Genomic DNA, 57,671 nt, shown 5'->3' with positions numbered 1-57,671 from the left:
CCATCGTCCTGCTGACCCTGATGAACCTGCGCGGGGTCAAGGAGTCCGGGAAGCTCTTCGCCATCCCCACGTACCTCTTCGTGGCCGGCGTCTTCATCATGATCGTCTGGGGCGCCTTCCGCGGACTGGTCCTCGGCGACACCATGCACGCCCCGACCTCCGGCTACACGATCAAGCCCGAACACCAGGGCCTGGCCGGCTTCGCCCTCGTCTTCCTGCTGCTGCGCGCCTTCTCCTCCGGCTGTGCGGCGCTCACCGGGGTCGAGGCGATCAGCAACGGCGTGCCCGCGTTCCGCAAGCCGAAGAGCAAGAACGCCGCGACCACGCTCGCGATGATGGGTCTGCTCGCCGTCACCATGTTCTGCGGCATCATCGGTCTCGCCATGGCCACCGACGTCAAGATGGCGGAGAACCCGGCGAAGGACCTGATCAGCAACGGCAGCCCGGTCGGCGCCGGCTTCGTCCAGGACCCGGTCATCTCGCAGGTCGCGGCCGCGGTCTTCGGCGACGGCACGTTCTTCTTCGTGATCCTCGCCGCCGCCACCGCCCTCGTCCTCTTCCTGGCCGCGAACACCGCGTACAACGGCTTCCCGCTCCTCGGCTCGATCCTCGCCCAGGACCGCTACCTGCCGCGCCAGCTGCACACCCGCGGCGACCGGCTCGCCTTCTCCAACGGCATCGTGCTGCTGGCCGGCGCCGCGATCCTGCTGGTCGTGATCTACGGGGCCGACTCGACCCGGCTCATCCAGCTCTACATCGTCGGCGTTTTCGTCTCCTTCACGCTCAGCCAGACCGGCATGGTCCGGCACTGGAACCGCCATCTGGCCGTCGAGAAGGACCAGGCCAAGCGCCGCCACATGATCCGCTCCCGCGCGATCAACACCTTCGGCGCCTTCTTCACCGGACTGGTGCTCGTCGTCGTCCTCGCCACGAAGTTCACCCACGGCGCCTGGGTCGCGCTGCTCGGCATGGTCATCTTCTTCGGCACGATGACCGCGATCCGCAAGCACTACGACCGGGTCGCCGAGGAGATCGCCGCCGACGAGACCGCGCCGGACGAGTCGATCCGCCCCTCCCGGGTCCACTCGATCGTCCTGGTCTCCAAGCTCCACCGCCCCACCCTGCGCGCGCTCGCCTACGCCAAGCTGATCCGCACGGACCACCTGGAGGCGCTGTCCATCAGCGTGGACCCGGCCGAGACGAAGGCCCTCAGGGAGGACTGGGAGCGGCGCGGCATCAACGTACCGCTGAAGATCCTCGACTCCCCGTACCGCGAGGTGACCCGCCCGGTCATCGAGTACGTCAAGAGCCTGCGCCGGGAGAGCCCGCGCGATGTCGTGAGCGTCTACATCCCCGAGTACGTCGTCGGGCACTGGTACGAGCACCTGCTGCACAACCAGAGCGCCCTCAGGCTCAAGGGCCGGCTGCTCTTCACCCCCGGTGTGATGGTCACCTCGGTCCCGTACCAGCTGGAGTCCTCCGAAGCCGCGAAGAAGCGCGCCCGCAAGCGCGCCGACTGGACCGCCCCGGGCTCGGTCCGCCGCGGTCCGGTGGAGCGCAAGCACAAGGAACCGACGCCGAAGGGCTGAGACGGGGGACCGCCGAGGGTGGTCGGCGGTCCGGCGACACCCACGTAGACTCGTAGGTTGTTGTCCGGCCGCCGGCCGTCCCCTTCCCTCCCTGGAGCCCGCCCCTCATGCAGAACGAATCCACGTCGCCGCAGACCGGGGAGACACAGCCGGAGTCGCTGGTCGGGCGGGAGTACGAGGTCGAGGTCGGCCCGGTCGCGCACGGCGGCCACTGCATCGCCCGCACGGACGAGGGCCGGGTCCTGTTCGTACGCCACACGCTGCCGGGCGAGAAGGTGGTCGCCCGGATCACCGACGGTGCGCAGGACTCGCGCTTCCTGCGCGCGGACGCGGTGGAGATCATCGAGGCGTCCAAGGACCGGGTGCCGGCCCCCTGCCCCTTCGCCGGCCCCGGCAAGTGCGGCGGCTGCGACTGGCAGCACGCCAAGCCGGGCGCCCAGCGTCGTCTGAAGGGCGAGGTCATCGCCGAACAGCTCCAGCGCCTCGCGGGCCTCACCCCGGAGGAGGCGGGCTGGGACGGCACGGTCATGCCGGCCGAGGGCGACAAGGTCCCCGCGGGCGAGGTGCCGGCCTGGCGCACCCGCGTCCAGTACGCGATCGACGAGGACGGCCGCGTCGGGCTGCGCAAGCACCGCTCGCACGACATCGAGATCATCGACCACTGCATGATCGCCGCGCCCGGGGTCTCCGAGCTGGGCGTCGAGCAGCAGGACTGGCCCCAGATGGCCACGGTGGAGGCCATCGCGGCCACCGGCTCCCACGACCGCCAGGTCATCCTCACGCCCCGCCCGGGCGGCCGCCTGCCCCTGGTCGAGCTCGACAAGCCGGTCTCCGTGCTCCGCGTGGACGAACGCGACGGCGGCGTGCACCGGGTCCACGGCCGCGGCTTCGTCCGCGAGCGCGCCGACGACCGCACGTACCGCGTCGGCTCCGGAGGCTTCTGGCAGGTCCACCCGCAGGCCGCGAACACCCTGGTCCGCGCGGTCATGCAGGGCCTCCTGCCCCGTAAGAACGACACCGCCCTCGACCTCTACTGCGGCGTCGGCCTCTTCGCCGGCGCCATCGGCCAGCGCATCGGCGAGAAGGGCGCGGTCCTCGGCATCGAGTCCGGCAAGCGCGCGGTCGAGGACGCCCGCCACAACCTGGCGGACCTGGACCGCGTCCGCATCGAACACGGCAAGGTCGAGCAGGTCCTGCCCCGCACCGGCATCACCGAATGCGACCTCATCGTCCTGGACCCGCCCCGCGCGGGCGCCGGCAAGGCCACGGTGAAGCAGCTGGTGGGCCTGGGGGCGCGCCGGATCGCCTACGTGGCCTGCGACCCGGCGGCGCTGGCACGGGACCTGGGGTACTTCCGGGAGGGCGGGTACCGGGTGCGGACGCTGCGGGCGTTCGATCTGTTCCCGATGACGCACCATGTGGAGTGCGTGGCCATCTTGGAGCCTGCGGCAAAGGGTGCCTGACCTGCGGTTTCGTGGTCCGGGTGAGTTGTTCGACCTGTTTCCCTCCCTGCGGCGGGTCGAGGGTACGGATCCCCCCTCGTGCCCTCCTGACCCGCGAATTCTTCAGGGAGGTGCTCGCGTTGGCGACACCTTCAGGGTCTCGCTGGAGGTTCCTGACGCTCGAATGACGCTCGGAGCGGAAGTCTCACCTTCCGCAGCTCTCCCGCTGCCGCCATGTAGGCCCACCGGTGCAGGTGAGCTCTCCGGTACGGGATTCAAGTTGCGGCTTTCATCACGGGTGGGCCGAGGGCTGTGCTGTCACGCCGCCCTCGCCCGAACGCTCGAACAGGTGCAATGCACCGCCGAGCTGCTGAAGGGCCGTCAGGGGCGAAACCCCGATCAGTGGAACGACAGGATCCGGGACGGACGAACTCTTGCCCTGCACGGCTACGGCAACGCCACTCGGTCAGGATCCTGCATTCGTCGTCGGCGGACCCGCCACGCATAGGGGGTAGTCGTTCGGCCGAGCTCACCTCGACCTGCTCCGCAAATGAGTGCCGCCTACAGTTCGAGGCTGTGGTGACCTTTCGCTGCTGGGCATGGGCCCGACCGCTGCGTCTCCCTATGCTTCTCGTCATGGACAGCACCTGGACCGAGAGTGTCGTCAACGTCGTGGACGTCGAAGCGACGTGTTGGGCCGGTTCCCCGCCGCCTGGGGAGGCCAGCGAGATCATCGAAATCGGGCTCACTGTCGTCGACCTGAACATCGGCGAGCGCCTTGGTCGGCACCGGATCCTGGTGAGGCCCGCCTGGTCCACCGTCAGCGAGTTCTGCACGGAGCTGACGGGACTCACTCAGGACAAAGTCGATCAGGGAGTCTCCTTCGCCGAGGCGTGCCGACTACTGACGGCGGAGCACCGCGCAGGCACCAGGCCCTGGGCCAGTTGGGGCGACTACGACCGTCACCAGTTCGGAAGGCAATGCCAGGCCACAGGGACGCCTTACCCTTTCGGCCGTTACCACGTCAATGCAAAAACTGTCTTCACCAAAGTCGAGGGCCTGCGCAAGGCCCCTGGCATGGCACGCGCCCTGCAGATCGTGGGGCGGCGTCTCGAAGGCCGTCACCACCGGGGTGAGGACGACGCCTGGAACATCGCTGCTCTCGTACTCCATCTCCACGAGAGGGGAGACTGGCCGACCGCGGGAGGGCACCGCGCCTGCCGGTGATCCAGGGTTGCGGGTAGCAGCCGGAGGTGAGGCGGCCCGCGGTGTCGCGGGCATCTGCACCTGCTACGCACAGGCTCACCGTGCAGACCAAAAGCCACGCTCGCCTGCCTCGACCTCTGGTGCACGGCCTTCATCTCGAGCCGTACGTCGAGATCGCCGCAGATCCGGGGAGACCTCGCTCTTCGATATGCCGGTGTCCGAGCCGAGAAAAAGCGGTCGCTGACCTGCATGGCTTCGGGGGGCGCAGCCGGTGATGAAGCGACCCCTTCGGTGCCGACACCTGAACGGCAGGTCGCGTGGCGGTCTGCGGGTGGAAGTGGTCTGCCATGGCTCGTGGCAAGCAGTTCCCGGAAGAGTTCAAGAACGACGCGGTCGAGTTGGTGCTCCCCTCGCCGGATAGTCCGGTCGCGGACATCGCCCGGTCGCTGGGCGTGCACAAAGCGACCCTGACGGCTGGGTGGAGCGAGAACTGGGCCGGAGGCGCAAGGCTGCTGGCAACGATGTCGGTGACGCCGCGTAAAGGCGCAGGAAATGCCTGACGGCGCGCAGATCGGCTACGAGGTCCGCACCGAGCCGTCGGGCTGGATGTGCAGGGTCGGCGAGCGCGACGCCTCGGAGAACGGGCCTCTGCTCGGGGCCACCGTGACCTGTGCCTGCACCGCGGCGTGGACGCGGGGAACAGAGCACCCCTCGGTCGTGAGCCACAGGGTTTTCCCGGCCTCCACCGTCGCGGTGACGTAGCTGTCCGCGGCTCCGCACGGAGCGAATTGCTGAGTGCGCACGTATCCGAGACGTATCCGTAGCGCCTGGCGGCCACCAGCATTGCTCACCATGACACCGAACTGGACCGAGTCCTCGGTGACGCGTGCGCAAGGTGTCCATGTCACCGACCCCACGGCCTGCGGGCGGTTGGCGCAGTGGGTGTCGGGATCGGTCGGCAGGGGATCCGGCCCGGTGACGGCTCCTGGTCTGCCGTTCACGGGCGTCTCCACGACGGGCCGTGCGGCGACGTCGGAGGGCCGATCACGGCCGTTGTCGAACCAGCCTGCAGCCCATGTCCCCACCAATCCGGAGACGATGGCGGGGACCAGCAGGGCCACGGCTTTGTGCCACCGCGGCGACCCCGGTGGTGGGGGAGGCTGAGGAGGTGGTGAGGTCATGAAGCGTCCGTTCTCGATGGTTGTGGTGGGCGGAGGGCCTGGGCCAGTGATGCCTGTGGTGTCGTCAGGGGGACGACCTCCGCGTCAGCCAGGTGCCGAGAACGGCCACAAGCACCGTGCCGGACAGCACGCCGGCTGCGGTGTGGCCGAAAGTCTTGCTGGCCAGCCAGCCCGCAGCCGCCCCCGTCACCGCCAGGGACCCGATTTCCAGGACACCGCCGATCCGTCCGCCCGTTCCGCCCCGCCAGCGGCGTACGACCAGGAGGGGGAGGGACAGCGCCGAGGCACCGAGCAGGGTGATCAGGGGAGCGTGGAGACGCTCCGGCACGGGCAGCTTGTAGCCCAGGGTCTGCACCACGGTCAGCGCCAGCAGAACGGAACCGATGACGGTGGTCTGGACGAGAGAAAGATACTGCTGGTGGCTCTGCAACCGCTGTGCGGCGGACTCCGAGGCCACCCGGGCGGCCTCGGCCACCTGTTCCCTGGCGCTGTCGAATTGCATCACGTCGTCGCTCAGTACCGCCGCCAGCTGCGTACGCTTTTCCTCGTCGGCGTCGAGGACCCTCGGCCTGCCGTCCGCATGCGTACCCAGCACAAGCAGTGCGGCGGAGGCGACCTCCAGAGTATGCGTCACGTTGCGCAGGTCGTAGGTGGTCGCGCTCGCCAGGCGCTCCTCGGCAAGGGACTGCTGAGCTCGTTCGGCAATGCGCTCCCAACGGGCCAGGAGCCGGCGCCCAGTGGCCGGTCGCGAGGTCGAGTCGGTCGTCAGTTCGAGCCACTGTCTGGTCAATTCATCGCCGGTACGTCTCAGTCTTGCGAGACGTCTACTCAAGGCGGCGTCGCGGTCGAGGCGCAGTCGGTAGCTCGCATGTATCTGGGCGGCGCCGAGGAGATAGCGCGTCAGCGGCACGAAGCCACCGTGTTCGGGGTACCAGCTCCAGTCGTCCAGCAGTCCTTCCTGCTGGTCGGTCGCCACGGTAGTGACGAGCAGCTCGCGGCAGGCGGACGAGCCCGTCCCCAGCCGTGTGATCTCCCACAGCGTCAGCCCGGTGTCCGTCTCTACCGGCCGGGAGAGACGGGACTGGGGCGCCAACTCCCGACGCAATGCCTCCCCCACGAGCGCTGGGTCCGGTGGCGATGTGCTGTCGGGAACGCCGAGCGCTCGGCGGATCCGGACCGATCCGATGAGCGAAGTGTCGGTGCCGACGACGCCTCTCATCGCCGCCGCGCGGGCACGATTCTCCTCCCAGGAGCGTTCGAGCGTACTCAGCACCTGTGCGCTCTCTGCGGCGGTGCGGCCGGGCCCTTCGTCCGCCGCCAGCATGACGGTGAGGCCGACCGTTTCGTGCAACCGGTAGAGCATCGCCTGTCGCGAACCGGTGGCATCGGAACGTTGGCGGAGGGACTGGAAGCCCACGCCATCCGTCAGGGCGACGGGCAGTGCCAGCTCCCCGCCGGGCTGGACGGCCGTGTCCATGCCAGCCTGCGCACAGGTCTCCCAGAGGAGATCCAGCAGGCGCCCTCCCGGGTTGCCGAACTGTTGGGACGCGAAGAAGTAGTGGAGTTGCAGAGCCTCGCGCGCAAGGCGCGGTTCACCGCTCATCCTGATCCTCGGTGCGCTCCCTCTCGGGCTCGTCCGCACCGATCCGATCCCGGAGTGAAGCCCTCCGTTCGAGTACCCGCTCCGAGGGCTCTTCGCCCGTCAACCTCCTTGGCGCACGCGTCACCCGCACGGTGTCCTCCAGGTGGAAGAGAGCTTGGCGGAACGCGTCGAGGTCGTCGCGGTCCAGAGCGTTGGTCAGCGCGACCAGCAAGCCATCCACTTGCTCCCAGCCCTTCGGGGTGAGCCGACTGTGGCCCACCGCTTCGAGGATGTCCTTGGCAACGTCACGAAGGCCGCTCAACTCGGTCCGCATACCGCCCCCTTGCTACTCTCCGACCGCTGGGCCCAGATTAAGGGATCGGACGAGAGGGCAATGGGCTGATGAGCCGCGCGAACGGTCGGAACGGCTTTGAACGGCTCCTCGGACGACTGCCGTTGGCGAAGAACTCCCATCGCGTCGCCGCCGACATGGGTCGGCACGCGGTTCAGGACCTGCAGCGCTGGTACGACGATCCAGGCGACGTGCAGGCCCTCCAGAGCGCCATCTCCTTCTACCGGGCCGCGCTGAGGAACACCACGCCGGACCACCCGCAACGAGCGGCCCTGGAAGAGCAGCTGGGCGCCTGCCAGTGCTTCTACTGGATCGCGACGAGCGTCCCGGACGCCCTGCACCAGGCGATCGAACTCATGGCGGCGTCCGCGGCCCGCACGCCACCGGCCGACGCGGAGAGCTGGGTGAGCCGCCGCTGGATGCTGATGCTCCTGCACGTCCTGCGCTTCGGCATGACGAGGGACCCCCGCGAGGCCCGGCTCGCAGAGGACTGTCACAGGGCGCTGGCACCGGTGCTCGACGCCTCGTATGGGCAGCCGTGGGCGACCGACCGGCGTGCGGTGGTATGCCTCACCGTGACCCAACTCGCCCTGCTGGGTGGGGATGATACGGCCGGAGCTCACTGGCTCGGCCAAGCCCGGCAGCTCTTCGGCGGCGCCCTCGCCCCGACCTCCGGTCCGGCGGTCGAGACCTGGTCGCTCCTGCTCCTGCGACGGGTTCGCTTCCTGGAGCAGCGTTACGACAGCACGTATGACCACGCGCTCTGCCAAGAGGCGCTCGCGCTGTGCTCCAGCGGGATCGGTGCGTTCGGTGAACGACCAGGGGCGTTGGCGCTGTTCGAGTTGCGCAGCCGCCTTCTCCTCGCTCGCTACCGGCTCCTGGGACAGGAGCGGGATGCCCGGGGCGCCCGCCTCGACTGCGAGACCATACTGCGCCTTACCGACCCCGGATTGACGCAACGGCGTGCCCACGTGCAGTGGCGACTCGCCACGCTGATCCTCTTGGCCTCTCAGCACGAACAAACCGCTCCTGCGGACATTTCGCTGGCGCACCACCTCGCCATGGAATCCTTGGCAGCGTCCATGCCCGGCTCGGCAGACCACGCCGTGCACGTGCGTCTGCTGGCGGATGTCCGCTATCAGTTCCCCTCCGAGTCCGGCATCGCCTACCAGCGGGAGACGGCGGCGCTGTATGAGCAGGCCCTCAGTCGTCTCAACGCCACTGATCACGCCGTTTATATCCATAACAGGCTTGCTCTGCTCGGCGGAGACTTCTACCGCGCCACCGGAGACCCGGAGCAGCTGACGGCCGGAATCGGCCACGCGGAACTGGCCCTACGGCTATGCCCGCCGCGCGAAGCCTCACGCGAGCATCCGTTCCTGCACTCCGTGCTCGGCGATCTTCTACGCTTGCGGCACGAGCGTTCCGGCGACCGGTCCGATCACGAGCGGGCACGGAAACACACGGGCCAGGGCGTTGCCCTCGCTCCTTTCCCCGGAAGCGCGCCCCAATGGGCGCGACGCCTCTCCAACCACGCGCTTGTCCTCGCCCTGCCGGGCCGTCCCGACGACTACCGCGCCGCGGAGCGGCTGCTGTGCGACGCCCTCGACAGCGAGAACTGCCTTCCGCAGGACAAGCCCGTCCTGCACCACAACCTCGGGACGATCCGTCGCCAGGCCGGCGAGGCCACGCACGACCGGGAGTGGCTGCGGCATGGCATTGCCCATCTGAAGGTGGCGGTGGCCGCCACCGCTCCGAACGAGGCCCTGGGCAGGCTCTCCCGCCACAACCTGTCCGCGGCGCTCCACTCCTGGTGGCTGCTTGACGAGGAGCCCGCCCTGCTCGAAGAGGCATTGGCGGTGGCCGAGGCCGCGGTCGACGAGGCCCCCGCCGAAGCACCGGACCACGCCCTGCTGCTGAGCGACCTGGGCGGCTGCCTGCTGAGCCGCGGGGTCCACCACGCCGAGTGCAGGGACGTCGAACGCGCGGTGGACGTGTTGCGGAAGGCCCTGCGCGAGCTACCGCCTGGGCACACCACCCGTTCGGCCGTCGAGAACCAGTACGGGGAAGCTCTCCACGCTCTCGGGCAGTTCACCGGCGATCGGAGCAGCCGGGACGAGGCGCTGGCCGTCCACCGTGCGACCGTGCACTCCCTGGACACGGACGATCCTTCCTGGGCGCTGTCCGCGCTCCTCCTCGCCACCACACTCGTCAGCGTCGAGACACCCTCGGCCGAGGAGGTCACAGAGGCCGCGAGCCTGTGCCTGCGGGCCGCCCGGCAGCCGTCGGCGACTGCGACGACCCGATGGAACGCGGCGGTCAAGTGCGCCGAACTCCTGGCTGGGCGGAGCGACTGGACCGGAGCGCTGGATGCCTGCACCGCCGCCATCGCCCTACTGCCGAGGCTGGCCCGAGGCGGCCTTGCCTTCGACGACCAGCTGCATGCCCTGAGCGACACCTCCCAGATGGTCTCCGACGCGGCCGCCATCGCCCTGCACGCCGGAGCCCGCGAGACGGCGTTGGAGATTCTTGAACACGGTCGCGGCCAACTGCTCGCCCAGGCCCTGGACACGCGCGCCGACCTGGAGGCCGTACGCCGTCTGGACCCCCGGCTGGCGAGCGAGCTGGAACTGCTCCGCACCGACCGGGAACCGATCCACGGCGCCGAACCCGAGCATGCGGGAATGCATCGAAGGCAGCGTCAGCATAACTGGGACGACCTCGTCCAACAGGTCCGGCGACTTCCGGGTCTGGCCGGATTCCTCGAACCGCTGCCTTACCGTGACCTCCTTCCGGCCGCGCAGGAGGGTCCGGTCATCGTCCTCAACTCCAGCCCTTTCCGCTCGGACGCGCTCATCCTCCACGACGACGCCCTGACGGTCGTCCCACTCCCCGGGTTCCGACACAGCGAGGCAGTGCTCCGCGCTCAGGCCCTGTCCCGGCTCGTGCATCCCCTCGAGGAAGAGGGCGACGCGGACGGCGAACTGCGCCCGTACCTGACGGACTTGTTGGGCTGGCTGTGGAAGGCGGTCGCCGAGCCGGTGCTGGAGGCACTGCCCACCGCGCCACACGCGGACCAGAAGGCATTGCCGCCCCGGGTCTGGTGGTGCCCCACGGGCGTGTTCAACCACCTCCCGGTCCATGCGGCCACCCGAACCACGAGCCCGTCCGACCGGAACAGCCCGGCCGGGGACAGCCTCACGGACCGGTTCGTCTCCAGCTACACCCCGACGCTCCGCGCCCTCCAGGCCGCTCGTGAGGCCGATCGTGCCACGTCCGGGCGTGAGCCCTCGATGCTGCTCGTCGGGGTCGCCGAGGCACCGCCCGGGACGGAGCTGGTCGAGCTCCACCACGTGACCGAGGAGGTCAACGCGGTCGCGCGGCTATTTCCGACTGCGGAGCCGCTGCGCGACAAGGACGCGCTCCGGGAAACCGTTCTGCGGCGGCTCCGGACCGGCGGGTGGTTCCACTTCGCAGGCCACGGCGAGCAGTACCCCGATGAACCCGACGGGCTGCTCTACCTGTGGGACCACGCCACCAGCGGTTCCCTGCGCATCCGGGACATCGCCGGCCTTCGTCTCGACAAGGCCGAGCTCGCGTTCCTCTCGGCCTGCCAAACCCATCTGGCCCCACGGGCCCATTCCGACGAGCCCGTCAGCCTTGCCGGAGCACTCCAGCTCGCCGGATTCCGGCACGTAGTCGCCGCGCAGTGGCAGCTGGACAGCTTCCGGGCCCGACACGTCGCCACCACCTTCTACGAGAAGCTGCTGAACGGCTCCGGCTCGTGCGGGCACTCCGCTCGTGTCCCGACGGCCAGCGAAGCCGCCCATGCCCTCCATACGGCGGTGCGGGAGCGTCGCTACGAACGGCCGGAGGCCGTCGAGGTGTGGGCGGCGTACGTGCACCTCGGACCGTAATGGGACTGCAGGGCCCTGGCGCGAAGCGGTGGCAGCGGAGCCACAACGAAACACGCCCGCCCCGCCCTGCCCCCGCATCCGCGCGGACCGGGGCGGGCGAGGACTGCGGCCTGCCTGCCCGGTGAGACCCCGACGGGCAGTCCATCCGCGTCAACTGCCTTGGAACCAAACGGCGCCGGTCGTGCCAGCCTCGTCTGGCCCGAGTGGGCGGGATGGGCTATCGACCGTGACGCTCGTTTGACGCTCTGGGTGCACTCACGCTGTGCGGGGAGCAGGAAAAGCGGCTCTGACCTGGGATTTTCCTTGGCTCACTCAGGTCGACATCTTTCCGATGACGCACCACGTGGAGTGCGTGGCGATCCTGGAGCCTGCCACCAAGGGCTCCTGACCTGGAGATTTGCCCGTGGGCGTGATGCGCGGCTGCCCGTGTAGCCGTTCCACCCCAGGAACACGCGCGGCCGGCGCGGGATCGTGCTCCCGCCCCGGCCGCACGCATGGGGCCCGTTCAGCGCAGGTGGTATGCCATGGGGAGGGTCTGGTGGACGGTGTCTCCCTTGGTGTCCGAGGCGTGGATTCGCAGGCCGACGCCCTGGGGCGCGCGCTCGGTGGCCGGGTGGTTGATGCGTGCGGTGAAGGTGTTGGGGCCCGCGGCCCGGGTGGCTACCTTCTTCCAGGTCTTGCCGCCGTCGTAAGTGGCTTCGGCGGTGAGGTCGTTGACCTTCGGCGGGGTGCTCAGGCGGTCCTGGTAGTAGGCGGTGATCGTGATCCGGTGGGTCCGGCCCGCCGGGGCGGTGTTGTCCAGGGCCAGGCCCAGGTCGTACCGGAGGAAGATCAGGGGCTCGGGGCGGCAGGGGCCCGTGCTGTCGCCGGTGAGGTCGCCCATGCAGGGATTCTGGTCGGGAGCGTCGCCCTTGGACGGCCTTCCGGAGACGTACTCCCACTGGGTCGTGGTGCCGTTCGTCCGGGCCTCGAACGTGTAGCGGGCCGAGCCGGCCGGGAGGTCGTAGGCGGTGAGGTCACCGGTGCCGTTGCAGGCCGACAGGAGGAGTGCCGCTCCGGCGGTCATCACCGCGAGGACGCCCTTGCCCAACCGGGTTCGCCGCAGTCTTCCGCGCATCGCGTCGGATCCTTTCGTACGCACGGTCGTTGTTTCCGCCGTTCTCCTCGTCGTCATCCGAGCTCCCCGGTGTCCGTGGCGTACAGCTCCTGGGTGCGGCGCTCGATCTCGTGCCCGGAACTGTCCTTGAGGCTGAAGTCGCACAGCGCGTCCTCCGTGGGGCGCAGCTCCGGGACGGTGGGGCCGCAGGCGCTCGTGCCGAAGGCGTACTCCGTCAGCGACCGGTTGTTCAGGACGCCGGCCATGGCCTGGCGTCCGCCCCCGCTGCTCGTCACGTAGAACGTCGGGTAGAAGGTGTCGCCCTGGCGGCAGGCCGAGCAGGGGCCGGAGGCCACCGTGTAGCCCGAGGCGGTCCGGATCTGCTGCGCGGCTCCCGGCACGGACGGTCCTTCGTTCCAGTGCAGTTCCTTCTGCCGGGTGAGGACCACCTCCTGGGTCTCGCTGCGGGCCCCGGTCAGTGTGGAGTGGTCGGTGTTGTCACCCCAGGCGGCGGTGAACCGGTCGACCGCGTCGTCCTGCGGCTGGAGGTACACCGTGAGCGTGGACCGGGTGGGTACGAGCGGCAGGCCGAGCGTCGGCAGCAGGGGAGTGGACCCCGACATCCGCAGCCAGGACAGCTGGTGGACCGTGCCGGGCCGGTCGGCGTGGAAGTGCTGGACGACCCGCCGCATCTTCGCGGTGTCCAACCGGTACTGGAGGTGGGAAGGGACAGCGCCCTCGGCGACGAACGAGGCGGCGTAGACCTTCGGCGCGGCGCTGCCGCCGAGTTCGATCCGGACCGTGCCCGGGTGGGCCTTCAGCCGCTGGGCGAGCCGGGCGGCCTGCCCCTCGTCCACGCTCACGACGGGCAGCGCGGCGTACGGTTCGAGTGCGGGGCAGGTCTCGGGGCCGCCGGGGCACAGCAGCTGGCTGTACGTGCCGCCCAGCGAGGTGAGACCCGGAGCCGCGACCAGGACGCCCTTGGCGCCTTCGGCGGCGGCGGCCTTCACTCGGGTGTCCCGCAGCTCGGCGAAGTCGCACGTGGTGCCGCACAGGTCGGTCGGCGTCATCAGGACGAGCTTGCCGTCCACACCGGCCGCGGCCAGTTCGGCGGGGGTCCCGCTGCCCGCGTCGACCACCGGCACGCGCCCCTCGGTGGCGAGCCGCGGGATCGCGGCGACGGCCTCCTGCCCGGCCATGAGACCGCTGGGCAGCTGTCGTCCCTCGACGGTCACCAGGGCCGTGTCCGGGGTCTGGTAGCGGGCGGCCAGGTCGAGGGGCGCCCCGCCGCCGACGGCCTTCATGGTGACGACCGGAGTCGTTCGCACGCTGTACGTGTTCTGGGTCAGCGTGCCCGTACGCACCGTCCCGGTCGGCAGCGCCCACCAGTGCGAGGTCTCCCGGGCCTGGTAGTCGGACCGGAGCGCGGTCGCCATCGTCCACGCCCCCGTCGCCGAGATCCGGGCGGTGGACGTGACCGCGGAGTAGGTCTCGGTCGCCGCCGAGGTCCGCACACTCACGGGAACCAGCTTGCGCAGGTCCAGGGTGACCGTGGTCGCCCCGGTGAGCTTCACCTCCGGCGCCAGTGGGACCGCGCGCTGCTCCTCGCCCGAGCCGTCCTGCCAGAACACCGGGATGGTGGCGGCATACGTGCCGGCCTTGTACAGCTGGGCGGTGGTCGACTCGCCACCGGTCTCGGCGACCAGACCGTCGTACAGGGGGTCCTTGTCGTCGACCGGCAGGAAGACCGCGTCGCCGTAGGTGACGGAGGTGGCACCCTTGGGCGGTATGACGTTCAGGGTCAGCGGTGCCCGCTCGGCCTCCAGTACGGTCTGGATGCGCGTCGCCGTACGGACCGTCCCGGACGTGTCGCGGGCGGTCAGCCGGCCGTCCCAGCGGCCGTAGGACCCCTGGGCGCCGAGCGCGGCGCTGTCGAGCGTCACCTCGACGTCGGCGGATCCACCGGCGGGGAGGGTCAGCTTGTGCCGGTCGAGGCTGAGCAGGCCCCCCGGGGCCAAGGCGCCACTGCTCGTCGCCGACGCCGTGAGGTCCAGCGTGGCCGCGGTGCCGGTCAGGTTGGAGTAGGTGACCGTCCTGGTCACGGGCGCGCTGCCGTGGGGGCGGCGGCCGAAGCTCAGGTTCCCCGCCGCGATGATCTGCGGATCGGTCGCCTCGGCGAGGTCCACCCGGCCGGTGCCCTGCGCCTTTTCGTCGTACCCCAGGTCCTTGGCGGTGCTCATCAAGAGCGCCTTGATCTGGTCGCCCCTCAGCTCCGGATGCTGCTGGGCGACCAGGGCGGCGGCCCCCGCCACGTGCGGGGTGGCCATCGAAGTGCCGCTGGCGCTCGTGTAGTGGTCGTCCACCGGGGTGCCGAGGGTGGTGCCCGCGGCCCGTGCCGCCACGATGGCGACGCCGGGAGCGGCGATGTCCGGCTTGGCCGCGTAGTCCCCGGGGCGCGGGCCGCGCGAGGAGAAGGGCGCCATCTTGTCGCTCTTGTCGACCGCCGCAACGGTCAGCGCCTCGTCGGCGACGCCCGGAGTCCCGACCGACGAGGTGCCCGGACCGGCGTTGCCCGCCGCGACCACGAAGAGGGTCCCGGTCTCTCGGCTGAGCCGGTTGAGCGCCACGCTCTGCGGGTCGGTGCCGTCGGTGGCCTCACCGCCGATACTCATGTTCACGACCTTGGCACCGGAGTGGGCGGCCCACTCCATGCCCGCGATCATGTCGGCTTCCTCGCACATGCCGGTGTCGTCGCAGACCTTGCCGACCAGCAGCCGGGCGCCGGGGGCCACGCCCTGGTACTTCCCCCCGGAGGCGGTGCCGTCGCCCAGGATGGTGGACGCCACATGGGTGCCGTGGCCGTGGCCGTCCTTCGCGTCGGGAGCCTTGCCGGTGAAGTCGGTCTTCTCCTCGATCCGGCCGGCCACGTCCGGGTGGGTGGCGTCGATGCCGGTGTCGAGCACCGCCACGCGAACGCCCTTGCCGTCAAGGCCGCGGCTCCGGGCGACGCCGGTGCCTATCTGCGGTACGGAGACGTCGAGGCTGACCTGGGACACCCCGTTGAGCCACACCTTCTCGACCCCGGCGAGGGAGCCGGCCGAGCGGGCGGCGGATGCCGGTCCCGTCTTGCCTCGCACCCCCTTCCACCACGTCCCGTTCCCCGCGATGCCGAGCGAGCGGCCGCCGACGCTCCGCAGCGCTCTTCCCGTTCTCGCCCCGGCGGCCTTCGGGGCCTTGGCGACGTCGTGCTCGTCCTGGTAGGTGACGATCACCGGGACCTCGGCGCCGGTGCCGCCGCTGACGCCGCCGCGCGCCGCGACGGTCTTCGACAGCGCGGTGAGGTCGAAGAGCGACCAGTCGAGGACTCCGTCGCTCAGCAGGTGCATGGCGTCGTTCGGTACGACGTGGACCTGTCCCCTGCGGGTGATCGTGTGGAAGACGGTGGCGGGTCCGCCGGTGCGCGGGGCGGCCTCGGTGTCACGCACGACGGGCTTGCCGTCGTCGTTCAGACCGAGGGACACCTTGTCGCCGGTGATCAGCGTGACGTCGATGCCGCCTCCGGACGAGGCGACGACTTCGGCGAGTCCGGCGTCGGAGAGGGGAGAATCCGGGGTCGTCGTGCGGTCGGTGGTGCCCGCGGCCCCGGAAGCCGGGACCTGCTGGACCGGCCGGGCCGCCTGGGCCGGGACGGCGGGTACGGCCAACCCGAGGATGACCACCCCGGCGGTCAGCGCGCCCAGACGGCGTCCGGGACGCCATGCTTTTCTTCGCCTCATCTATCGCTCCCTGTGGGACGTTCGAACGGGGGTATGGGGACAGGGGTCTTCCGACGTACGGGTGCCGGTGGGGGTACGGGTACGAGCGCGGGGGATGCGTCGCACGGGCCGGGAGTCCTCATCAGAGGGGGCCGTACTCCTCGTCGAGCGGGTCCCCGCCGTGCGGGCCCCGGTGGGTGCCCGGAGCGTGCGCGCTGCGAAGCTCCGAGGTGTCCGTCGGCAGTTCGCCCGGCGGATCGCTCGACGGATCGCGGGACGCTGTGACGGAGCGATCGCCGGACGGTTCGCTCGGTGCGGGGAGATCCGGGCCGGGGCGCGCGGGCGCCCACGGGCCCTTCGCCGGTTCGTGCGCCGACTGGTTCGCGGGTGACATGACAAGCAAGTGTGGCCATGTCCGCGGCCCTGTTCGATCACTCACATGAGGTAATCAATCGTCCGGCTCCCCAGGCGCGGGTTTTTTCGCACCGGGCCGGGGGCGGGCGAAGCGCGGACTTTTTACTCGTCCTTCTCGTCCTACTCTTCTCCCTCTTCTCTCGGCGGCCGGTCGGCGACCACCAGGCCCGATTCCAGGAGCCTGGTCGCGAGCGCCGTCCGCGAGGCCACCCGGAACTTGCGCATCGCCGACCTCACCTGGGTGCCCACGGTCTGGGCGGACACCACGAGTTCGTCGGCGATCTGCCGGTTCGTCCGGCCTTCGACCAGCAGCCGGGCGACTTCCAGTTCGCGTGGCGAGAGCCGGTCGCCGTAGCCGGGCCTGCCGGGGGGCCTGCGGGCTCCCCGTCGCCCGGCCAACGCCCGCGTCACCCGGGCCGCGTCGCCCTGGGCACCGAGCCGCGACAGTTCCTTCGCGACGTCGGTGAGCAGGCGTACGCCGGCCCCGTCCCGGCCGGCGGCGAGCAGGCAGTGGCCCCGACGCTCCCCGGCGAGCAGGGCGTCGTACGGGCGTGGCAGCGCGTCCCACGCCTCGGCCGCCCGCGCGAACAGCTCCGCGGCATCCATGAACTGACCGCGGTCCTCCGCGAGGAGCGCCCGGCAGGTCATGAGGGCGGTACGGGGCGCGGGCGCGTTCCTGCCGTCCAGGCTGCGTTCGAGCGCCGTGACCAGCTCGGCGGCCTCGGCGGACCGGCCCACGGCCAGCAGCGCCTCGACCCGTACGAGAGCGACCTCGGTGACCCCGGGCCACAGCCCCCGGACCACGGTGATCTCGGCCGGTTCCTCGGTGAGGCGCAGCGCCTCCGCCGGATCGCCGTCGCGCAGGCGCAGCCGTGCCAGGGCGGTCGCGGCCTCGACCCGCTGCTGATCGTCGCGTCCGGCGAAGCGCAGCCGCTCCTCGGCGCCCTTCCGGTCGCCGGCCGCGGCCATGAGCAGACCTGCGACGAGGGCCGCCGCGGCCCTGTCCCGCAGCCGCATCCCGAGATCGTCGTCACTCAGCCGTGCCGCCCGCTCGGCGAGTCCCGTCCAGGCGCCGGTGGCCCAGTCGAGGCGGGTGCGCACGGAGGCGATGCTGCCCAGGTAGTCGAGGAGTTCGAAGCGTTCGCTGAGGGCGAGGGAGCGGTCGAGGCGTGCGGCGGCCTCGGCGTAGCGGCCCCAACGTATGGCCTCCTCACCGACGTTCGCATGGCCGATCGCGGAGATCTCCGCCTCCTGCGTGCCCGCCACCTCGTCGGGGATCTCCCGGGCCACGTCCCAGCCGGTCTCCTCCCCGAGCGTCAGCAGCGCGTAGGAACGTTCCACCAGCTGGCGCAGGCGGTCGTACGGTGTGAGCGAGGGGACCTCCGGCAGCCTGGTCAGCCATTCCAGGTGCTCCGAGGCCGGCCGTGCCTGCCCGAACGGCAGGGCCAGCAAGAGGTGCGCCCGTGCCGCCTCCGGCGAACGGGCCGGGAGGTGGGCGACCGCCTCCCGTATCTCCAGCCAGCCCGCCTGCATCTCTCCCGCCGCCATGAGCACCCGGCCGGTCTGGAAGCGGACGAGTGCTTCCTGTTCGGGCGGCAGCGTCCGGTCGCGCAGCGCGGCCCGCAGGGACCGCACGATGCCGGAATAGGGGTCGGCTCCGTGCAAAGCCTGGAACTGGATGTTCGCCACCAGCCGTGCCACCGCCTCGGCGGGCAGGGGGACGGTGGTGACCAGACTGTGCAGCAGCAGCGCGGAGGTCGCCACGTCACCGGACTGCGCGCACAGACCGGCCGCCTCCTCCGTGTAGGTGCGCGCGGCCTCGGCCTCACCGGCCAGCCGGAAGTGCCGGGCCAGCTCCGCGGCGGGCGCCACCCCCCGGTCCTCCAGCGCGTGGGCGGCCCGCAGGTGCATGCCGCGCTGCTCGCGGACCGGGACGACCGCGTACAGGGCCTGGCCGGTGAGCGAGTGCCTGAACAACCACTGACCGGCCCTGTTCTCGCGTATCAGACCGCTGTCCAGCGCCTCGGTCACCGCGGGGGAGAACCGCTCGTCGGGCAGTCCCGCCACCGCCGGCAGGATGCCGTGATCGGCCGGGCCGGAGAGCACCGACAGCGCGTACAGAACCGTACGGGTGTCGGGGCGAAGCCGCCCGACGCGTTCCAGGACGCCGTCGCGGATCGTGGGCGGCACATCGATGCGGTCGAGGCGGCGGCGCGCCCATCCACCGGGTCGGCGGACCAGGTCCGCCCGGTCGTGCATCAGCCGCACCGTCTCCTCGACGGCCAGCGGCACGCCTTCCGTGCCCGCGTGGAGGAAGGCCGCGAACTCGGCGGAGATGTGCTCGTCCGCCAGCATCGAGGAGACGAACTCGGCGGTGTCACCGACATCCAGCGCCTTGGGGGTCAGCCGAACGAGGTGTGCCTCGGCGGGCAGCCGGGAGGACAGCCGCAGCAGCAGGGAGTCGGCCGGCACCTCCTCGCCCCGGTAGGTGAGCACCAGACTCACCGGCTGGGGCCGCCGCGAGACCAGGAACAGCAGGAACTCCAGGGTCGCCTCGTCGGCCCAGTGCACGTCCTCCAGGACCAGCAGCGCCACATCGAGGCGGTCGAGCACCTCGACGAAGGCGCGGAACAGCCGGTGCCGGGCGGCCGTCGCGTCGTCCAACGGCTCGGGCGCCGGGGGGAGTCCGGCCGCCCATTCGGGGAACAGCGGGCGCAGCGCACCGGCCAGACCACTGAGCCCGAGCCCGGCGACACCGTCCGCACCGCCGACGCCGTCGCGCACCGCGTCGACGACCGCCCCGAGCGTGTACGGCACGCGCAGATCGGGGCAGGCGCCGGTCAGGGTGCGGGTCACCCGTCCGGCGTGCGACGCGGCGAACTCCCGCAGCAGACGGGTCTTGCCGATGCCGGCCTCGCCGTCGATCAGGACCACGCTCGGCCGGTGCAGGGCCGCGTCGAGCGCGGCGACCTCACTGTCCCGGCCCACGAACCGCGGCGCCGAGAGCTCCGGCAACGGGCCGCCACCGGTGTCGTTCCGCTCCGCCACGGCCCACCCCTCATCCGTCCCCGGCCCGAACGATCAACGCTGGTGCGGTGCCGACCCTATCCATGCCCCATGCATCCTTCCCCCGCGGAGTACGCACAGGAACGTCATATGCCGCTTCGGGGGTGCGGGCCGTGCGCCCACGCCTTCGGCGAGGGCCCTGCCACCCGGCGGGCCGGGCCGAGGGTGCGCAGAGGTCCTGGCCCCGTGTCCGGACCCCACGCCGCCCACCACCCGATCGGTGGCCATGCTGCAAGCGCTCAGTGAGCCCGAGGCCCGCCTCGACGTCTTCCGCCGGCTGCACCACGACAACACCCGACGCCGCCACTCACGCCTCGGAGCGCGCAGCCCGAACGGCCTATGAGCCAGAGTCCCGGACAGGGCCCTCCTCTCCAGCAGGCCCCTTCCTCATGGTCAGGTCACCTTGTCGCACAGCGGCTCGACCGAACCGTGCAGCAGGTCCAGGGTCTTGTACCCGGTGGCCGAGACTTCCAATGTGTACACGCCGTCCACGGTGTACAGGCCGCGTGCCACGCTCCCTGCGCCCTCGCCGAAGCCGGCCAGAATCGGGCCGGTGACGTACCACGTCTGCGAGTGGTCCGCACGGACCACCACGACGGCCCGGCCGCTCGCGTCCGTGTCGTACGAGGCACCGGTCCCCGAGTTGGTCACCCGGATGACCAGTGCGCCCTTGTACTCCAGTACCTGAGTGCCGTCCTCGTACGTCGCGAGGGTGCGCCGTACCACCTCATCGACGACCGGCCCGCCGTGCACGGCGACGTCGCAGCGGGCTCCGGCCGGATACGCCCAGGAAGACGAGGGCGCGGCCTCCCACGGTCCCGGGGCAACGGTTGCGGAGGCGGGGGCGGCGGTGACAAGCGGGGCGGCGAGCACGCCGCAGACGGCCAGGGCCAGGACGGACCTGCGCATGGTGAACTCCTCAGTGTGTGACAGCAGATGCGGACGACCTCAGCCAACGCCCACCTCCTGACCACAACCTGACCACCGCCCCGTAGGGTGCTCGCACCATGGACTTCGCCCTCCTGGGGCCCTTCGAGGCCCGCCACGAAGGACGGCCTGTGCCGCTCGGCATCCGCCGCCAGGAACGGTGCCTGCTCGCCTTCCTCCTCCTGGAGGCCGGCCGGACCGTCCCCACCGCCCGCCTCGCCGACCTGCTGTGGAACGGCACCCCGCACTCCACCGCCCGCACCACCCTGCACACCTACGTCGGCCGACTGCGGGCCGCGCTCAGGCCGTACGGCGTCAGCGTCTCCACCCGGCACGACGGCTACGCGGTCGAGACCGACGGACACACCGTGGACGTGCGGGAGTTCCTCGCCCTCCTCGGCCGCGCCGCCCACCCCGGCGACCCCGGCGAACAGCTCCGCTGCCACGACCGCGCCCTCGCGCTCTGGCGCGGCCCCCTCCTCGACGGCACCCTCGACCCCGAGCAGCGCGCCCGGCTCGGCGGCCGGCTGACCGAACTCCGCCTCACCGCCCTCGAACAGCGCGCCGAAGCCCACCTCACCATGGGCCTGCACACCCGCGTCCTCGCCGACCTCGCCCCACTCGCCGCCGCGCACCCCGGCCGAGAACGCCTGGTGGCCGCCCTGATGACCGCCCTCTACCGGGACCGCCGCCAGGCCGAGGCACTGGAGGCGTACCGGACCACCCGTCACCATCTGGCCGGCTCACTCGGCATCGATCCCGGCCCTGCGCTCTCCACCCTGCACGAGCGGATCCTCGCCGCCGACCCCCGCCTCGACCGCCCGCCGGCCCCGCTCTACGCCGTCCGCGTCCGCGACCACTGGCTCCCCTGGACCACCGGCGGCCACCCCGCCCTGGAGTTCTGCAACACCTACGCCGGCTGGCACCGCAGCCCTGAAATCCCCGGCTCCGACTGGCTCCGGAACTACGCGACCCTCGCCGTCTGGGCCGGCCACCTCGACCTCGCCGACGACACCGTCGTCGACGGACTCCTCGGCCTGGCCCGGGCCTGCCCCGACGAGGCCGCCGCCGCCCTGGCCGAGGCCAGGAAGTTCCGCACCGCCCTCTACGCCTGCCTCACCGACCCCGCCGACGGGCGCGCCTTCCGCGCCGTCGCCGCCACAGCCGGCGAGGCAGCGGCCGCCGCCGTCCTCACCACCGGAAACGACGGCCTCGCCCAGTGGCGTCTGCCTCCGTCAGCCGGCCTGCGCCTCCCGCTCCTGGCCACCGCCCGGGCCGCCGCCGACCTCCTCACAACCCCTACCCGCCTCACCCTCCGCGCCTGCCCCGGCGCCGACTGCGGCTGGCTGTTCCAGGACGCGACGGGCCGCCGGCGCTGGTGCTCCCTCTCCACCTGCGGCAACGGCCCATCCCCACCGCCAACGGCCGACGCATGACCCCACGGAGGTATGTCTCCGCTGCGACGACCGGCCCCCCACACCAGGAGCCGGCGCCCTGGGGCGAACCAGCACCCGCCATCGGCCGCAAGGCCGCGCGGCGCTTGATCCGCTTTGACGGCCATCATCGCGCTTCTTCGATTTCGCCACCGATCGCGTGATGGGCCGCAAAGCGCAACGAGCGAGGCCCCTGGGCCGTTGACGGAGCCGTCCGACGTCTCCATCACGTCGCTCGGGGGCCTTGTGGGGATTCCGTCCTGCCGCACTCGATACCTGCCTCATGCGGTCGTGGAGTGGGTCGCCATCCCGATCGTCACACGTGAGGGCGACCGGCGTTGCAAGCTCCGTCCGTCCCAGCGCGCGAGCACACCCCTCGCGCGAAGATCGCCGCCGGGTTCGACCGCCCGATGGACCGACCGGCACGTGAATGGCGCCACGCGCGGGCGGACGCTGCGCTTCCCGGCCGGCGGGGTGGCCGGCACCACCCCCGGCGGGTGAAATCTGGCGCAACCGTAGAGTCACGTGACGACCCCGAACCAGCACCATCGGGGTATCTCCGGATAGGTCGGTCATTGAATGGAAACGCGGTCCAAGCCGATGAATCGACTCAAACTGGGTGAGCATGAGCGAGACCTTCCTCCCCGCTTCGCAGTGTGCTGTTTTCCGCTACGCGGAGGAGTGGCGAACACCTGCTTCCGCTGCGCGGAGGTTCTGGGTGCAAGGTCCCTGACCTGCTATTTGTCCGTGCCTGAGAATCCAACAAGAGCCAACGCGACGCCCCTTGACGGTGCAGACGGCGACGACGCATAGTCACTTTGTCCGCGAGGCGGAGGCGGAGTCTTCGTGTGGTGGAGGTGTGGGCGTGGCAATCGACTGGGATGACCGGGGCCGACTGGTCGGAGAGACGCCGAGGTCAGAGGTGAATTTCGGCCAGAGCATGCGGCCCGGCGAACGTGCACCGTCCTGGGCGTCGGTAGGGGTGTCGGAGGTCTCTCGGGTCCCGCGACCGAGCCGGCGGCCTGCCTGGCAGGCCGCCGCGGCCGTCGGAATCCCGTAGTCGACCGCGGAGGGATCAACTCGGCCGCCGACGCCGTCGCATTCCTCCTTGCCGGTGCGACTGCCGTAGAGGTGGGCACCGCGACCATCGACCGTCGGCGAGCCATGGTCGAAACCGTCCGCACGCTCGACGAGGCATGCCGGGCTCGGCGCCGTCCACGTCGCCGGCATCCATCGCCTCCGCCGCCACAGGAGAACGTATGCGAGGGGCCGATGCCTTCCCGGTGAACGACGGGACCGATGCGATGGCCGTGGCGGGTGCGCCGCGTCCCGCGCCCGCCGGCCCGTCCGGAGAGAACGCGGTCTCCGCCTCGTCCTGTCGGCACGCATGGGGCGGCTCACCCCTGTTGAAGCCGGCCTTCGCACTCTCCGCGGCCGGTGTGGGAATCCGCTTGCCACCAGCCAGGCGATCGGCCTGGCCAGAGGGCGGCTGACACCACCTGCCCGCCGCACCACCGGCCACGTCGCGCAGCCCAGCCCCATAGCAGTTGCACAAAGGAGACCTTCCATGCAAGTTGTGGTTCGAGCGCTAGAAGTGCTGCGGGCCGTGGCGGCCAAACCCAAGGGCGCCACGCTCCAGGAGCTGCACAATGAACTGGGTATCCCGACAGGCAGCCTGCACCGGCTGCTCGCCACGCTGGCGGCAGAGGCGTTCGTCACCCGCTCCGCGATGAACCGCCGATACTTCCTCGGCCCCGTCGCCCACCAGCTCGCCGAGGGGAACCAGCACCGTTCCGCGCTTCTGGTCACCCCGCACCACGCAGTGGTCGCAGCGGCGGAGGCGAGTGGTGAGACCGTCTTTCTCACGGAACTCATCGGGGACAGGGCGGTCTGTGTCGCCCTGTCCGAAGGGCGCCACCCCTTGCGCCTGTTCGTTCGCATCGGTCAGGAGATGCCGCTGCACGCTGCGGCGTCCAGCCGGTCGATCCTGGCCCACTGCCCCGACCCCGTTGTGCGCAGACTGCTGGGCAAGCACGATCTCATCGCGTTCACGGAGGAGACGCCCCGGACCGTCGAAGAAGTGCTCGCTCACCTCGCGTTGGTGAGGACGCGTGGGTACGACGTGTGCGACGACGAGCTCGACCGGTGCGTGTGGGCCGTTTCATCGCCGATCTTCACCTCCACAGGTTCGGTTGCCGCGAGCGTGACACTCACGGCGGCGGGCGGCCGGATGCGTGATGAGCGGGCCCGCGCCGAGGCTTTGCGGACCATCCAGGCCGCCGCACACGACCTCTCGGCCGAACTCGGCTTCAGCGGGAAGAGGCCCGACACCGCGGGCGTGCCGGCTCGGTCGACGCTGCTCCGGCAGGAGTCGAAGGACGCGGACACGCCTCGGGCGGATCCCTGGGCGCTGCCGGGGGCGATGACTGCGCACCACCTCCCTGCGAAGGAGTCCCGATGAGCCTTCGCTCAATCCCCGCACCGAATGGAGAGAGGAACTCCTCATGAGTAACGCATCCGGCTCGATCACCACCGTCGCCGCGGCCGTCCGGAAGCTGGGCACGGCATCCGACGCCTACGGACCGACACTGAACACGACAGTCTCCCTGAGCGCGGTGGAGCTCGTCGGTACAGCGCTCTGCGAGGCCCTGCGTCCGTACTGTCCCACCACACTTGCCTTCTGGAACTCCAGTGACGACAGCGTGCTCGGTCACGTCGTCGCCCGGGAGCTGGGCGCCTCAGTCGTCCGCGCGGACGAGATCGCGGGTATCGCCGCTCTTTCCGACGACATCGCCGTCGGCGCGCGCGTCGTCCTGCTTGCAACCGCGTGGACCAACGAGAAGTACCTGAAGGCACTTACGGCGATCGTCCGGAAGCACTCGGCCGAAGTCGTCGCTGTGGCCTCGGTGTTCGAGAGCCCGGCGCTGCGCGACCGCGGGGTGCCGGCGGTCTGCCTGCTCGACGCGGACCGGCGGGACGGCGAAGGGCCGGCAAGGACCTCGGAAGCCGAGGCATGACCTACTTCGGTGAACCCCATGCGATGGGAGCGCTCCCAGCGCGCTTGGGCGATGATCACGCGCATCGTCCAGGCGCCACTCCTGCGTCAGGCATGGTGACCACCGGCCGCGCCGGACGCCTGCGCCAGGCGGCGCCACACCACGGTCATCCGTTCTCCGTTGAAAGAGGCATCATGCATCGCGCTGTCGCTACGCCGGATTCCGCCGAAGAGATGATGCCGCAGCTCTGGGAGCTCGAGGGCGCCACGGACACCGTCTACCGAGCGATCCTGCGGCGCCCCGGAGTGCGGGTCGAGGATCTCCGGGCCAGCCTGCAGATCGGCCAGGGAGAGTTCCGCCAAGCCCTGCGCACACTCTCCGATCTCGCGCTCATTCACAACTCCTGGGAGAGGGCGGGTGATATACACCCGGTGAGCCCGCAACTCGGCTTCCAGGCTCTGCTGGCCAGAAAGCAGGGCGACATCGCCCGACAGCAGCTGGCGCTGGAGGAGACCCGTGCGCAACTGGGCTCGATGGTCGACCACTACATGCTGCAGTTCGCGGCCGCCCGGGGCATGGGCGTCGAGCGCATCCATGGAGCCGCTACCGTGCGCATGCGCACGCGGCAGCTGATGTCGGTCACAGAACGGGAACTGATGGTGCTTGCCCCGGACGGGCCGCCGGGGGAGGGGGACGGGCCGATGTCCGAACCGCTCACGGAGACGATGCTTTCCCGCCCGATCGAGGTACGGGCTGTGTGCCCCGAGCGTGTATGCCGAGGGTGGGGGCCGGAGGGGCAGTCGCCGGAGCCGGCGCGGCACCCTGCGGAGTACCGGACGGTGCCGGAACTCTCCGTCTGTCTGCGCATTGCGGACCGCCGGACGGCCTTGGTCCAACTGAACAGCGAAGACCCGTCGCGGGAGGCACTCGTCATCGAGGAACCCGCCATGGTCGCCATCCTGGTCTCGTTCTTCGAGACCGTCTGGTTCTCGGCTGTTCCGCTCAGTACAGGAACGCGCGGCGACGAGGCACTCTCCCCGCAGCACCTCGAACTACTGCACCTGCTCGGGCAGGGGCTGACGGATGAAGCCGCGGCCAGAAGGATGGGCATCTCGCTGCGGACCGAGCGCCGGATGCTGACCAAGCTCTCGCAGTGTCTCAACGCACAAAGCAGATTCCAGCTGGGGCAGCGAGTCGCTGAGCGCCGGCTGCTGTAGCCCCGCCGCATGTCGCCACGTGCAGAGGACGGCGGCGGCGCTGTGCGCGAAGCCGCCGCCGTCCGACTACCTTACTTGCAGTTCTGGCAGCCGCGCTTCACGGCACCGGTCGACAGCTGGCGCAGGACATCAGAGTTCACGTTCATGGTTGTCTCCGAATCGATTGGTATGCCTGGTGGCATACGCGGTCAGAACACGGTTCCGAACCGACTGGATATTCTGGAACCGTCGAGGTGAAGCGTCGCACGCTGAATCGCCGAGTGTCACTCAATTCGCCTGGCACGAAAAAGCCTGGCATGTTCTTGCCGCAAACTCGTGTGGCACAAAAGTGCCTGGAGACTTTGTGTCAGCCTTCGGGGGTGGCCCATCCCCATCGTGTCCGGCACGCTTCTGCGGGGGCGAATGCCGGATGCCAGGAGCCCGCTTCGAGGGCCGTTGCTCAGGTAAGGACTTCAGATGGCATGCGAACACCTCACGAGTGAGGTTTCCGCGGCGGATCGGGCAATTCTGGGTGGGCAGCCTTCATGCATGTGCCAGCTCATGAAGAAGTCGCCCAGGCTGCCGTGCGGGAGCTGTGGGAGCCGATAGCCGGCGGCACGGCAGCCGCCACGACTTTGCGCGAGAACGAGACCTGAGGGGGCGGCGTCGATGACGGCACCTGGACACATGGACTTTGAAGGACTGCTCGGTGTCAGGCGACGCGCTGCGCGCGAGGAACTCGCCGAGACCGTGCGGACACTGGCGGCGCAGCAGGAGCCGCACAGTAAAGTCATCCCTGTGGCGCCGCTGAACGCCTTCTACGAACCAAGGCTTTACAGCCAACTGGTACTCGGCGGATTTCCCTCCATGACGGCCGACCAGCTCCTCCTCGCCGCCACACCGGGCGAAGAGACCGAATTCTCCGTCCTCACGGACGACGAAGGCGTCATCTGTCTCCCCGGCCTCGGGCAGTGTGCGACCGAGCGCCGCTCCGTCGCCCTGCCCGTACGCCGCATGCCCGAAACCGGTGCGCTCGAACTGGAGGGCGGCGACGAGACGTACGCGATCGAGCCGGCGGGCTTCGTTCCCGGTACCCGCATCGAGCTCGCCGAGCGGCTCGACCCCATTCTGCGAACGTTCCTCGACATGTATATCGACGAACCCGAGAAACTGACCGTCGTCAGCGATGGCAGCACGTACCTGCCGCAGATCGGGCGCGCACTCGAAGTGATCGCGGCCGTGAGCCCTGTGTACCACCAGGCCCTCATCGAGTCGCTACGGGCGATCCTGCTCTTCCAGCACCCGACGGCGGAGTCGTTCGCCGCTCTCGGCATGCACGGCATGATCTTTCTCAACGTGCCCGATGGAGCCGGCGCCGGCTACTTCGTCGAAGAACTCGTCCACCAGGGGGGCCATGTGCTCTTCAGCGAGGCGACCCTCAACCGTGGTGACTTCTTCCGCGTGGACCCCGAATCTCCTCTCTCGGAGATCATCGGGCAGGAGGACCCGCGGAATGTGTACGACGCCTTCCACGGGCTGTTCACGGAGCACATGGAGTACCAGATCGTTCTCGGTGCCCTGGACGACGGTCCGGACCTCGCCGATGAGCGCCCGTCCTTCGAAGAGCACCTGCGCTCCGTGACCGCCCGGCACCAGCGCGACCTGCGCCTGATCGAGCCGCACGCGGACAAGGTCTTCACCGAACTCGGCAACGAGGTCTTCACTGCCTTCCAGCAGACCTATGAGCGGGCAGTACGCAGCCACCCCGTGCTGTTCGGCGGTCCCCCGGATGCCGAGGAACTGCTGCGTGAGCTGATCGCGATCCCGAGCGTCAATCCGCTGCTGCCGGGTTCCGAAGGCGTCCCGGACGAGCGGGACATGGCCGCCTTCGTGGCGGAACGGCTACGGACGGCGGGGGTCGAGGTCCGCACGCAGGAGATATCCGCCGGCCGGTGCAACGTGATCGCCAGGCTGCCCCGCGCGGGAGAGGCCGACGACAACGTCGTCCTGCTCAGCGCTCACATGGACACCTACCCCGCGGGCGGACCGCGCGCGGCGTACGAACCGGTCGGTGACGGCCGTACGCTGTACGGACGAGGCAGCGCGGATGCCAAGGGGTCGCTCGCGGCCATGGTGACGGCCTTCCTCCAGGCCGCGGCCGAACCGAACAGGCGTGAGGCGTATCTGGCCGCCACCGTCGACGAGGAGTGCCTGCTGCGCGGCGTTCGCGCTCTGGCCGAGCACGGTATGCGCCCCACCCTGGGCATCACCGGAGAGCCCACCCTGCTGGCCCCCGTCGCTGCGCAGAAGGGCATTGTCCGCGGCACGTTCCTGGTGAGCGGACCCCCCTGCCACGCGGCCTATCCCGCCGACGTCACCGCCGTCTCCTGTGCGGCCGAACTGGTCGGCGCCGTCGGCCGGCTGAATGCGGCGCTGGGCGCCCGTCCCGGTCACTCCTCGCTGGGTTCCCCCACCGTGACGGTCACCCGGCTGGACAGCTCCGGCGGCATGAATCTCAGCGCGGCAGAAGTGACCGTCGCCTTCGACGCCCGCTTCCTGCCGGGGACCACCGGCGAGGACTTCGCCACGAGCATGGAGAGTGAGCTGCGCGAACTACTGCCGGCCCACGTGGATTTCGCCCTCCAGCCGTTGGCCTTCGTCTCACCGCCCAACGAGGCTTCCTCGGCGGACCCGCTGGTCGCCGAGTTCTACGCGGTGGTGAGAGACGTGGTGGGAACCTGCGAACCGGAGGCATTCGCCTACGGCAGTGAGGCGGGCGTACTGGCGGAGTTCTGCCGGGCGAGCCTGGTCTTCGGCCCCGGCGACGCGCGCTGCTCACACGCCGAGACCGAGGGCGTCGAACTCGGACAACTCACCGCGGCCACCGACATCTTCCGCAGCATCCTGCTCGGCGTCCAGCCGTGACGGCGGCACCCCCATCAAGACGGGAACATGAAGTGACAGCATCCCCCCATCGCACGTCCGAGACCGCACGCGAGCGACTGTGCCTGGCCCTCGACCTCCCCGACCGAGGCGAGATCATCCGCCTGGTGGACGAGTTGAAGGACGTCATCGGGTACTTCAAGCTCAACTCGGCCTTCACACTCCACGGGCCCGACCTCGTCCGGGAGATCCTGGAGCGGGATGTCAAGATCTTCATGGACCTCAAACTCCATGACATCCCCAACACCCTCGCCGGTTACGGCCATGCCGTGACGAGCCTCGGCGCCCACATCGTCACCCTGCACACGGGCGGCGGGATCGAGATGATGCGCGCGGCGGTGACCGCAGCGGACAAGACGGCGGCGGAGCTGGGGGTCGAGCGTCCGAAGCTGGTGGGCGTCACCCTGCTCACCAGTGTCGACGAGCAGACACTCAACGGTGACCTCAACGTGCCCGGCACCGTCGAGGACGAGGTCGGACGCAGGGCCCTGCTGGCCGCCGAGGCGGGCCTCGACGGCATCGTCTGCGCGCCCTCCGACATCGAGGCGGTCAGGCACGGTCTGCCGGAGGACTTCTTCTACGTGACGCCGGGCACCCGGTCTCCGGGCGAGAGCGGCAACGATCACAAGCGGATCGGCACCCATGCCGAAGCGCTGGCCGGCGGCTCTTCGCTGCTGGTCCTGGGGCGCCGTATCCATCACGCACGCGACCGCCGGCGGGCCGCCCTCGAGGTGCTGCGCGAGATCGAAGGAGCGGCCTGAGCATGCTTCACCTGCCCGAGAAGGCCGTCATCGCCTGCGTGCACCTTCCACCGACGCCGGGGGCCCCGGGGTACGGCGGCAGCGTCGAGCACATCTACGAGTCGGCACTCGCCGACGCCGCGGTCTTCCTGAGACACGGTGTGGACGCCCTGATCGTCGAGAACTTCAGGGACGCCCCGTTCTACCCGCAGACCGTTCCGCCGGAGACCGTCGCCACCATCGCCGGCGTCACACGTGAAGTCGTCAGGATGTCCACTGTGCCCACGGGCGTCGCGGTGCTGCGCAACGACGCTTCGGCGGCCCTGGCCATCGCCACGGCGACGGGCGCCGCGTTCATCCGCGTCAACGTGCACGTCGGGGCGGTGCTGTCCGAGCAGGGAGTCGTCACGGGCAACAGCCACGAGACCCTGCGTCTGCGACGGGCCCTGGGCAGCGATGTCGCGATCCTCGCCGATGCCCGGGTCAAGCACTCCCAGCCGTTGGCCTACCCCAGCCTTGCCACCGAGGTCAGGGACCTCTCGCCGCGAGCGGACGGCATCGTCGTCTCCGGCGAGCTCACGGGTCTCGAGACCAGCCCGGAGGACCTGTTGACGGCGCGCAAGGCCAGTAGGGGCCCCTTGTACGTCGGCTCCGGCACCACCCCGCAGAACCTTCCCGCCGTGTACCCGCACGCCGACGGGTTCATCGTCGGCAGCTACTTCAAGGTGGACGGAGTACCTGGAAACCAGGTGGACGAATCCAGGGTGGCCACCTTCATGGCAGAGGTGCGAACGCTGCGCGAGAGTGCACAGCCGTGACCATGACCCGAAGCAACCCGCAACAAGCAGAGCAAGCAGAACAAGCACAGGGACGGAACATGCCAGAGCGCAGGGTCGACGACGCGGCCATGGCCGATCTCTTCAAGCCGGAGCGCACCGACAACGGACTGCTCGTATCCATCGTCGGATTCGATGGATCGGGCAAGACCACCCAGATCGAGCGGGTCGCCGAGGCCATTCGTGCCACAGGCCGCGAAGTGGTGGAGACCCGCCAGCCCACGGACTGGTACCGGGAGCTGCCACAGGTCCGGGTCTTCCACGACCAGGGCGGCTCGGTGGAGACCGCGTACATCCTCGCCCTCCTGGCTGCCGCCGACCGGCGCCGGCATGTGATGGAGGTGATCGATCCTGCGTTGGAGCGCGGGGCCGTGGTGCTCTGCGACCGCTACATCTACGCCACTCTCGGCGTGCTCGTGCACCGCGGCGTCGATTTTCGCTTCCTGGCGACGATCAATCAGGGGATCCCGCGTCCCGACCATGCGTTCTACCTCCGCCTTCCGACCGACCAGTTGCTGCGCCGCCTGCACGAACGTGACGGCGGAAAGCTGCAATTCGAGGAGAGGTCGGCCGACCGTATCGAGTCCATCACCCGCACCTATGAAGAACTCGGGGCCGAGTTGGTCCACATCGATGGCACCGCCACCCGCGAGGAGGTCACGGAGTCGATCCTCCGCCACATGCGGAACGGCTGAACAGCCCGGGGGCGGCGGTGCGCTGCCGCTGTGCGGCGGAGCGGCCCTCGCACAGCGGCAGCGCACCGTGCCCCGCTGAGGCGGGCGCGTACCCATGCCCCGCCGGAGACCGGCAGGCGCATGCCCGACGTGGCCCGGCGGCATGGCTCTCACCGGGATCGGGGCGCTTCCGCCCCGATCCCGGCGCCGCGTCGCCGCCGCCCTCGGGCGAAACGTCCACCGCGCATCACGTCATGAATTGTCCGCCCTGTCCGGCGATGCCACGCGGCATGCGCCGGTTATTTATTTCTGCGCCCCGGCCCCGATGATCGGCCCGTCGGGTGCGGCGCATTTTGTCGTCCCGTGACACCTGAGGATGTCTTTATTTCCGCGAGGCGGAGATTCCTCATCCAGTCTCCCCGTGAAGTGGAATCGTTTGGCCATAGCGATGTGAGCTGCCCTTTCGGTGTTTTGGGAACCCGGGAGACCAATCTCCTCGGAATCTCTTGACAGAGGCGGATGCCGAACACATCCTCAATTCATCCACGACACGGAGGAGCTTTTTCCATATGACGGATGATTGTGACGGCCCACTGGTCCTCGACGATCGCGACCGTCTGTTCGACGCAACCGCCGACACCGGTATGGACCTGACGGTCGACATCGGCGGGCTCACCCTGGCGAACCCGGTGATGCCGGCGTCCGGCTGCTTCGGACCCGAGCTGGGCGGCCTGATGCCGGTCGGCAGCCTCGGTGCCGTGGTGACCAAGACGCTGTTCGCCGACCGGCGTTCGGGGAACCCCGCCCACCGGCTGACCGAGAGCGCGCACGGCATGCTGAACAGCGTGGGCATCCCGAGTCCCGGCACCGCCGGGTTCAAGCGGGATGTACTGCCGGCCTACCGGGCCTTCGGTGTGCCGGTGGTGGCGAGCGTGGGCGGGCTGACCGTCGACGAGTACTGGCGGGTCGTCGATGAGCTGGCCGACGCCGATGCCGACGCGTACGAGGTCAACGTTTCCTGCCCCAACCTCGAACACGGCGGCCTGGCGATCGGTACCGACGCCGCGGCGGTCGAGAGGGTGGTGGCGGGCATCGCGGCCCGGACCAGCGTTCCCCTGCTGGTCAAGCTGACCCCGAACGTGACCTCCATCGGCGATGTGGCGCGCGCCGCGGAGTACGCGGGCGCCACCGCGGTCACCGTCTGCAACACCTTCCCCGGCATGGCGATCGACATCCGGTCCCGCCGCCCGGTGCTCGGCAACGGCATCGGCGGGCTGTCGGGCCCGGCGGTCAAGCCGCTGGCGTTGCGGCTGGTGTGGCAGGCGGCCTCCGCGGTCGGCATCCCCGTTGTCGGATGCGGAGGTATCGGCACCGCCCGCGACGTCGTGGAGTTCCTGTTCGCCGGGGCGACGGCGGTGCAGGTCGGCACGGCGACCTTCACGCACCCCTACGTCATGGCCGAGATCGTCCGCGATCTGCCCGTCCTGTGCGCCGATCTCGGCGCCGCCCGCCCGAACGAACTCATCGGCGGACTCCACTCTTAATTCCCAGCAGGAGAATTCATGTTCGACGTTGGCGACGCGACAGTGAAGGTGCCTGATTCCGGTCGGCCGGATACCGCGGCAGAGGAGGAAAAGGTCAGCCCGTATGCCAAGAAGGCGGTCGTCGCCTCCTCGCTCGGCTATGCGATGGACGGCTTCGACCTGCTGATCCTCGGGTTCTCGCTGTCGGCGATATCCGCGGACCTGAGCCTGGGCGACACCCAGGCCGGATCGCTGGCCACGATCACGCTGTTCGGCGCGGTGCTCGGCGGGGTGGTCTTCGGAATCCTGGCCGACCGGATCGGCCGTGTGAAGATGCTGACCTACTCGGTCGTCTTCTTCGCGGTGTTCACCGGCCTGACCGCGCTGGCCCACAGCTTCGCCGAGATCGCCGTCTACCGGTTCCTCGCCGGAGTCGGTATCGGCGGCGAGTTCGGGATCGGCATGACGTTGGCCGCCGAGGCATGGCCGGCCAGGAAGCGGGCCAGGGCCACCGCCTGGGTCGGCCTGGGCTGGCAGGCCGGGGTCCTGGTCGCCGCACTGGTCTCGGCGCCCGTGCTGGGGCTCTGGGGCTGGCGCGGGCTGTTCCTGCTCGGTGCGCTGCCCGCGGTGATCGCCATCGTCTTCCGGTCCCGCCTGCACGAGCCGGAGAAGTTCGTCGCGTACAAGGCGAGCCGGCAGAACAAGCCCAAGGTCTCGCTGCGACTGCTGGTCGCCGACGGCAGGACCACCCGCACGACCATCGGAGTGCTGGTCCTCACCTCGGTCCAGAACTTCGGCTACTACGGCATCATGATCTGGCTGCCGACGTACCTGGCCGACCGGTTCGACTACAGCCTCACCAAGTCGTCCGCCTGGACGGCGGTCACGGTCATCGGTATGGGTGTGGGCATCTTCGTCTTCGGGCAGCTCGCTGACCGGATCGGCCGCCGCAGGTCCTTCTGGGCCTTCCAATTCGGCGCCGCGGCATCGGTTCTGATCTACAGTCAGCTCGTGTCGCCCTGGGCGCTGCTTGTCGGCGGCGCGGTCATGGGCGCGTTCGCCAACGGCATGATCGGTGGGTACGGTGCGCTGATAGCCGAGCTGTACCCCACCTCGGTGCGCTCCACCGCGCAGAACGTCCTGTTCAACATCGGGCGGGCTGTGGGCGGTCTGGCACCCGTCGCAGTGGCGATGGTCGCTGACCATGTTGGGATGAGCATGGCGATCGGGCTGCTGACCGTGATCTACGTCCTGGATATGTCCGCCATGTTCCTCATCCCCGAACAGCGTGCACAGGAACTCGCGTGAGGCCGGCGGCGGCCACATCCTCTCGCCCCACCGCTCCCTGGAGACAGAACGTGCAAGTTGTCATTCGCGCGCTGAATGTGTTGCGTGCCCTCGCTCCCAAGACCAGGGGCGCCACGCTGCAGGAGCTGCATGAAGAGCTGGACATCCCGGTCGGCAGCCTGCACCGGGTGCTCGCCACGCTGACCGAGCAGGACTTCGTCACCCGCTCACCGGCCAACCGGCGCTTCTTCCTCGGCCAGGAAGCCCGCCGGCTCGCCGATCAGAACACCGACCGGTCGGCCCTGCTGTTCGCTCCGCACCCGGCGATCTCCGCCGCGGCGGAGGCCAGCGGGGAGACGGTGTTCCTCACCGAACTCATCGGCGACCGCGCGGTGTGCGTCGCTCTGTCCGAAGGCCGCCACCCGCTGCGGCTGTTCGTCCGCATCGGGCAGGAGATGCCCCTGCACGCCGCGGCGTCCGGCCGGTCGCTCCTGTCCCACCTGCCCGAACGCGCCGTGCAGGACCTGATCGGCAAGCGTCCGCTGACCGCGTTCACCGCGGACACCCCGACCACCGTCGAGGCGGTGCTCGAACATCTGGCGCTGGTGCGGGCCCGCGGATACGACGTCTGTGACGACGAACTCGACCGGGGCGTCTGGGCGGTGGCCGCCCCGGTGTTCACCTCCACCGGCACGACGGCCGCCAGCGTGACTCTCGCCGCCGCCGGTGGCCGGATGCGCGACCCGCTCGTCCGCGCGACCGCCGTCCAGACCGTCCTCACCGCCGCCCGCGCCCTCTCCGACGGGCTGGGCTTCACCAGCGATGGGCGGGACGCGGCGGCCGACCGGGACCCCGCCCCGGCGGACGGAGCCGGGGGCGGCCCGCCCGAGGAGCCGGCCACCACCGGGACCAGGACGACGCGTACCGCCACGAGGAGCCCCCGATGACCCTTGACCAAGAGCTCGCCGCAGCCACCGACGTGCCGGCGGTCTTCCTCGACCCCGCCAGACGCCGCGCCGAGCTCCGGGCCGACATCCTTGCCGCCGCTCACATGGGCGGGAGCACGGCCGGTTCGGGAGCGGCCACCCCGGCGGGCGGCGCCCTCGACCCCTTCGCGTTCCAGATCCGGCCGACGATCCTGCGCCGGGTCGCCGCGCTGATGGCCGGGGAACTGCCCGTCCGCATCGACCGCCTGGTCACCGCCGACCCCGTCGGCACAGCGCTGACCACCGCCGTCGCACTCCATACCGGTCTGCCCTTCACCCTCGTGGGAGAGGCGGGGGCCGGTGACGGGCCGGCAAGGCTGCGTGGGGAGATCCACAGCGGCGAACTGGTGGCCGTCCTCGACCCCGTGACCACGACCGGCGCACGGGCCTCGCGCATCGCGCGGCTGGTGCACGCCCGCGGCGCCCGTACCGCCGGGGTCTTCACCGTGATCGACGGGGGACAGGGCGCCGCCGCACTCGCCGGCACGGGCCACGAGTTGCACGCACTGTTCCCCGCGGATGACGGCGCGGTGCTCGCCTCCCCCGTGGCCACAGGGGGACAGGCATGAGTACGCCCACCATCGACACCCCGCTCAGCGCGGACCCGCGGCGCCTGCAGACCCTGCTCGACGCCTTCGCCGAGCTGTCCGAGCCGGGGGCGGGGCCGGGTGTCACCCGGCTCGCCTACACCCCGCTGGAGCGGCGGGCCCACGAGGTGTTCGGCCGCGAGATGCGCGCTCTCGGCCTGACGGTGTGGACCGACGCTGCCGGTAACACCATCGCCGAGCGGGCCGGCGACACGGCCGGACTCCCCGCCCTGGGAACCGGATCGCACCTGGACAGCGTGCCGAACGCGGGAGGATTCGACGGCATCGCCGGCGTGGTCGCCGCGATGGAGACCGCCCGCATGTACGCGGAGCGGGACATCCGGCACGCCCACCCGGTCCGGTTCGTGGCCTTCGCCGCCGAGGAGGGCGCACGCTTCGGCCAGGCGTGCACCGGCAGCAGGATCATCGCCGGGCTCACCGGGCCCGAGGACCTGGACATCAAGCGCGACGCCCACGGCACCACCCTGGCCGAGGCCATGCGGTCGGTCGGCTTCCCACCCGAGCGTGTGGCCGAAGCGCGGTGGAGGTCCGAGGACTGGGCGGCCTTCCTCGAACTCCACATCGAGCAGGGCGGCGTCCTGGAATCGACCGGCATCCCGGTCGGGGTGGTCGACCTGATCTCCGGCAGCACCCGGCTGCTGCTGGACATCACCGGCCGCGCCTCGCACACCGGCGGCACGCCGATGCACCTGCGGGCCGACGCGATGACCGCCGCCGCGGAGATCGTGCTGCTCATCGAGTCGATCGCCAACGACGCCCGGCACCGCGGCACTCGGGCGACCGTCGGCCGCATGGAGGCGTCGCCCGGGTCGATCACCACCATCGCCGGCCGGGTCCAGTTGTACGTCGACGTCCGCGACGTGGACAGCGACCGGCAGCGCTTCGCAGCCGCTGAGATCGTCGAGCGGGCGCAGGCGGCTTGCACGCACCGCGGGGTGAAGTTCGCCGCGCGCACCCTCGCCGACGCCTCACCCGTCATCCTGCCCGGCTGGCTGCGCGACACGATCGCCGCTACCTGCGCCCGACTGGGCGTCGACTACCGCGTCCTGCCCAGTGGTGCCAGCCACGACTCACAGATGGTCAACCACGTGGTCCCCACCGGCATGATCTTCGTGCCGAGCCGGGACGGCATCAGCCACAGCCCCGTGGAGTGGACCAGTACCGACGAGCTGGCGGTCGGAACCGAGGTACTGGCCGCGAGCCTGCTCGGGCTCGACCGGCAGTTCGACCGCCGCGACGACAAGGAGGGCCAGGCGTGAGCACCGCAGCGCCGGTACGCAAGGCGGCCACGACGGCCGGAACCGGGACGGTCCGTGAGGTCCTCACGCCGATCCGCCCGGAGCGCGGTACCCGGCCGAGGCCCACCTGGCACCGGGCGAAGGTGCTGGAGCACCGCTCGCTCTCGGACCGTTATCACTATCTGCGCCTTGAGGCGTCGAGCATCGCGCGGCTGACCCGGGCCGGACAGTTCGTCATGCTCACGGCCGTCCGCGAGGACGAACCCGGCCCGGTGCTGCCGCGGCCGATGGCCGTCTACCGCCGGGACACCGAGGCCGGGACCATCGAGATCATCTACGGCGTGGTGGGCGCCGGCACCCGCGCGCTGAGCGCCTTCCGGCCCGGCGAGCGCATGCTCGTCGTCGGCCCGCTGGGCCAGGGCTTCCAGCTCGCGCCGGACGCGGGGAAGGTGCTGCTGGTCGGCCGCGGCATCGGCACCTGCTCGCTGACCACCGTTGCCCAGGAGCTGGCAGGTACCGGCACCGACGTGGTCGCGGTCGCCAGCGGCCGGGACGAGCACACGGTGATCGGCGGGCAGCTGTACCGCGAATGCGGCGCCGCGGCGCTCTACGAGGTCACCGATGTCGCCGGCACCAGCGCCGTCGAAGCCCTGCGCGAGCGCCTGACCACCGACCTGGACGCGAAGCCGCCGCAGCAGATCATGACCTGCGGATCCGAGCGCCTGGCCCACTTGTGCCGGGACCTCGGCACCAGGTGGAACGCCGACGTCCAGGTGTCGCTCGAAGCACACATGGCCTGCGGCCTCGGCTACTGCCACGGCTGTGCGACCGGCACCCGCAGTGGCCCGGAGGAGTCCCCTCTGATCTGCAAGGACGGCCCCGTCTTCCGGCTCGACCGCTCGGAGGCCCGCCGGTGACCACCGTGAAGGTCCCCGCCGTGGCCCGGCACCGAGGCGCTCTCGGTACAGCGGTCCTGCACGGCGTACGCGTCCTGGGCGGCGAGCCCACCGAGGTCCTCGTACGGGAGGGCCGGATCGCCGGCATCGGCGCTCCCGGACGAAGCGGCGCCGGCGCCCGTCGGATCGACGCCACCGGGCTGGTGATGCTGCCCGCCTTCGTCGACCTGCACACCCACCTGAGGGAACCCGGCGGCGGGGACAGCGAGACCATCGCCTCGGGCACCCGCGCCGCGGCGGCCGGGGGCTACTCCGACGTCTTCGCGATGGCCAACTGCCAACCGGTCACCGATTCGGCCGAGCGCATCGCGCACATCGCCGACACCGGGGAGCGCGTCGGCTCCTGCCGGGTCCACCCGGTAGGAGCCATCACCCTGGAGCTGGCCGGCCGGGAGCCGGCGCCCCTCGCCGCCATGGCCCTCGCCGGTGCCCGGATGTTCTCCGACGACGGCCGCTGCGTGGACGACGCCGCCCTGCTGCGCGCCGCCCTCGTCGAGAGCGCCCGCGCCGGCACGGTCGTCGCCCAGCACGCACAGTGCGGCAGCCTCGCCCGCGAGGGACAGATCAACGCCGGCTCCGCCGCCGAGCGCACCGGTCTGCCGCCCTGGCCGGGCGTGGCCGAGGAGGCCATCGTGGCCCGCGACGCGGTCCTCGCCGGTGAGACCGGCGCCAGGCTGCACGTCTGCCACGTCTCGACCGCCGGGACGGTCGAGATCGTCCGGTGGGCGAAGCAGCGCGGCTGGCCGGTCACCGCCGAGGTCGCGCCCCATCATCTGCTGCTCGACGACACCCGCGCCGCTGGCGGCGACACCGTCTACAAGGTGAACCCCCCACTGCGCACCGCGCGGGACGTCGCCGCCCTCCGCCAGGGCCTTCGCGACGGAACGATCGACGCGATCGCGACCGACCACGCCCCGCACCCGGCCCGTCGCAAGGCCGCCGACTGGTGCCACGCCCCGTTCGGCATGATCGGGCTGGAGACCGCGCTCGCCGTGGTCGCCGAGGTCCTGGGGGACGGCGGCGAGCCCGACTGGGCGCTGGTCGCCGCCCTCATGGCGCACCGGCCCGCCGTCATCGGCGGCATCGACGCCACCGCGGGCCGCCCGCTGCGGGCGGGCGAACCCGCCACCTTCACCCTGGTCGACCCGCACGCCGGCTGGCAGGTCGACGCCTCCGAGGGCGAGAGCCTCTCCCGGAACACCCCGTTCGAGGCCCTGCGCTTCCGGCACCGCGTGGTCGCCACGGCCGTGCACGGCCTCGTGACCGCGGACCGGGGCCGCCTGCTCAGCACACGCGCCTGAGCAGGGAGCCGGGGACCGGGAGCGGAGGCCGCCGCGCCCAGTCCCCGGCCTTCCCGAGGCGCCCCGTCGCCGCCTGTGGCATTCCCGGCCCGGCGGACGGCGGCCCAGCGCGTTCAGGCACCGCCCACCGGCAGTTGCATGATCCCGGCGAGGTCGTCGTCGACGGACCCCGCAGGCCCGCTCAGCTGCCCGATCGGGCCGGACGGGCTCCAGGTCAGCAGGGTGCGCCCGGCATAGAACCGCTGACCGTTCTGAGTGATCTGCGGGCGGGGGTGGAACATGTGGAGAAGCACGTCGTCGAACCGGTCGACCGGCACGACGACGTTGAGGCGGAACGCGAAGTCCAGATCCTCCCCGCCCCAGCCCTCGAACCGCTCGTCCAGCCCGCCCACACGGTGGAACGTGCCGCTCCGCACCCAGATGCAGTGCCCGGGAGGCTGCCTGAGACGGACTCCGCCGATGAGGCCCAGCGGGATGTCCCGGGCTCCCTCGACGCAGCGCCGGGTGATCGCCAGGTCCGTGGATGCCGGGTCCATGCAGAGCGGGTCGCGGAACGGCCAGTGCGCCTGGTGGCCGGGGGAGCGGAACCTGGTGACGTTCCGCTCCAGGAAGTCGTGGCCGACCAGGATGTCGGCATCGTGGACGCAGATGATCTCGGCGTCGCCACCGGCCTGGACCACCCCGGCGTTCACGGCCCAGGACTTGTTGAAGTGGCCGTCGCACGGTAGGTGCAGGTAGTGGTCGGCCCGTTGCCGGATCAGCTCCGCGTGCCGTGGTTCCACGTCGGCTTCCACGGCGACGATTCGGTACTCCTCCCGCGGCAGGGACTGGTCCCCGAGGGCGGACAGGCAGGCCAGCAGGTTCCGGAGGCGGCTCCGGTCCGCCGACCTGTCACGGAACGGGATCACGACCGTGACGGTCGGCCGACCGGCTCCGGGCGCGACGGGCCCCGGCGCGGGCACGTCGGCCGCCGCGACCGGTGCCACCTGGGCCGGGCTTTCGCCGAGGTGCATGGAGAGCCGGCTGGCGGCGTCGGCACGGACCGCCTGCAGGGCGAGGGCGCGCCAGGCCTGCTGCCGTTCCGGGGGGCCGTCGGCGCTTCGCGTGTCGCAGCCGAGCGCGATTCCCGGCTCGGCCAGCTCAGCGAGTCTCCGGGCCGGGCCCGGCTGAAGTGGCCCGTTGAGCGCGGCGTCCACGGCACCGAGGAGCTCTCCGGCCCCCTCGGCCCGTGCCGCGGCTTTCAGACGGGCCACCACCTCATGGTGCTCGGCGGCGGACATGTCCCAGTAGTCGAGGGCAGCGGTCTGCGCGAACTCGTCCTGGACGAGGGCGATGCTGCTGATCACCATCGCGGTGATGTCGGTGGGGGACGGCAGGATCCGGAGCGGCGCGTCCGATGGGGTCCTGGTCATGGTCGGCGTGCTCACTCTCTCTAGCAGGAGACCAGCAGCGGGGCGACGATCCCGCCCGCGATCTCGTTCCAGGGGCGGCGCTGCTGCCGTGCGCGCAGCAGGAGCTGGACCTTCGTACCGGGGGCGGGGCGCTGTTCCAGACCGAACGCGGCCCACGGCAGGTCCACGGTCAGTACGTGGGTCTCGCCCGAGACACGGCCCTCGCCGCCGGCCGAACCGGCGGGCAGCTTGGTGAAGGAGTAGTCGGAGAACTCCGAAGCGCTCTCCCGTGGCTTGAAGAACAGCTCGACCCGTGAGTCCCTGGAGGCGACGCCGACCATCGACATCTGGTCCTCCGGCGTGGCCGGCAGGGTGAGCGCGGTCCGGATTCCCGTTTCGGAAAGCGTGATCTCGGCTGTGATCTGCCCGATGCCGCCATGGAACTCGTGCCAGAAGTACCGGGACGACTCGTCCGGCGCTGAGGCGAGGAACGTCACCCGCGCGGTCCCGTCCGATCCCGCGGCGACCGGGGCCGGGCCGAGCGCGTGGATGAAGTCCGGCTGGTCCTCGTCCCGTGCCACCAGGTCCAGGGGCGACCAGTTGAGCAGCACCGGGAAGCCGGCCCCGGACCCGTCCCACCACAGGTTCTGCGGGAACCAGTCATGGGCGACCGCGCGGACGTCCGCGTCCTTGCCGGCCGCCTCGAACGGGTCGGCTCCGAGCAACTCGCGGCAGAGGGTCCGGGCGAACGACACCACCAGGGCGGCGTCGAAGTCGTCGGCCAGCTTCTGGAACTCCGCCGCGCTGAAGTCGTCGAGCGCGACCAGGTCCCTCACCTGGGCGAGCTCGTCGAGCCGTACGGTGGCAACCGGGAGCGGGTGGGGGTCCATCGCGAACCCGACATAGATGTGCGCACACCTGATGAGCAGCGCGAACTCAGCCCTGGGCACGGGTCCCAGCGGGCTGTCCACGAGGTTGGCGGCCAGGGCGGGGTAGTCGATGGCGGACACCGAGAACGGCGTCTCGATCTGCATGACCGGCGCGCCGGCCGAGACGTCGTACGTGGCGGCCTGCTCGCCCTTTCGGAAGCCGGTGACGAGGTAGCGCGTATGCACCTCGATCTCCCGCATGTGCGCGAAGACGTAAGGGTGGTCCTCACCGTGGTGGTGGTATTCCACATCGTTGACGGACATCGCGGCCCGGGCGACCTCGGCGGGGTCGCTGCCCAGGACGTCGAGGTCCACGCTGAACCGGATGTGCCGTTCCTCACCGGTGAGCGCGTAGAGGCCGAACCCCTTCACGGGCGCTACGCCGCCGTCGGGGGCGATCTCCCGCATCGCGTCGCGAAGCCGCGCGTACAGCTCCGCCTTCCTCTCGATCAGGTCGAGGCACTCGCTCTGCCTCTTGGCCAGCCGGTCCGCCAGGCCGGCCGGCAGGGCCACACCGTCCTCACGCGCCTGGTGCAGGAACCGCGATTCCAGCCGGTGCTTGTTCAGCGCGAACAGGAGGTCTTCTTCGGTGAGCCGGGAGAGCTCTGGTGCCCCCGGGCCGCCTGCCGCCCAGATCAGGGTGCGGCGAAGCGCGTCAACGGATTTCATGGGTCTCCTCGGGATGATCAGGGGTGCCTGTGCGCGGGGCCGGGCGCTATGAGGTGTAGGCGTGGGATTGCAGTTCGTACAGCTCGGCGTATTGGCCTCGGAGCTCCATGAGCGCGCGGTGGGAGCCCATTTCGACCACGGCTCCGCCGTCGAGGACCACGATCAGATCGGCGAGCTGGACGGTGGACAGGCGGTGGGTGACGAAGAGGGTGACCCCTCCCACAGCCGCGGCTATCTCGCCGGCCGTCCGTTCGTACGTCTCGCACATCCACTGCTCGGCGAGAGCGTCGAGGGCGTGTCCGGGCTCGTCCAGGCACAGCAGCAGGGGGCGGTCGCGCATCATCGTGCGGGCCAGACCGACGTTCTGCCACTGACCGCCCGACAGGTCGACTCCGTCGTCGTAGCCGTTGCCGAGGACGGTGCTCAGCCCGTCGCCGAGGCGCTCCAGGAGAGGCTCGGCCCGCGCCCGGGTGATCGCCCGCCGTACGGCGTCCGCCGAGCCGATGTCGGATACCTGCCCGACCCCCACGCTGTCCTGCAGGGTGAAGTGGAGCCGGGCGAAGTCCTGGAAGAGCGCCGCCACGCGGGACCGCCAGCTGCCGGCGCCGATACCGGCAAGATCGGAGCCGTCGATCAGGACGCGGCCCGACGTCGGCTCGTAGAGGCCGTTCAGCAGTTTGATCAGCGTGCTCTTGCCGGCTCCGTTGCCGCCGACCAACGCCACCGACTTCCCCGCGGGCAGGTGGAGACTCACCTTCCGCAGCGCCGGCTCGGTGGCCCCCGGGTACGTGAAGGAGACCTGGTCGAGGGCGATGCCGGCCGTGAGCGCCGTGGACGGTTCCAGGCCCGGTGCGGCGTCGACCGCCAGACCGGCCCGCTCACGCAGGCTGGTGAGCCTTCGCAGCCACAGAGCGGCGGCGCCGGCCGCGCCGAGGAGGTCGAAACCGCTCGCCATCTGCTTGCTGACCTGGGTGGCCAGGGTGATGACCATGACCGTGGCGCCGATGGACGCCGCGCCGTGGGCCTCGTGGAACGCGAAGACGATCGACGCGGCGTACGCGGCGGCGAAGACGCCGAGGCCCAGTGCGCGCAGGAGCGCCTGCTTGCGTTCCGCGCCGCCCAGCACGCGGTCGATGTCCCGTTCGAGTTCCCCGGTGAGCTCGATCAGGTACGCGTGGCTGCCGGCGAGCCGGATCTCCTTCTGCGTGTCGGGGGACGACGCGATGTCACGCAGGTGGCGCACCGACCGCTGAGCAGCAGCCACCTGGCCGCGTGCGCGGTCCAGGACCGCATCTCCCCGGTGGCCGAGGAACACGGGAACAAGGGCTACCGGGGGCAGCAGCAGGAGCCACGGGTCAACGGTTACGAGGAGGCATGCCGTCACCAGCGTCTGGATCCCGAGGCACGCGAGCTGGAGCACCGACTCGACCGTACTGCGCATCTTGACGAGGTCCTGCCGAGCCAGGTCCACATCGTCCGCGAAGGCCGGATCCTCGCACTGCTCCAGGCCCCGCGACCCGTTGATGGTCCGCAGCAGCCGGCGCCCCAGCATCTCCTCATGCTGCTCACCGAGTTCGAAGTAGAACAGGTGGGCGAAGTGGCCGAGCATCAGCTCGGCCATGAGGGTGGCCGCGCCGACCAGGCACCACACGACGGCGGAAGGGTGCCGGCCAGCCACCAGGGCGTCGATGATCAGCCGGAGTTCCACACTGACCAGAGGTGAGGCCAGGTACCCCAGCAGGAGCAGCAGGCCGCCCAGGACGAGACGCCGCCGACTGGAGCGCCAGGACAAGCCGAGCAAAAACCTGAAGCAGAACAGGAAGTCTCTCATTCCGTCCCACCCATGGGCGCGAAGCGGCGTGCCTGCACCTCGAACATGGCGGCGTAGTCGTTGCCCGCGGCGACCAGCTCGTCGTGGGTTCCGCCTTCCTGCACCCTGCCATGACCGATGGTGACGATCCGGTCGGCCAGGCGCACCGTGGAGAACCGATGTGAGATCACGATGCTGGTCGTCCCCTTGGTGAGTTCCAGAAACGCCTCGTAGAAGTCCGCTTCCCCGCGCGCGTCGAGTTGGGCGGTGGGTTCGTCGAGGACCAGGACGCGGGCGCCATGGCGAACGGCGAACAGGGACCTGGCCAGGGCGACGCGCTGCCACTGGCCGCCGGACAGGTCCACTCCTCCCGTCACGGACTGGCCGAGCGGGGTGTCCAGTCCGGCCGGCAGCGACTGCGCGAGGTCACCGAGCCCGACCCGGTCCAGTTCGGCGGCGATCCCGGCGTCGTCGTCGCGCCGGCCGATCGCGCCCATCGCCACGTTGTCCCGCAGGGACAGCTCGTACCGGGTGAAGTCCTGGAACATGACGGACAGCGAGCGCTGCCACTGCCGCCGGTCGATCTCGGCCAGGTCGATGCCGCCGCAGGTGATTCTTCCCCCGCCGGGCTCGTAGAGGCCGGTGAGCAGCTTGACCAGCGTGCTCTTTCCGGCACCGTTCACGCCTACGATCGCCGTCGACGCCCCTGCGGCGATGGTCAGGTCCAGCCCGTTCAGGACGGGCCGTCCCCGCTCGTAGCCGAAACTCACGTCGTGGAAGACGATGTCCCCTTCCGGGCACGTGGCGCCCGTCCGGCGGGGCTCCGCCGGGAGTGCGGTCTCCGCGGCGGCACCGAGCCGCTCGAACGTGAGAAGCGACTCCCAGGCGCTACGGCCGTAGATCATCTTGACGTCGGATTCGGGGAAGATGACGCCGAACCGTACGCACATCACGAGGACCTGCAGGCCCATGGAGAGGGCTCCGACCTGCAGCCCCGGCTGCATGGCCAGCGCGAGCAGACCACCGACGGCACAGACCAGGCCGAGGAGCGTGTAGAGGACGAACGGGCGCCCGTAGACCCGCCGCCGCCATGCCCAGAGCGGGCCGAGCAGGCCGGCGCTCTCGGCTGCGTATCGCTGATCCATCCAGTCGACGAGGCCGAGCAGCCGGATCTCCTTGGCCGCCCGCGTCCCGACGGCAAGGTCCCGCAGGTACGCGAGGCGGCGACGGGCGCGAGAGAAGCTCCTGACATGCTGTCCCCAGCGCACGAACGCGGCCGTCTGCCCCCACCGGCAGATCAACGCGACCGCCAGCCCCGCGACGGCGGCCGACGGCCCCGTCGCGATCGCCGCCACGATCACGGCGCCGGCCAGTTGCGTGTACCTCGCGATGAGCGCCAGCGCGCCCTCGACAGCCGCACCGGGTGTCAGGGTCCGGCTGCTCAGCGCCTCGCCCGCGTCCCGCGCCGCGTCGGCCGTTTCCGGCCGTTCCAGGGAACGCAGGCCGACCTTGGTGCCGGCTGACCGCATGAGCCGCGCCGTGCAGTACGCGTCGACCCGGCGGGCGATGCTCTGCGAGGCGACTCCCTGAACGGGGATCAGGATCTGCTGTACGAAGAAGGCGGCGACCGCGACGGCGAGCAGCGTGGAGACGCCGCCACCGCCGGAGAGCCGCTGCAGGGCCAGACCGACGCACACCACGAACACGATGGGCAGTGCCCCGGCCACCAGGTGGAGCACGCAGGTCCCCAGGACGACGGGCGTTCCGGCAGCCCTGGCGAGGGTCAGGAGCTGCCCCGCCGCGGACCTGCGTCGGCGGATGCGTTCCGCCGGACGGATGTGCTCAGCCATGGGGGTCCGCAAGAAGACACAGCTCCGCGTGGGGATCGGCCGATGTCAGCCGGACTCGGTCCAGCGAGGTGATGGCGTGGGCCGCCCCGAGCGCCAGCAGCCCGCTCCCGTGGCCGCGGCCGCTCACCGCGACGCAGGTCGCCCCGGCGGCCACAGCGGACCGGACGCCGCTTTCGGAGTCCTCGAACACCACGCACCCGCCGGCCGGGACCCCGAGGCGGTCGGCCGCGATCAGGTACGGCTGGGGGTCGGGCTTGCCGCGCGCCGCGTCCTCCCAGGTGACCATCGCGGTGAAGTGGCCCGGGAGCCCCAGCCCTCTCGTGACCGCCGTCGCGCGAGCAGCCGACGCGCTGGTGACCAGCGCCAGCGGGATACCCGCTGCGGCGAGGGCGCGGACGAGGTTCCGGCCCCCTGGCAGTGCTTCGTAACCCAGCTCCGGCTCCCCGGCGCGGACCTCTTCGAGTACGCGGAGACGATCGACCTCGGGGCAGTCACCGAAGACGCGTTCGATGGTGCGCTCGGGCGAGCAGCCGAGGACGTTCGTCCGCATTTCCTCAGGGGTCAGCTCGCGCCCGACCGACTCGGCGGCCCTCTGCCAGAGTGCCGCGACGGCGGCGTCGGTGTCGATCAATACGCCGTCCAAGTCGAAAAGAACGGCTTCCATCGGGCCCAGCGTCAATTGCACGTCAGGAGCCCTGAACTGCCGGAATTCCCGCCGATACGGCCTGCCGGACTGCGGCTGCCATGGCAACCGGGTCCTCCGCCTGTGCGACCAGGGTATTCACCAGAACTGCCGCAGCGCCCAATTCCATGGCTTCGGTGACATGCGAGGGGGAGCCAATTCCGCCCTCCACGACGGCGGGCACGCTCAGCGCGTCGATGCACCGGCGCATTGTCTCGGGGTCGGATATTCCGCGGTAGCTGCCGACAGGCGATGCCATGAGCCGAATCGCGGAGCACCCCATGTCCTGGAGCTCCAGGGCCGTCTGGATATCGGGGTGCACGAACGGCATGATGCTGAAGCCGTCGGCGAGCAGCTGACGCGCCGCGGTGATCGTGGCGGGACCGTCCGGGCCGTTGCCGGCGTCACGGACGTCGAGCTTGATCACGTCCAGGCCGAGTGTCGAACGCAGGTGACGCGCCGTGCGGACGGCGACATCGGCCGAGTACGCGAACGAGGTCGTGCCGATCCACGCGTAACGGGACAGCTCGATCTTCTGATCCAGGTCGTCCAGCAGGAGGCTTCCCCGCGTCTGTTCGAGGTCATAGGTGGTGATGAAAACGTCCGTCCCGGAAGCCTCCAGCACCTTTGCCACGAGCGCGGGGTCGGTGTACTGCTCGATTCCCAGCAGTAGCCTCGATACCAGATGATGCTTCCCTATGTTGAGCCACGGGTCAGCAAGGCCAACAGGTGAGTGCAGGGCAGAGGTCACGTCAGGTCCTTTGCTTTGTGCAGGAGATAGTGACACCTGAATAGTTCAGACTTTGGAATCCGAACGTTAGTGATGCCGCCTTGCGCACACAAGATAAAAAGTTCGGCATGAATGTGCCGTATGAAGTCGGCAGCGGCATAAAAATGCCAGACGGACTTCGTCTGCGCCCCGTTCCGAGGGGGCGCGCACCATGATGGCGGCGTTGCGGGAGGGTGTGCCGCCGGCGACGGCACACCGACGAGCCGCCGCCCGAGGTGGACGGGGCGGCCGGAGACGTCGTCCGCTCCGAGTGGGACCGACGCGCACGTGGTGCGGCCTGCGCGACCGCCGTTCACGGCAGGTCGGACACGCGTAGGGGGCGGGTCACGAAGTCTCGTACGGGCAGTTCCGTTGGGCCGGACCCCGGATCAACGGTACGGTCTAGCCCACGACTTGAGCGGCCGAGGAGCATAGGAGAGCCCGTTGCCCGTCACCGAATCCGAGGCCGCCGTCCCCAGGGCGGGAGACGCCGCAGGCGCCGTCAAGGGCACCAAGCGGGAGCCCTCCCCCTCGCGGCTGTCGGTCGCGGACGTTCTCACCCTCGGCAACGCGGCATGCGGCTTCGCCTCCGTCTACTTCATCACCGTGGCCGTTCTCGTGCCGTATCTCACGGAGGGCGAGAGCGCGGGCTCCGTCCGGCAGGGAGCGGCCACCGCGGTGCTGCTCATGCTGCTGGCCGCCCTGTTCGACGTCTGCGACGGCCTCGTCGCGCGCAGGTTCCGCAGCTCCGGGATGGGTGCCGAGCTCGACAACCTCTCGGACCTGATCAGCTTCGGTCTGGCACCCGCCTACTTCGTGGTGGTGTGGGGGCTGGTAAACGCATACGACCAGGCCCTGGTCGCCGGCGCGGCCGTGGCGGTGGTGCTCGCCGGGCTGCTGCGGCTGGCCCGGTTCTCCTGCACCACCATGCAGGACGGCATGTTCCAGGGCATGCCCATCCCCTTTGCGGCGCTGACCGTCGTCTCGGTCGTGCTGCTCCAGCTGCCGGCCCCGCTCACGCTGCTCGCCGTCGTGGGTGTCGCCTGGCTCATGGTGAGCCGGGTCCAGTACCCCAAGCCCACCGGCAAGCTGGCGGTCGCCACCATCGCGTGGGCGGCGGTCAACGTCGGATGCCTGGCCGCCTGGGCCACCAGCCTCGCCGGAGCCGAGAGGCTTCTGGTGACCGGCTGCGCCCTTCAGATCACGCTGGCGGCCGGGCTGCCGCTCTTCGCCGCCGGGCGGCGGGTCAACGCCATGCGGTACCGGCGTTCGGCCTGACGCCCCGCGCGAACCACACGCGACCGGCGCGTCAGCCTCATGGCCGCGGTCCGTTCCGTACGGACGCGGGTACGCGACCGGGGGACTGACCGCGGGCGGCTGAAGACCGCGGACGCCGTGCCCGTACCCCTGCGGCACCACGCGGCGACGGGCGCCGGGCGGGACCGGTTGCCGTACCTCTCGACGTTCGACCCCGGCCACACCGCGGAGCGGGTCATGGGGCCGGCAGTCCTGCCGGCGCTTGTCATGACGCACCGGACGTGGGCACCGGCTCGCCTTCTCGGCCCCGCCCCCCCCGGACCTCGCTGCCGGCCTGGGAAGCGCGAGTCCGGGATCGCCCCTTCCGCCTCGCTCGCCCGCACGTGATTCCAGGTCGCCACCACAGGCTGAGGTCGCGGCACTCTCGCACTGGACCGGGCTTGCGTGCAAGTGATGCGCCGGGCGGGGCCCGGTCTGTCAAGTTCCGTCAAGCGGAACCCCTGACAGTCGGGCACCTTTGGTCCAGACCTATTGACGGCCCTGGGCCCCCCTTCTACGATCCCGTCGATCGCCGGACCGCAACTCTCCAGTTCATCCGGGGCCGTGCGTCCACGCCCCCGTACTTACGCACGCCCACGCCCACGCCTACGGCGCGCGGCGGGAATGGAGCACAGCATGTTCCATCGGAGGATTCGTACTCTGCCCGGGACGGATGACGGGCATCCGGCCGCCGTCCGGACCCGGCGCGGCTCGACCGTCCTGACCCGCACGATCGCGGGGCTGAGCGCCGCCACCGTTCTCGGTGCCTGCGTCACCCTGGCCGGTTCCGGATCGGCCGGCGCCGCCGCCACCGACCTGGTGACCAACTCCGGCTTCGAGAACGGCCTTTCCGGCTGGTCCTGTGCCAACGGCTCCGGCCAGGTCACCAGCAGCCCGGCCCACTCCGGCTCGTCCGCGCTGAAGGCCACGCCGTCCGGCGCGGACAACGCCCGGTGCACCCAGACGGTCAGTGTGCGGCCGAACTCGACGTACACGCTGAGCGCCTTCGTCCAGGGCAGCTACGTCTACCTCGGCGCCGGCGGCACCGGTGCCACCAGCGAACCGCAGACCTGGACGCCCGGCTCCGCGTCGTACAGCAAGCTGAGCGTCGACTTCACCACCGGTGCGAACACCACATCGGTGACGGTCTACCTGCACGGCTGGTACGGGACGCCCGCGTACTTCGCGGACGACGTGTCGCTCACCGGCCCCGGTGGCACGACACCCCCGCCGACCACCCCGCCGCCCACCGACCCGCCGACCACACCTCCGCCCACCGACCCCCCGGGCGACGCCACCTGTGCCACGAAGCCCAAGCCGGCCGGCAAGGTGCTCCAGGGGTACTGGGAGAACTGGGACGGCGCGTCGAACGGCGTGCACCCCGGCATGGGCTGGGTCCCCATCACCGACAGCCGGATCGCCCAGCACGGCTACAACGTCATCAACGCCGCCTTCCCGGTGATCCTCTCCGACGGAACCGTCCTGTGGGAGGACGGCATGGACGCGGGCGTGAAGGTGTCCACGCCGGCGGAGATGTGTGAGGCCAAGGCGAACGGCGCCACGCTGCTGATGTCCATCGGCGGCGCGGCCGCGGGCATCGACCTGTCGTCGAGCAAGGTCGCCGACCGCTTCGTGGAGACGGTCGTCCCGATCCTCAAGAAGTACAACTTCGACGGGATCGACATCGACATCGAGACCGGTCTGTCCGGCAGCGGGAACATCAACACGCTGTCCGCCTCCCAGTCCAACCTGATCCGCATCATCGACGGCGTCCTGGCCAGGATGCCGGCGGGCTTCGGCCTGACGATGGCGCCCGAGACCGCGTACGTCACCGGCGGCAGCGTCACCTACGGGTCCATCTGGGGCGCGTACCTGCCGATCATCAAGAAGTACGTCGACAACGGCCGGCTGTGGTGGCTCAACATGCAGTACTACAACGGCAGCATGTACGGCTGCTCGGGCGACTCGTACCAGGCCGGCACCGTGGAGGGCTTCGCCGCTCAGACCACCTGCCTCAACAACGGCCTGACCATCCAGGGCACCACGGTCAAGGTGCCGTACGACAAGCAGGTGCCCGGCCTGCCGGCCCAGCCCGGCGCGGGTGGCGGCTACATGGCGCCCAGTCAGGTCGGCCAGGCGTGGAACACGTTCAACGGCTCGCTCAAGGGCCTCATGACGTGGTCCCTCAACTGGGACGGCTCGAAGGGCTGGTCCTTCGGCAACAACGTCAAGTCCCTGCAGAACCGCTAGTAGTTCCGATGCGTCCGGCCCCGCGGGGCCGGACGCATCGCCCCGAGGCCCTTCCGCTCAGCGGCGGCGGCCCGGCGGGACACCCATCCGCGCGAACAGCCGCTCGGCAGCGTCCCGGTCGCCGCCTGGCATGCGGCTGGTGGCTGCGGCCTGGGACGAGGATCCGCCGGCCACGGCGCCTGCACCTTCGTCGTGTCGGCACTGTGCCTGCTGGGCATCCGCAGCCGGGAACGTCGGCGGCATCCTCGGCGCACTCGGGGCCAAGCGGGTGACCGCACGCTGGGGTACCGCCCGCGGCCTGCTGCTCGCCACCACCGTCACGGCGCCCTTCGGCCTGCTGATCCCGCTGGGCGGCAAGGGCTGGACGCTCGCCGCGCTCGTGGCGGGCAACGCCCTGCTCGCCCTCGGCGTGGTGCTCGCCAACGTGATCCAGGGCGCCTTCCGCCAGCAGTACTGCCCGCCGCGGCTCCTCGGCCGCGTCACGGCGTGCATCTCGGTGGCGAGTTTCGGCGCCATCCCGTTCGGCTCCCTGCTCGGCGGTGTGCTCGGCACGGCACTCGGACTGCGGCCGACGCTGTGGCTCCTGACCGCAGGAATCGCCGTCACCCCGCTGCTGCTCCTGGCCGGCCCGCTGCGCACGCGACGCGACCTGCCTACGGTGCCGGGGGAGGCGTGACAGCGGCCCGGTTTCCGCCCCCTCACCCCCGCAGCCGCACCGGCAGCTTCCGCACACTGTTCCCCACGAACGAGCGATGGCGCGGCAACTCCGCCTCCGCAACCGCGAGGTCCAGCGCCGGAAAGCGGGTGAAGAGCTGTTCCAGGGCCGTGGTGGCCTCCAGCCGGGCCAGGAGCGCGCCCATGCAGTAGTGGGCGCCGTGGCCCAGTGAGAGGTGGCGGGACCTACCGGTGCGGGTGATGTCGAAGCGGGCCGCGTCCGGGCCGTGGGCCTTCGTGTCGCGGCCGGCGGCGGAGTAGCCCGCGAGGACCGGGGTGCCCCGGGGAATCACGGTGCCGTCCAGGGTGAGGTCGCGGGTCGGGTAGCGGAAGGGGAAGTAGCTGACCGGGCTGTCCCAGCGCAGGGTCTCCTCCACGACGTCGGCCCAGCTCGCCGCGCCGGAGAGCACCAGGTCGAGCTGGTCCCGGTGGGTGCACAGGGCGCGTACGGCGTTGGTGATCAGGTTCAGCGTCGTCTCGTGCCCCGCGACGACGGTCAGCATCAGGGTGCCGATCAGCTCCTGAGGACTGAACAGGTCGCCGTCCTCCTCACGGGCCGCGATCATCGCGCTGGTGAGGTCGTCCCCCGGATCGGCGGCCTTGGCGGCTACGACCGCACTCAGGGTCTCCGCCGTCTCACGGTTGGCCGCCATCACCTCGGCCGGGCCGATGTCCGTGGCCACGAGCCGGCTGGAGAGGTGGTGCAGCCGGTCGTGGTGGGCCTCGTCCACGCCCAGCAGTTCGCAGATGACGCCCATGGGCAGCGGCAGCGCGAAGTGGGCGCGCAGATCGGCGGTGCCGTCGTCGGTGGCGGCCGCCTCCAGGCCGTCCAGCAGAAGGAACGCCAGCTCCTGCACGAACGGACGCAGTTCCTCCACCCGGCGGGCCGTGAACGCCTTGCCCATCAGCGACCGCAGCCGCCGGTGGTCGGCGCCGTCCGCGGTCGTCATCCCCTGCACCGTGGCGAACGTCTTCAGTGGCCAGCCGTCGGGGATCTCCCCGGCCCGGAGCGCCGTGAAGTGCCGGGCGCTCTTGGCGACGTCGGGGTGCGCGAGGAACTCCTTCAGCGCGTCGTGACCCAGCACCGCCATTCCCCGTACCTCGCCGGGGAGGATCACCGGAGCGACCGCCCCCCGGGCCAGCAGCCGGGCGTTGGCCGCGTGCGGGCAGCCCCCGGCCGGGTCCGGGCGGTGCGGTCGATCGGCCTCGGGGTTCACCGGTGACGTGTTCAACGGGGCTCCAGGTCCTGGGCGGCACGGCGTGCGGGCGGGCCAGTGTGGCCAGCCTCGACGCCCCCGCGCAAGGGCCGGGCCGGGACGGGCTCAGTCCTTGTAGTCCGGCGCGATCCGCTCCACCAGGCGCAGCAGCGCGGCCCAGGCCAGGTCGTAGGCGTCGCGGTCCTCGAAGTCGGAGGAGGCGTCGCCCTCGCCGGTGAGTTGCTGGGCGGTGTACTCGGCCACCTGGTCTGAGGAGAGGACGAGTTCGGCGCCGCCGGCCTGGGCGGTGACCTGGATCTCGCACGCCTTCTCCAGGTAGAACATGCGCAGGAACGCCTGCTTGGCGCTGTCGCCGACGGTCAGGAGCCCGTGGTTGCGCGGGGTGGGCGCCGAGGTCGGTGACGAGGCGTTCCTGTTCGGCGAGGTTGAGGGCGACGCCCTCGTAGTCGTGGTAGCCGACGCGGTTGTGGAACTCCATCGACATCTGGTTCACGGGCAGCAGGCCCGCCTTCTGCGCGGCCACCGCGCAGCCTGCCCTGGTGTGCGTGTGCAGCACGACGTGGGCGTCGGTGCGCGCTTTGTGGATCGCGCTGTGGATCACGAAGCCCGCGGGGTTGACCGGGTGCGGGCTCGGTGGCGTAGGCGCGCAGCGAGGCTTCCGTGAGGAAGGCGGAGTGCGGGGAGACCAGGAGGCGCGGGTGGCTGCGCAGCCGGTCGTCGGCGGCGGGCGGCTCGACGGGGAACACGTCGAGTGCGGCGCCGGAGAGCCGGCCGCTGTCGAGGGCGTCCAGGACCGCGCCGGGGTCGATGAGGTCGCCGCGCGAGACGTTCACCAGGAGGGAGCCGGGCCGCATCCGGCCGAGCAGGCCGGCGTCGGCCATGCCCCGGGTCCGTGGCGTGGACGGGACGTGCAGCGACAGCACGTCGGCCGTCCCGGCCAAGGTGTCGAGGTCCAGGCGCTCGACCCCCGTGGGCCATTCGGTGGCGTTCGGGTCGTGGGCGGCGATCCGGCCGAAGAGCGGGGCGGCGATCCGGGCGAGGACCCGGGCGATGCGGCCGAGGCCGACGAGGCCGAGCGTCATCTCGCTCAGCCGCTTCGGGACCTCGGTGAGGTCGGTGCTCCAGCCGCCGGCCCGGACCACGGCGTCGGCCTGCGGCAGGCGCCGCGCGAGGGCGAGGATCTGGGCGAGGGCGTGGACGGCGACGTCCTCGGTGGCGGAGTCGGGCAGGTTGGCCACCCAGAGGCCGCGGCGCGCGGCCTCCGCCGTAGGCGGTTTCGCCTGTGCCTCGCAAGATGATACCGGGGCGGTATCATTCCTGTATGGCGATGACACTGCGGCTTCCCGACGACCTCGACGCGAAACTCACCGAGCGTGCCCGCAGAGAGGGCCGCAGCAAGCAGGAGCTTGCGATCGAGGCCATTCGGGAGGCCCAGGAGCGCTCCGAGCTGAAAGTGGACGACGTCCTGGCCGAGCTCGTGGTCAGCGACGCGGAGATCCTGGACTACCTCAAGTGAGCGAGGTCAGGTACGTCCGGCTCGACGAGGTTCTGGCCATCGCCCGCGCGGTCAACGGCACTGAGCACAGCGTGCGTGACATGGGGCTCCTGGTGTCCGCGATCGAGCGTCCCCGCACCGATGTGTTCGGGGCGGAGCTGTATCCCACGCCGCACGAGAAGGCGGCGGCGCTGTTGCATTCCGTTGCCCGGAATCACGCCCTGATCGACGGCAACAAGCGCACCGCCTGGCTGGCCATGCGTGTCTTCCTGCGGTTCAACGGTGGCGCCGTCATCGCCCCGCCGCCCGTCTCGGTGGCGGGCCCGTTCGTCGAGGACGTCGCGCAGGACCACCTCGACGTGCCGGTCGTGGCCAAGCGGTTGGCGGAGTGGTTCCCCCTGTCCTGACCCGGGCAGCGTCACCCCCGCAACGCCTCCGCGACGACCTGCACCAGATGCCGGCTGTCCAGGCCCGCCAGGTCCCGGACCTGGGTGCGGCAGGAGTAGCCGTCCGCGAGGATGCGGCGGTCCGGGTGGCCGGCCGCCCTGGCGAGGATTCCGTCCCGGGCGATCTGCGCGGAGACCTCGTAGTGGCCCTTCTCCATGCCGAAGTTCCCGGCCAGGCCGCAGCACCCCGACGAGACCTCGACGTCGCAGCCCATCGACCGGAGCAGCGAGCGGTCCGCCCCGTAGCCCATGACCGCGTAGTGGTGGCAGTGGGGCTGGACCAGGAGGCGTTCCGCCGCCTGCGGGGGCGTCCACTCGATCGAGGTGAGGAATTCGGCCACCGTTCTCACCGCGCCCGCGAGTTCCGCCGCCCGCGGGTCGTCCGGCAGGAGCTCCACCAGGTCCGAGCGGAGCGTCGCCGTGCAGCTCGGCTCGATGCCGATCACCGTACGGCCGGCCCGGACGTGGGGGAGCAGCAGGTCCACCGCGGACCGGAGCTTCGCCCTGGCGGCGGTCAGCTGGCCCGTGGAGATCAGGGTCAGGCCGCAGCAGGCGCCCGGGGCGGCGACCTGCACGTCGCAGCCGGCCGCGGTCAGGACCTCCACGGCGTCCCGGGGGATGTCCGGGGCGAGCGCGTCCGAGAAGGAGTCGACCCAGAGCACTACCTTGGGGCCGTCCGTCCCGGGCCGCGTCCGGGAAGCCCCGCTCCACCGGAACGGCCTCGCCGGCAGCGGCGGCAGTGAGCGGCGCGAGTCCGCGCCCATCAGGCGCATCATCGTCCGCCGGAGCACCGGCACCCGGCCGGCCAGGTTGACCAGGGGTGCCAGGGGAGCGAGGAGTCGCAGCCACTGCGGGAGCCGCCCCAGGGTGTAGTGGCTCAGCGGGCGGCGACGGCCCTGGTACGTCCGGTGCAGGGTCTCCGACTTGAACGTGGCCATGTCGATCCCCGTGGGGCAGTCGCGGGCACACGCCTTGCAGCTCAGGCACAGGTCCAGGGCCTCATGGACCTCCGGGGAGCTCCAGCCCTCCGTGACGAAGCCGCCGTTCAGCATCTCCTGGAGCGCCCTCGCCCGCCCCCGCGTGGAGTCCTTCTCGTCGCGGGTGGCCGTGTACGAGGGGCACATGAAGCCGCCCTCGCCGCGCAGGTCCGCCCGGCACTTGCCGACCCCGACGCACCGGTGCACGGCGTCCGTGACGTCCCCGCCGTCGGAGGCGAAGGCGAAGCCGTCGGCCGCCCGCAGCCGGCGCGCCCCGGGCCGCCTGAGGTCCGCGTCCAGCGGCGCGGGGCGGACGACGACGCCGGGGTTCATGACGTCGTCCGGGTCCAGGAGCGCCTTGAACGCCTCCATCGCGCGCAGCGCCTCGGGGCCGTACATCGCCGGCAGCAGCTCGGAGCGGGCGCGGCCGTCGCCGTGTTCACCGGAGAGCGATCCGCCGTGCTCGGCGGCCAGGGCGGCGGCGCGTTCGAGGAAGTCGCGCATGGGCGCGCCCCCGGCGTCGAGGGGGAAGTCGATGCGGGCATGGACGCACCCGTCGCCGAAGTGGCCGTAGGCCAGGCCGGAGAGCCCCTTCTCGGCCATCAGCGCCTGGAGCCCGCGCAGATAGTCCCCGAGCCGTTCCGGCGGCACGGCCGAGTCCTCCCAGCCCGGCCACGCCTGCTTGCCGTCGGCGGTGCGTCCGGCCAGACCGGCCCCGTCGGCGCGGATCTGCCAGAGCCGGACCGCCTCGGGGCCCGCGGGCAGGACGACGCTGTCGGCGGCGGTCGAGGCCGCGACGAGCGCGCGCGCCGCCTCGACCGCCTCCCGCGAGGTCGCCCCGCCGACCTCGGCGATCAGCCAGCCGCCGCCCGCGGGCAGCGTGGGGACGGCGCCGTCGCCGTGTGCCCGGCGGACCACGTCCACGAGCTGCGCGTCCAGTCCCTCCAGTGCGAGCGGGCCGAACGGCAGCAGGCCCGGCACGTCGTCGGCGGCCGTCGCCATGTCCGCGTAACCCAGGACCGCGAGCGCCGGCGCGGGCGCCTGCGGGACGAGCCGCACCACGGCTTCGAGGAGGACGCCGCAGCTGCCCTCCGTGCCGGTCAGCGCGGCCGCCAGATTGCGCCCGTTCTCCGGCAGCAGGTGTTCCAGCGAGTAGCCGGAGATCTGCCGTCCGAACCGCCCGAACCCGGTGCGCAGGACCGCCAGGTTCTCCGCGACGAACGCGTCCAGCCCCGGCACCGCCGCGAGCGCCTCCGGCCCGGAGCCCGCCGTGACCACCTCGCCGCTGCCCGTCAGCCAGGTCATCGACACGACGTTGTCGGCCGTACGCCCGTACGAGAGGCCGTGCGGCCCGCACGCGTTGTTGCCGACCATCCCGCCGATCGTGCAGCGCGTGGCCGTCGAGGGGTCGGGCCCGAACCTCAGCCCGTGCGGCAGGGCCTCCCTCTGCAGCGTGCTCAGGACCGCGCCCGGCTCGACCACGGCCGTCGAGGTGACGGGGTCGACGGACAGCACGCGGTTCATCGAGCGCGAGAAGTCGATCACCAGCCCCGGCCCCACCGCGTTCCCGGCGCAGGAGGTCCCGCCGCCCCTGACGGTGACCGGGACCCGGTGCTCACGGGCGATCCCGACCGCGGTCACCACGTCGTCCTTCGTCCGGGGCGTGAGCACGGCCCCGGGGACGATCCGGTAGTTCGACGCGTCGGTCGAGTAGACCGCCCGGGTCGTCGCCGAGGCGTCGACGAGATCGCCCAGCTTCCCGCGCAGGGCGTCGAGAAAAGCCCCGGTGAGGGGCTTGGCGGCGTCTGCGGTGGTGGCGTCCATCGAGTGCTGCTCCAGGGGGAGGGCCGGCGGTACGGGCACGCATCCCGTGCCCCCGTAGCCTCTCAGCGGTACGCCTGCGGCCGTCGCACCGCCGCTCCGGAGTGCCGG

At 70.9% G+C, this 57,671-nt stretch carries 43 protein-coding genes and 2 pseudogenes (1 of these 45 only partly in view); 26 read left to right on the top strand and 19 right to left on the bottom strand.

The window, feature by feature from the left end; translation table 11 throughout:
* The 4 genes from ACLQ2N_RS25440 to ACLQ2N_RS25425 form a co-directional block, all read left to right on the top strand.
* Nucleotides 1–1,589, top strand: the 3' portion of a protein-coding gene (locus ACLQ2N_RS25440; protein ID WP_425816464.1) for an APC family permease. It extends 460 nt beyond the left edge of the window; the window shows 1,589 of its 2,049 coding nt (coding positions 461–2,049); the start codon falls outside the window, past its left edge; it ends in the stop codon at nucleotides 1,587–1,589.
* A 107-nt stretch (nucleotides 1,590–1,696) separates the two neighbouring features.
* On the top strand, nucleotides 1,697–3,052 hold the full coding sequence (locus ACLQ2N_RS25435) for a class I SAM-dependent RNA methyltransferase (protein ID WP_425816463.1): 1,356 nt from the start codon (nucleotides 1,697–1,699) through the stop codon (nucleotides 3,050–3,052).
* A gap of 615 nt (nucleotides 3,053–3,667) precedes the next feature.
* The gene (locus tag ACLQ2N_RS25430; RefSeq protein ID WP_425816462.1) at nucleotides 3,668–4,258 is read left to right on the top strand and encodes an exonuclease domain-containing protein; all 591 of its coding nucleotides are present in this window, start codon (nucleotides 3,668–3,670) and stop codon (nucleotides 4,256–4,258) included.
* A 326-nt stretch (nucleotides 4,259–4,584) separates the two neighbouring features.
* The gene (locus ACLQ2N_RS25425) at nucleotides 4,585–4,797 is read left to right on the top strand and encodes a transposase (protein WP_425816461.1); all 213 of its coding nucleotides are present in this window, start codon (nucleotides 4,585–4,587) and stop codon (nucleotides 4,795–4,797) included.
* Nucleotides 4,798–4,812: 15 nt separating this feature from the next.
* Here the strand turns inward: ACLQ2N_RS25425 and ACLQ2N_RS25420 are convergent, their stop codons facing one another.
* From ACLQ2N_RS25420 to ACLQ2N_RS25410, 3 genes are all read right to left on the bottom strand, one after another.
* On the bottom strand, nucleotides 4,813–5,238 hold the full coding sequence (locus ACLQ2N_RS25420; protein ID WP_425816460.1) for a hypothetical protein: 426 nt from the start codon (nucleotides 5,236–5,238) through the stop codon (nucleotides 4,813–4,815).
* A gap of 244 nt (nucleotides 5,239–5,482) precedes the next feature.
* Nucleotides 5,483–7,021 carry a CATRA conflict system CASPASE/TPR repeat-associated protein gene (locus ACLQ2N_RS25415; RefSeq protein WP_425816459.1) on the bottom strand — a complete coding sequence of 513 codons (1,539 nt, stop codon included), beginning with the start codon at nucleotides 7,019–7,021 and terminating at the stop codon, nucleotides 5,483–5,485.
* A complete protein-coding gene (locus ACLQ2N_RS25410; RefSeq protein ID WP_425816458.1) occupies nucleotides 7,011–7,334 on the bottom strand; it encodes a CATRA system-associated protein in 324 nt (107 codons plus the stop codon). Before ACLQ2N_RS25410 ends, ACLQ2N_RS25415 begins: the two co-directional genes overlap by 11 nt.
* A 68-nt stretch (nucleotides 7,335–7,402) precedes the next feature.
* On the opposite strand from ACLQ2N_RS25410, the gene ACLQ2N_RS25405 reads away from it, so the two are divergent.
* A complete protein-coding gene (locus tag ACLQ2N_RS25405) occupies nucleotides 7,403–11,269 on the top strand; it encodes a CHAT domain-containing protein (RefSeq protein WP_425816457.1) in 3,867 nt (1,288 codons plus the stop codon).
* A 505-nt stretch (nucleotides 11,270–11,774) separates the two neighbouring features.
* Here the strand turns inward: ACLQ2N_RS25405 and ACLQ2N_RS25400 are convergent.
* From ACLQ2N_RS25400 to ACLQ2N_RS25380, 5 genes are all read right to left on the bottom strand, one after another.
* Complete coding sequence (locus tag ACLQ2N_RS25400) at nucleotides 11,775–12,386, bottom strand: hypothetical protein (protein WP_425816456.1); 612 nt, start codon at nucleotides 12,384–12,386, stop codon at nucleotides 11,775–11,777.
* A gap of 53 nt (nucleotides 12,387–12,439) precedes the next feature.
* The gene (locus ACLQ2N_RS25395) at nucleotides 12,440–16,141 is read right to left on the bottom strand and encodes a S8 family peptidase (protein WP_425816455.1); all 3,702 of its coding nucleotides are present in this window, start codon (nucleotides 16,139–16,141) and stop codon (nucleotides 12,440–12,442) included.
* 121 nt (nucleotides 16,142–16,262) lie between these two features.
* The gene (locus tag ACLQ2N_RS25390; protein WP_425816454.1) at nucleotides 16,263–16,514 is read right to left on the bottom strand and encodes a hypothetical protein; all 252 of its coding nucleotides are present in this window, start codon (nucleotides 16,512–16,514) and stop codon (nucleotides 16,263–16,265) included.
* A gap of 140 nt (nucleotides 16,515–16,654) precedes the next feature.
* On the bottom strand, nucleotides 16,655–19,582 hold the full coding sequence (locus tag ACLQ2N_RS25385) for an ATP-binding protein (RefSeq protein ID WP_425816453.1): 2,928 nt from the start codon (nucleotides 19,580–19,582) through the stop codon (nucleotides 16,655–16,657).
* A gap of 411 nt (nucleotides 19,583–19,993) precedes the next feature.
* The gene (locus ACLQ2N_RS25380) at nucleotides 19,994–20,509 is read right to left on the bottom strand and encodes a hypothetical protein (RefSeq protein WP_425816452.1); all 516 of its coding nucleotides are present in this window, start codon (nucleotides 20,507–20,509) and stop codon (nucleotides 19,994–19,996) included.
* Between the two features lie 98 nt (nucleotides 20,510–20,607).
* On the opposite strand from ACLQ2N_RS25380, the gene ACLQ2N_RS25375 reads away from it, so the two are divergent.
* The 16 genes from ACLQ2N_RS25375 to ACLQ2N_RS25300 all read left to right on the top strand — a co-directional run bounded on the left by ACLQ2N_RS25375 (nucleotide 20,608) and on the right by ACLQ2N_RS25300 (nucleotide 39,244).
* The gene (locus tag ACLQ2N_RS25375) at nucleotides 20,608–21,963 is read left to right on the top strand and encodes a BTAD domain-containing putative transcriptional regulator (RefSeq protein WP_425816451.1); all 1,356 of its coding nucleotides are present in this window, start codon (nucleotides 20,608–20,610) and stop codon (nucleotides 21,961–21,963) included.
* 963 nt (nucleotides 21,964–22,926) lie between these two features.
* On the top strand, nucleotides 22,927–23,247 hold the full coding sequence (locus ACLQ2N_RS25370; protein WP_425816580.1) for a hypothetical protein: 321 nt from the start codon (nucleotides 22,927–22,929) through the stop codon (nucleotides 23,245–23,247).
* 280 nt (nucleotides 23,248–23,527) lie between these two features.
* Nucleotides 23,528–24,421 (top strand): IclR family transcriptional regulator, encoded by an 894-nt coding sequence (locus ACLQ2N_RS25365; protein WP_425816450.1) that lies wholly within the window; start codon nucleotides 23,528–23,530, stop codon nucleotides 24,419–24,421.
* A gap of 43 nt (nucleotides 24,422–24,464) precedes the next feature.
* Nucleotides 24,465–24,977 (top strand): hypothetical protein, encoded by a 513-nt coding sequence (locus tag ACLQ2N_RS25360; protein WP_425816449.1) that lies wholly within the window; start codon nucleotides 24,465–24,467, stop codon nucleotides 24,975–24,977.
* A 92-nt stretch (nucleotides 24,978–25,069) separates the two neighbouring features.
* Nucleotides 25,070–26,173 carry a hypothetical protein gene (locus ACLQ2N_RS25355; protein WP_425816448.1) on the top strand — a complete coding sequence of 368 codons (1,104 nt, stop codon included), beginning with the start codon at nucleotides 25,070–25,072 and terminating at the stop codon, nucleotides 26,171–26,173.
* A gap of 666 nt (nucleotides 26,174–26,839) precedes the next feature.
* Nucleotides 26,840–29,077, top strand: a complete 2,238-nt coding sequence (locus ACLQ2N_RS25350; RefSeq protein ID WP_425816447.1) for a M20 family metallopeptidase — start codon at nucleotides 26,840–26,842, stop codon at nucleotides 29,075–29,077.
* 32 nt (nucleotides 29,078–29,109) lie between these two features.
* Nucleotides 29,110–29,856, top strand: coding sequence for an orotidine-5'-phosphate decarboxylase (gene pyrF, locus ACLQ2N_RS25345; protein ID WP_425816446.1), 747 nt, complete (start codon nucleotides 29,110–29,112; stop codon nucleotides 29,854–29,856).
* A gap of 2 nt (nucleotides 29,857–29,858) precedes the next feature.
* Nucleotides 29,859–30,653, top strand: a complete 795-nt coding sequence (locus tag ACLQ2N_RS25340) for a BtpA/SgcQ family protein (protein WP_425816445.1) — start codon at nucleotides 29,859–29,861, stop codon at nucleotides 30,651–30,653.
* 2 nt (nucleotides 30,654–30,655) lie between these two features.
* Nucleotides 30,656–31,366, top strand: coding sequence for a dTMP kinase (tmk, locus tag ACLQ2N_RS25335; RefSeq protein ID WP_425816444.1), 711 nt, complete (start codon nucleotides 30,656–30,658; stop codon nucleotides 31,364–31,366).
* 548 nt (nucleotides 31,367–31,914) lie between these two features.
* Complete coding sequence (locus tag ACLQ2N_RS25330; protein ID WP_425816443.1) at nucleotides 31,915–32,889, top strand: dihydroorotate dehydrogenase; 975 nt, start codon at nucleotides 31,915–31,917, stop codon at nucleotides 32,887–32,889.
* An 18-nt stretch (nucleotides 32,890–32,907) separates the two neighbouring features.
* Entirely contained in the window at nucleotides 32,908–34,176 is a 1,269-nt protein-coding gene (locus tag ACLQ2N_RS25325; protein ID WP_425816442.1) for an MFS transporter, read from the top strand.
* A 50-nt stretch (nucleotides 34,177–34,226) separates the two neighbouring features.
* Complete coding sequence (locus ACLQ2N_RS25320; RefSeq protein ID WP_425816441.1) at nucleotides 34,227–35,102, top strand: IclR family transcriptional regulator; 876 nt, start codon at nucleotides 34,227–34,229, stop codon at nucleotides 35,100–35,102.
* The gene (locus ACLQ2N_RS25315) at nucleotides 35,099–35,710 is read left to right on the top strand and encodes a hypothetical protein (protein WP_425816440.1); all 612 of its coding nucleotides are present in this window, start codon (nucleotides 35,099–35,101) and stop codon (nucleotides 35,708–35,710) included. The genes ACLQ2N_RS25320 and ACLQ2N_RS25315 overlap by 4 nt, the downstream gene beginning before the upstream one ends.
* On the top strand, nucleotides 35,707–37,008 hold the full coding sequence (locus tag ACLQ2N_RS25310; RefSeq protein WP_425816439.1) for a Zn-dependent hydrolase: 1,302 nt from the start codon (nucleotides 35,707–35,709) through the stop codon (nucleotides 37,006–37,008). Before ACLQ2N_RS25315 ends, ACLQ2N_RS25310 begins: the two co-directional genes overlap by 4 nt.
* Nucleotides 37,005–37,904, top strand: coding sequence for a dihydroorotate oxidase electron transfer subunit (locus ACLQ2N_RS25305; RefSeq protein WP_425816438.1), 900 nt, complete (start codon nucleotides 37,005–37,007; stop codon nucleotides 37,902–37,904). Before ACLQ2N_RS25310 ends, ACLQ2N_RS25305 begins: the two co-directional genes overlap by 4 nt.
* A gap of 5 nt (nucleotides 37,905–37,909) precedes the next feature.
* A complete protein-coding gene (locus tag ACLQ2N_RS25300; RefSeq protein ID WP_425816579.1) occupies nucleotides 37,910–39,244 on the top strand; it encodes a dihydroorotase in 1,335 nt (444 codons plus the stop codon).
* 113 nt (nucleotides 39,245–39,357) lie between these two features.
* Here ACLQ2N_RS25300 and ACLQ2N_RS25295 read toward each other — a convergent pair whose 3' ends face one another.
* From ACLQ2N_RS25295 to ACLQ2N_RS25270, 6 genes are read right to left on the bottom strand one after another with little or no spacing between them, the layout of a single operon-like run.
* Complete coding sequence (locus tag ACLQ2N_RS25295; RefSeq protein ID WP_425816437.1) at nucleotides 39,358–40,656, bottom strand: glycosyltransferase; 1,299 nt, start codon at nucleotides 40,654–40,656, stop codon at nucleotides 39,358–39,360.
* A gap of 20 nt (nucleotides 40,657–40,676) precedes the next feature.
* Complete coding sequence (locus ACLQ2N_RS25290; RefSeq protein ID WP_425816436.1) at nucleotides 40,677–42,233, bottom strand: hypothetical protein; 1,557 nt, start codon at nucleotides 42,231–42,233, stop codon at nucleotides 40,677–40,679.
* Nucleotides 42,234–42,279: 46 nt separating this feature from the next.
* The gene (locus ACLQ2N_RS25285; RefSeq protein ID WP_425816435.1) at nucleotides 42,280–44,064 is read right to left on the bottom strand and encodes an ATP-binding cassette domain-containing protein; all 1,785 of its coding nucleotides are present in this window, start codon (nucleotides 44,062–44,064) and stop codon (nucleotides 42,280–42,282) included.
* Nucleotides 44,061–45,893, bottom strand: a complete 1,833-nt coding sequence (locus ACLQ2N_RS25280; protein ID WP_425816434.1) for an ABC transporter ATP-binding protein — start codon at nucleotides 45,891–45,893, stop codon at nucleotides 44,061–44,063. Before ACLQ2N_RS25280 ends, ACLQ2N_RS25285 begins: the two co-directional genes overlap by 4 nt.
* Complete coding sequence (locus tag ACLQ2N_RS25275) at nucleotides 45,886–46,557, bottom strand: HAD family hydrolase (protein WP_425816433.1); 672 nt, start codon at nucleotides 46,555–46,557, stop codon at nucleotides 45,886–45,888. The genes ACLQ2N_RS25280 and ACLQ2N_RS25275 overlap by 8 nt, the downstream gene beginning before the upstream one ends.
* A 22-nt stretch (nucleotides 46,558–46,579) precedes the next feature.
* Complete coding sequence (locus tag ACLQ2N_RS25270) at nucleotides 46,580–47,326, bottom strand: thiamine biosynthesis protein ThiG (protein ID WP_425816432.1); 747 nt, start codon at nucleotides 47,324–47,326, stop codon at nucleotides 46,580–46,582.
* A 462-nt stretch (nucleotides 47,327–47,788) separates the two neighbouring features.
* Here ACLQ2N_RS25270 and pssA point away from each other — a divergent pair, with 462 nt between their 5' ends.
* From pssA to ACLQ2N_RS25255, 3 genes are all read left to right on the top strand, one after another.
* The gene (gene pssA, locus ACLQ2N_RS25265) at nucleotides 47,789–48,622 is read left to right on the top strand and encodes a CDP-diacylglycerol--serine O-phosphatidyltransferase (protein WP_425816431.1); all 834 of its coding nucleotides are present in this window, start codon (nucleotides 47,789–47,791) and stop codon (nucleotides 48,620–48,622) included.
* Between the two features lie 654 nt (nucleotides 48,623–49,276).
* Nucleotides 49,277–50,890 (top strand): carbohydrate binding domain-containing protein, encoded by a 1,614-nt coding sequence (locus tag ACLQ2N_RS25260; protein ID WP_425816430.1) that lies wholly within the window; start codon nucleotides 49,277–49,279, stop codon nucleotides 50,888–50,890.
* A gap of 268 nt (nucleotides 50,891–51,158) precedes the next feature.
* Nucleotides 51,159–51,566, top strand: coding sequence for a hypothetical protein (locus tag ACLQ2N_RS25255; protein WP_425816429.1), 408 nt, complete (start codon nucleotides 51,159–51,161; stop codon nucleotides 51,564–51,566).
* Between the two features lie 22 nt (nucleotides 51,567–51,588).
* Here ACLQ2N_RS25255 and ACLQ2N_RS25250 read toward each other — a convergent pair whose 3' ends face one another.
* The 4 genes and pseudogenes from ACLQ2N_RS25250 to ACLQ2N_RS25235 all read right to left on the bottom strand — a co-directional run.
* Entirely contained in the window at nucleotides 51,589–52,836 is a 1,248-nt protein-coding gene (locus ACLQ2N_RS25250) for a cytochrome P450 family protein (RefSeq protein WP_425816428.1), read from the bottom strand.
* A 90-nt stretch (nucleotides 52,837–52,926) separates the two neighbouring features.
* A complete protein-coding gene (locus tag ACLQ2N_RS25245) occupies nucleotides 52,927–53,145 on the bottom strand; it encodes a hypothetical protein (protein WP_425816427.1) in 219 nt (72 codons plus the stop codon).
* A gap of 124 nt (nucleotides 53,146–53,269) precedes the next feature.
* A pseudogene (locus ACLQ2N_RS25240) lies at nucleotides 53,270–53,422 on the bottom strand (class II aldolase/adducin family protein); the annotation flags it as partial.
* A gap of 79 nt (nucleotides 53,423–53,501) precedes the next feature.
* A pseudogene (locus tag ACLQ2N_RS25235) lies at nucleotides 53,502–54,059 on the bottom strand (NAD(P)-dependent oxidoreductase); the annotation flags it as partial.
* An 83-nt stretch (nucleotides 54,060–54,142) separates the two neighbouring features.
* Here ACLQ2N_RS25235 and ACLQ2N_RS25230 point away from each other — a divergent pair.
* Both ACLQ2N_RS25230 and ACLQ2N_RS25225 read left to right on the top strand, forming a co-directional pair.
* On the top strand, nucleotides 54,143–54,337 hold the full coding sequence (locus ACLQ2N_RS25230) for a ribbon-helix-helix protein, CopG family (protein ID WP_425816426.1): 195 nt from the start codon (nucleotides 54,143–54,145) through the stop codon (nucleotides 54,335–54,337).
* The gene (locus ACLQ2N_RS25225; protein WP_425816425.1) at nucleotides 54,334–54,723 is read left to right on the top strand and encodes a type II toxin-antitoxin system death-on-curing family toxin; all 390 of its coding nucleotides are present in this window, start codon (nucleotides 54,334–54,336) and stop codon (nucleotides 54,721–54,723) included. The genes ACLQ2N_RS25230 and ACLQ2N_RS25225 overlap by 4 nt, the downstream gene beginning before the upstream one ends.
* Nucleotides 54,724–54,734: 11 nt before the next feature.
* Here ACLQ2N_RS25225 and ACLQ2N_RS25220 read toward each other — a convergent pair whose 3' ends face one another.
* The gene (locus ACLQ2N_RS25220) at nucleotides 54,735–57,563 is read right to left on the bottom strand and encodes an FAD-binding and (Fe-S)-binding domain-containing protein (RefSeq protein WP_425816578.1); all 2,829 of its coding nucleotides are present in this window, start codon (nucleotides 57,561–57,563) and stop codon (nucleotides 54,735–54,737) included.
* Nucleotides 57,564–57,671: the final 108 nt, after the last annotated feature.

Origin of the sequence: Streptomyces sp. DT224, assembly GCF_049844595.1 — a bacterium.
GTDB lineage: Bacteria > Actinomycetota > Actinomycetes > Streptomycetales > Streptomycetaceae > Streptomyces.
Note: the sequence above shows the minus strand (reverse complement) of the source record. Positions and strands in the feature narration are given on the sequence as shown.

Excerpts from the sequence above, each read along its gene's own strand:
- ACLQ2N_RS25435 (WP_425816463.1), top strand. The coding sequence starts at position 1,697 with ATGCAGAACGAATCCACGTCGCCGCAGACCGGGGAGACACAGCCGGAG.
- ACLQ2N_RS25430 (WP_425816462.1), top strand. The coding sequence starts at position 3,668 with ATGGACAGCACCTGGACCGAGAGTGTCGTCAACGTCGTGGACGTCGAA.
- ACLQ2N_RS25425 (WP_425816461.1), top strand. The coding sequence starts at position 4,585 with ATGGCTCGTGGCAAGCAGTTCCCGGAAGAGTTCAAGAACGACGCGGTC.
- ACLQ2N_RS25415 (WP_425816459.1), bottom strand. The coding sequence starts at position 7,021 with ATGAGCGGTGAACCGCGCCTTGCGCGCGAGGCTCTGCAACTCCACTAC.
- ACLQ2N_RS25410 (WP_425816458.1), bottom strand. The coding sequence starts at position 7,334 with ATGCGGACCGAGTTGAGCGGCCTTCGTGACGTTGCCAAGGACATCCTC.
- ACLQ2N_RS25405 (WP_425816457.1), top strand. The coding sequence starts at position 7,403 with ATGAGCCGCGCGAACGGTCGGAACGGCTTTGAACGGCTCCTCGGACGA.
- ACLQ2N_RS25400 (WP_425816456.1), bottom strand. The coding sequence starts at position 12,386 with ATGCGCGGAAGACTGCGGCGAACCCGGTTGGGCAAGGGCGTCCTCGCG.
- ACLQ2N_RS25395 (WP_425816455.1), bottom strand. The coding sequence starts at position 16,141 with ATGAGGCGAAGAAAAGCATGGCGTCCCGGACGCCGTCTGGGCGCGCTG.
- ACLQ2N_RS25390 (WP_425816454.1), bottom strand. The coding sequence starts at position 16,514 with ATGTCACCCGCGAACCAGTCGGCGCACGAACCGGCGAAGGGCCCGTGG.
- ACLQ2N_RS25380 (WP_425816452.1), bottom strand. The coding sequence starts at position 20,509 with ATGCGCAGGTCCGTCCTGGCCCTGGCCGTCTGCGGCGTGCTCGCCGCC.
- ACLQ2N_RS25375 (WP_425816451.1), top strand. The coding sequence starts at position 20,608 with ATGGACTTCGCCCTCCTGGGGCCCTTCGAGGCCCGCCACGAAGGACGG.
- ACLQ2N_RS25365 (WP_425816450.1), top strand. The coding sequence starts at position 23,528 with ATGCAAGTTGTGGTTCGAGCGCTAGAAGTGCTGCGGGCCGTGGCGGCC.
- ACLQ2N_RS25360 (WP_425816449.1), top strand. The coding sequence starts at position 24,465 with ATGAGTAACGCATCCGGCTCGATCACCACCGTCGCCGCGGCCGTCCGG.
- ACLQ2N_RS25355 (WP_425816448.1), top strand. The coding sequence starts at position 25,070 with ATGGTGACCACCGGCCGCGCCGGACGCCTGCGCCAGGCGGCGCCACAC.
- ACLQ2N_RS25350 (WP_425816447.1), top strand. The coding sequence starts at position 26,840 with ATGGACTTTGAAGGACTGCTCGGTGTCAGGCGACGCGCTGCGCGCGAG.
- ACLQ2N_RS25340 (WP_425816445.1), top strand. The coding sequence starts at position 29,859 with ATGCTTCACCTGCCCGAGAAGGCCGTCATCGCCTGCGTGCACCTTCCA.
- tmk (WP_425816444.1), top strand. The coding sequence starts at position 30,656 with ATGACCCGAAGCAACCCGCAACAAGCAGAGCAAGCAGAACAAGCACAG.
- ACLQ2N_RS25330 (WP_425816443.1), top strand. The coding sequence starts at position 31,915 with ATGACGGATGATTGTGACGGCCCACTGGTCCTCGACGATCGCGACCGT.
- ACLQ2N_RS25325 (WP_425816442.1), top strand. The coding sequence starts at position 32,908 with ATGTTCGACGTTGGCGACGCGACAGTGAAGGTGCCTGATTCCGGTCGG.
- ACLQ2N_RS25315 (WP_425816440.1), top strand. The coding sequence starts at position 35,099 with ATGACCCTTGACCAAGAGCTCGCCGCAGCCACCGACGTGCCGGCGGTC.
- ACLQ2N_RS25310 (WP_425816439.1), top strand. The coding sequence starts at position 35,707 with ATGAGTACGCCCACCATCGACACCCCGCTCAGCGCGGACCCGCGGCGC.
- ACLQ2N_RS25295 (WP_425816437.1), bottom strand. The coding sequence starts at position 40,656 with ATGACCAGGACCCCATCGGACGCGCCGCTCCGGATCCTGCCGTCCCCC.
- ACLQ2N_RS25290 (WP_425816436.1), bottom strand. The coding sequence starts at position 42,233 with ATGAAATCCGTTGACGCGCTTCGCCGCACCCTGATCTGGGCGGCAGGC.
- ACLQ2N_RS25285 (WP_425816435.1), bottom strand. The coding sequence starts at position 44,064 with ATGAGAGACTTCCTGTTCTGCTTCAGGTTTTTGCTCGGCTTGTCCTGG.
- ACLQ2N_RS25280 (WP_425816434.1), bottom strand. The coding sequence starts at position 45,893 with ATGGCTGAGCACATCCGTCCGGCGGAACGCATCCGCCGACGCAGGTCC.
- ACLQ2N_RS25275 (WP_425816433.1), bottom strand. The coding sequence starts at position 46,557 with ATGGAAGCCGTTCTTTTCGACTTGGACGGCGTATTGATCGACACCGAC.
- ACLQ2N_RS25260 (WP_425816430.1), top strand. The coding sequence starts at position 49,277 with ATGTTCCATCGGAGGATTCGTACTCTGCCCGGGACGGATGACGGGCAT.
- ACLQ2N_RS25245 (WP_425816427.1), bottom strand. The coding sequence starts at position 53,145 with ATGTTCTACCTGGAGAAGGCGTGCGAGATCCAGGTCACCGCCCAGGCC.
- ACLQ2N_RS25230 (WP_425816426.1), top strand. The coding sequence starts at position 54,143 with ATGGCGATGACACTGCGGCTTCCCGACGACCTCGACGCGAAACTCACC.
- ACLQ2N_RS25220 (WP_425816578.1), bottom strand. The coding sequence starts at position 57,563 with ATGGACGCCACCACCGCAGACGCCGCCAAGCCCCTCACCGGGGCTTTT.